Source organism: Anaerostipes faecalis (assembly GCF_018982945.1).
Classification (GTDB): Bacteria; Bacillota; Clostridia; order Lachnospirales; family Lachnospiraceae; genus Anaerostipes; species Anaerostipes faecalis.
The window spans coordinates 1-49134 of sequence record NZ_JABRXE010000012.1; the positions used below are offsets into that span (position 1 = coordinate 1).

A 49134-nucleotide genomic window follows, 5' to 3' on the forward strand; every position below is an offset into this window, starting at 1 on the left:
AAGGATTAGCCATGTAAATATGGTGCGGTTGAGGCTTTTTATTCGAGAGGTCTTTGAGACCTAAGCAGGTAAAAGTCCCTTACAGGGACAGAGCAAACCTCCACTTGTCAGTGGAGGTTATGATTTGGAAGGACCACGCGGACTTGACCGTTTTGTTCTAAATAATAAAAAAGAAATGAAAAAGTAAATATGATATAATACAGAAAAGAGACAATGAAAAAAAGGTTATTAGGGGGGGATATAGATGAAAGTAAGAGGTGTACGTCTTTATGGAGTAAAAGATATACGATTGGAAGAATTTGATCTTCCCGAGATAAAAGAAGATGAAATTTTATTAAAGGTTATTTGTAATGGGATTGCTATGTCTACACTGAAAGAAATAACTCTGGCACAGAGACATTTAAGAGTTCCCAAAAATATTCATACCAATCCCATTCTGATAGGTCATGAGTTTTCAGGAATTATTGAAAAAGTAGGAAAAAAATGGAAGGATGATTATCATGAGGGAGAACGGTTTGTAATTGTTCCAGAGATTCCGGGTCAGATTGAGTCGCCAGGGTATTCATATAAGTATTTTGGAGGCGCAGCAACATATTGTATTATTCCCGGAGACATAATTGAAAAGGGTTGTTTGATATCGTATGAGGGGGATAGTTTCTACGAGCCAGCAATGGCACAGGCTTTATATAGTATTGTTGGAAGTTTTCATTCCAATTATCACACGATTCCAGGATCACATGAACATATTTTAGGAATCCGTGAAGGCGGTAATACGATTATTTTGGGAGGTTGTGGTCCTATGGGAATCATGGCAATCCGATATGTATTACAAATGAAAAAGAAGCCTAGAAGACTTGTGATAACAGATACCAATGAAGAACGTATTGAAAAAGTCAGAAAATTGATTACGGTTCAGGAGGCAAGAAGGAATGGGGTTGAATTATATTATATTAATCCGTCTATGTTAACAGATCCTGTTCCTGCATTACTTGCTATTACTCTAGAAAAAGGATATGATGATGTATTTGTGTATGCACCTCCTAAAAATGTGGCAGAAATCGGTAATCGGATTATGGCAATGGATGGGTGTATGAATATTTATGCGGCAACTGCAGACAAGAAATATCGTGCTGGAATGAATATTTATGGAAGTCATTATCTCAAAACAAAGTTAATTGGTTCTTCGGGGGGACTTCGCTCAGATATGGAAGAAGCTTTAGAAATTATAGATAATAAGAAGATCAATCCGGCAATTGGTATTACACATATTGGAGGAATAGATGCTGTTGTTGACACAACTCTCTATTTAAAGAAAATGCAGGGAGAGAAAAAAATCATATATAATCACATTAATATGCCGTTGACGGCAATTGAGGATTTTAGAAAACTGGAAAAAAATAATCCAGTATTTGGTCAGCTGGCTGATGCCTGTGATAAACATGGAGGCTTTTGGAATAAAGAAGCAGAAGATATTTTACTTGCCAATTTTTAATATAACCCACAGCATATTAATTATGAATGCTGTGGGTTTACTGTTATATGAATTGAGATTTATATCAGATGAGGGATGACTCCCGCCTCTGTAGGCGGTGAGCAACAATTATGTATCAGTGGCGGGTTTCAATCCCCCATCTGATATACGCTCCGCGAGGATGCGCAGGAATTCGGATTGGAAGTATGTCTGCTATGCAGACCCGAATTCCGCGCCAAGACTCGCGAGCGAGTCTTGAAGGATAATTTAATTTATTGGACTTTCATTGCACGGATGGAATTGATAACACAGAGCATTGCAACACCCGTGTCAGCGAATACGGCCATCCACATATTGGCATATCCCAAAAGTCCAAGAATCATAACCAAAGCTTTGACTCCCAATGCAAAAATAACGTTTTGCCATGCAATACGACTAGCTTTCTTACTGATGGAAATAGCCTGAGGGATTGCACTGACACTGGAAGTCATAAAGACTACATCAGCAGCTTCAATGGCTGCATCAGCCCCACTGCCCATGGCAGCACCGCAGTCAGCTCCTGCCAGAACCGGAGCATCATTGATTCCATCTCCGACAAACATGACAGATCCATGTTTCTGACGTTCTTCTTTTAGTCGACTTAGTTTTTCATCAGGAAGAAGACGTGCATATACTTGATCAATACCAGTCTGGGAGGCAATTGCTTCGGCACTTTTGATAGAATCGCCAGTAAGCATTACCGTGTGAAGTCCTTGATTTTTTAGAATCCCAATGGCTGATTTAGCATCTTTTTTTAATGTGTCAGAAATCAGGATATATCCGGCCAACACACCATTTTCAGCTATATATACTTCAGTTCCATATAAATTAATTGATTCAGGAACAGAAATATGATACATATCCATTAATTTTTGATTGCCAGCTAGAATTTCTTTTCCATCCAGAGAAATAACAGTTCCATGACCGGCAATTTCCTTTACAGAATCAGCTGAGGAATATGACAATTTTTTCTTCCGGGCAGCTTCTAAAATACTCTTTCCAATTGGATGTGAAGAACCTGCTTCGCAGGATGCCGCCAATGCAAGAAGTTCATTTTCAGAATAACTGCTTAATGAATGAATTTCCTGCACCTGGAAATTGCCCTCAGTTAAGGTCCCTGTTTTATCCATAACGATGGATTGGATATGATTTAATGTTTCAAGAGCTGCGCCTCCTTTAAATAGAATACCCAGACGGGATCCTGCACCGATTCCAGAGAAAAATGCAAGAGGAACACTCAGTACTAAAGCACAAGGACAGCTGATAACAAGGAAAGTCAGTGCGGTATATACCCAATGATGCCAATTTCCTGTGATTAAAGATGGAAGAATGGCAGTTATCAATGCCAGAATAACAACAAAAGGTGTATAGATTCTGGAAAATCGGGTGATAAAACGATCAATTGTTGGTTTGCTGGCAGCAGCATTTTCTACAGAATCCATAATGCGTGTGACCATTGAATCCTCAAGAAGCTTCTCAACTTTTATCTGGATTAATCCCGAGGTATTCATACAGCCAGAGATAACAGAGGTACCTACAGTAGCGGATACAGGAACCGGTTCGCCTGTTACAGGAGAAGTATCAATCATTGTTTCTCCTGTAACAATAGTACCATCCAGTGGAATACGGTCTCCTGGACGTACCTGTATAATATCACCTATCTGGGCATCTTCTGCATCTATAACAGATATATTACCATGAATATCAACGTAATTTACCACTTCAGGACGCATGTCAATGGCATCCATAATCTGTGAACGACTTCGGGCAACAGCCTTATTTTCAAATAATTCACCAATGCGATAAAAAAGCATGACTCCAACAGCTTCAGCAAATTCTCCGATAAAAAAAGCTCCAATTGTGGCAATACTCATTAAGAAATTTTCATCAAAAACCTGACCGCGGGTAATGTTGCGAAAAGCAGTCCAGACAATCCGGGCTCCTAAAATAACATACGCAATGATAAAACAAAGATTTCCATAAATGTCGCTGGAGGATTTTAAAAATTGTCCTGCAGTAAAGAATCCAATACCGAGAATGATGCAGATTAAAGCTTTTGTATCTTCGTTCATTGTATTATTGGTGGTTTCTTTTTGATGTTTTATGCGGGCAGGACGTATGGAAACAGTTACCTGAGGTTCGATGGATGTACATATTTTCTGAATCTGCGGAAGAAGGGATTTTGCATCAGGAGCCCAGACACGCAGTTGTTTTGTTGCATAAGTCAAAGAAGCTGCTTCAACCTCCGGAAGACCATTGATTTTTTCTTCCATTTTACCGGCACAATGAGCACAGCCCAGATTGTCGATAATAAAAATTACAGGAGCGCCGGTACCTTCTTTGGCAGCAGCGGATTCCTGATGATGGTGATCATGACCGCAGTCGCATTCTTCCTGATGATGGTGATCATGACCGCAGTCGCATTCTTCCTGGTGATGGTGATCATGACCGCAACCGCATTCTTCCTGATGATGGTGATCATGCTCGCAACCACATTCTTTATGGTATTGTTTGTTAATTTCTTTCATTGATTTTCCCCTTTTCAAAAATTGTTTTCAGCATTTCAGTAATGAGGCAGCCTTCATTAGAATCAGAAATTGTATAATGAACCTCTTTACCGATTCTTCGACTGGTAATGACACCTAGTTGTTTTAATGAACGAAGGTGATGTGAAACAGCAGGAGGGCTCATTTCAATAGCTGCAGCTATATTTCGAACACACACTTCTCGATTATAGAGCAGATATAAAATTCGAAGACGGGTGCTGTCACTTAGTAATCCAAACAAACTCGCAGCTTCTATGGAGAACTCTTCAGAAGGAAGAGCATTTTTTAATTCTGTGACATCACAACCATGTCCATGGATATCAACAGAAGAGATATTTAAATGACTCATAAAATAATCCTTTCTTTACGATTAAATGATTGCTTAATTGTTTATGCTTTGAATATAATACAAAGTTTAGGAAAAGTCAACATATATATCAAAAATGAAAAAAATTATCAATTTATTAAAAAATCTCTTGCAATATGTAAGGTGAAATGCTAATATACAGTTGTAATGAAAATAAATGAAAATAAATAAAAATACATAAAAATAACTTACTTGTATTAAAGGAGGAGAATATGAAGGTTAAAGGTGTAAGATTGTATGGTGCTGATGACATTCGTTTAGAAGAATTTGAATTACCGGAAATTAAGGATGATGAAATTCTTGTAAAAGTAATGAGTGACAGTATTTGTATGTCAACATGGAAAATGGTAAAACAGGGAGCAAACCATAAGCGAGTTCCTGCTGACGTTGCAGAAAATCCAATTATCATAGGACATGAATTTGCTGGTGATATTGTAAAAGTTGGAAAGAAATGGCAGGACAAATTCAAACCAGGTCAGAAGTTTGCTCAGCAGCCAGCAATTCCTGGGCAGGCAGAATCTCCAGGATACTCTTATACAGAATGTGGTGGTGCCGCTACATATTGTATTTTCCCAAATGATATTATTGAAGCAGGATGTCTGTGGACACACGAAGGAGAATCTTATTTTGAATCTTCTGTAGCAGAACCTATGTGCTGTGTTATTTGTGGTTATAAAACAAACTATCATACAAAAGACCGTTATGAACATGTAATGGGAACAAAAGCAGGCGGAAGTATTGCAATCCTTGGAGGATGTGGACCGATGGGACTAGGAGCAGTCAGCTATGCTCTGGCAATCGATAATAAACCGGCAAAACTTATTGTTACAGATGTGGATGATGCAAAACTGGCAAGAGCTAATGAAGTGATTTCTGTAGAAGAAGCAAAAGAAAAAGGTGTTGAACTGATATATGTAAACACAGCCAAAATGGAAAATCCAGCTGAAGAATTAAAAGCATTGTCAGTAGACGGAAAAGGATTTGACGACGTATTTATTTATGTGCCGATTAAGAGTGTGGCAGAGCTTGGAAATCAGATCCTTGGATTTGATGGATGTATGAATCTTTTTGCCGGACCAACTGATACAAAATTCTCTGCAGATGTTAATCTTTATGATTGTCATTATAATTCAACCCGTATACTGGGAAGTACAGGCGGAAGCATTGATGATATGAAAGAAGCCATTGATCGTGCGGCGAGAAAAGAAATCAAAACATCTGTAATGATTACACATGTGGGAGGAATTAATTCCATCGTTGATACAACTATGAATCTGCCAAATATTCCAGGTGGAAAGAAACTGACTTATCTTCAGTTCGATATGCCTATGACTGCCATCAGTGACTTAAGAAGTCTTGCCGATGAGGATCCATTCTTTAATGAACTTGCAGATATTTGTGACAAACATAATGGATTGTGGAGTGTCGAAGCAGAAAAAGCATTATTTGCACATTATGGAGTAAAATAGTTTATAGAAAAGCAGGTGAAGTATGTTTGCACAAGAGCGAAGAGATCATATCATTTCATATCTGAAAGAAAAAAAGAGAATTGAAGTGAAAGAACTGGAAGAAATATTTCAGGTTAGTGGCGCAACGCTTCGGACGGATTTACGTACATTGGAACAAGAAGGTAAATTAGTTCGAACCCATGGAGGTGCTTTACTGAAAGATGATGAGATCCAAAAGGAAGATAATCTGATCAGCCGAAAATGTAATCCGCAGAAAAGAGCAATTGCCAGAGAAGCAAAGCGGTATATTAATGAACGGGAAACCATCATTCTTGACAGTGGGTCTACAACGCTGGAGCTTGCCAGAGAACTGAAAGATGCAAAAGATTTGAAAATTATTACAAATGATCTTCAAATTGCACTGGAATTGCAGGAAAATCCATGGATTGATCTGTATTTGGTTGGAGGAAGAGTTCGAAACAGGTTTCGTCTGACCCATGGAGCCATAGGCTTGGATTTTTTAAAAGGTATCGCAGCCAACAAAGTATTCTTATCTCCAAATGCACTATCAGTATTTGATGGTGCAACCACCAGTAATGAAGAAATGCAGGCAATTAAGCAAGCAATGATAAGGGCATCTGCAGAAGCCTATATGCTTTGTGAAAGCAGTAAAATCGGTAGGAGATCATTCTGTAAGTTCGCATCGTTATCGGAATTTGAAATGATGTTTACAGATGAAGGTATTTCAAAACGAGAAAAGGAAACTCTCGAATCCAAAGGACTTATAGTGAAAATATGTAAATAATATTGAAGGAGGAATCATTGTGATTTCTCCTTTTTTTGTTGCAAATAAGTGGTTTTATGTTGCAAAAATACCACAATAATGCTATTATGTTTTTAAAATAAAAAAAAATAAAAGAAAAATAAAAAATAAATTTCAAAAAGAAAAGGAGATGTGATGATGAAAGTAGAAGGCGTAAGAATGCATGGATCAAAAGATATTCGTCTGGAAGAATTTGAACTTCCGGAAATTAAGGAAGATGAAGTGCTTCTGAAAGTAATGAGTGATAGTATTTGCATGTCAACATGGAAAGAAGTGAAACTAGGTTCCGGTCATATTCGGGTACCAGATACTATTGGAGAAAAACCAGTGATTGTTGGTCATGAATTTTCAGGAACAATTGAAAAAGTTGGTTCAAAATGGAAAAATGAGTATAAAGCTGGAGAGCGTTTTGTAGTATTACCAGGCATTCCAGGTCAGATGGGAGCTCCAGGATATTCTTATGAGTATTTTGGTGGTGCCGTAACCTATTGTATTGTTCCAAATGAAGTTATTGAGAAGGGATGTCTGCTCCACTATGATGGAGATTCTTTCTTTGAGGTGTCTGTTTCAGAACCTATGTACTGTATTATCGGCGGATATAATGCAAACTATCATACAAAGCCAGAGACACATGAACATTTTATAGGGGCCAGAGAAGGTGGAAATATTGCAATTCTTGGTGGATGCGGGCCTATGGGACTGGGAGCGATCAGTTATGCACTGGCAATGAAAAATAAACCTAAAATGATTGTGGTAACGGAAATAAACGATGATCGATTAAATCGTGCAAGAGAAGTGATTTCAGAAGAAGAAGCTAGATTAAAAGGGATAGAACTCCATTATGTAAATACAGCCAAAATGGATGACGAAGTAAAAGAACTGATGGAACTGACAGGCGGAGAAGGATATCATGATGTATTTGTATATGCTCCAGTTCGTCAGATTGCTGAAACAGGAAACAAAATTATGGCGTTTGATGGATGTATGAATTTATTTGCGGGACCTTCTGACAGCGGATTTTCAGCGGAAATAAATCTGTATGATTCACATTATCGAAATACTAAGATATTAGGGTCATCTGGAGGAATTAAAGAAGATCTTTTGGAAGCCCTTGATCTGATATCAAAAAAAGAAGTAAAGCCAGCTGTAATGATTACACATATTGGAGGATTAGATGCATATGCAGACACAACTCTGCATCTTCCAGAAATACCGGGAGGTAAAAAATTAATATATACACAGATTCATATGCCATTGACATCTATTGAAGATTTTCGTAAAATAGGAGAAGAGAATCCATTATTTACCAAACTTGCAGATGCATGCGACAAACATCAAGGATTATGGAATAAGGAAGCAGAAGATATATTATTAGAACATTTTGAAGTATAAAAAGTAAAGAAAGGAAAGAATGTTTGCAAGGGAACGTAAAGAATCAATATTGATATATATGCGCCAGCATAAGAAGGCAAGTATTAAAGAACTTATTGAAGAGTTTCATGTTACTGGAGCTACAATACGAACGGATCTGAGAGAGCTGGAATCAGAGGGATTACTGATTCGGACCCATGGAGGTGCAATCTTAAACCAGGAAACAGTTGAAAGAGAAAATCTTTTAGCACTCAGAAAAGAAATTTATTATGATGAAAAGCGGCGGATTGCCCGGAAAGCTATGGATTTTGTTGAAGAGGGCGATATTATCCTGGTTGATAGCGGAACGACCATGGTAGAATTTGCATCAGGTCTTACCAGTTTTAACAACCTTAAAGTTGTGACCAATGATCTTACGATTGCATTGGGATTGCAGAAGACAGCAACTCTTGATGTAATATTAATCGGAGGAAATGTGCGAAATAGGTTTGAGTGTACCATTGGATCTTTTGGGATAGATTTTTTAAAGAGAATTTCTGTGGATAAAGTTTTTATGTCACCCAATTCTTTGTCTATTAGCAAAGGAATGACAAGCCCATATGAAGAGACGGCGGCTATGAAACGTGCCATGATGCAAACTTCAGGAAAACGATATGTTTTATGCGACAGTTCCAAAATCGGAAAAAAGAATTTTTGTAAATTTGCCGATTTGAATGAGTTTACCTGTCTGATTACGGATGACGGAATAAGATCCAAGGATGCTGAAGCAATTAAAAAGCAGGGTCTGGATATTGTTATAGCAGAGGCAGGCTGAATTATATTTTAAGCATTCAGAGTGCCAGGTGATGTTTCTGAAATAGAAAGATAATACTGATTTTATCAGTGTTATCTTTTTTTGTTGTGAAAAAAAAGATAAATAAAATGAAAAACTTGTCAAAATTTTTTTTGCAAAACTTAACACTATGATTGGTGGACTTATAGCAGGAATTGCCGTTATAATAAGCTTACAAGATAAACGTTTATCCTTATGTCACTTTTTTCTTTTTGAAAATTGTAAGAAGAAAATTTAAAAAGTAGAGGAACAAAAGGAGGACTATTATGGCAAATGATTTAAAAGCCAAGGTTCAAAAAATGGGTGGATTCCTTTCAGGAATGGTAATGCCTAACATTGGAGCCCTGATCGCATGGGGTATTATTACAGCTTTATTTATTCCTACAGGATATTTCCCAAATGAAAAAATGAATGAATTGGTAAGCCCAACACTTACATATTTGATTCCAATCTTATTTGGTTACACGGGTGGTTATACTGTATATGGAAGACGTGGTGCTGTAGCTGGATCGATTGCAACAATCGGTGTGGTTATCGGTGCTGATGTAACAATGATGATCGGTGGTATGATCATGGGACCTTTAGGTGCATGGATCATCAAACAGGTTGATAAAGCTTTAGACGGACATGTAAAACCTGGTCTTGAGATGTTAGTAGACAACTTCACCATGGGAATCATCGGAGCAATTTTGATGATTGCCGGATTCGTAGTTGTAACACCAGTTTTCGCAGCAATTACTAATGTATTAGTTGCATGTGTTAATTTTGCAATGGCACATAATATTCTGCCATTTACCCCAATCTTCGTTGTACCTGGACAGGTATTGTTCCTGAACAATGCAATCAATCATGGTATCTTTACACCATTAGCTATTGAACAGGCTGCTCAGACAGGAAAATCTATTTTGTTCTTAGTTGAAGCAAATGGTGGTAACTGGGCAGGACTGGTTCTTGCATTTATGTTCTTTGGCAAAGGAATGGCTAAGAAATCTGCACCTGGTGCAGCTATCATCCATATCATCGGTGGTATCGGGGAAGTATCTTTCCCATATGCATTAATTAAACCAGTTACAATTCTTGGACCAATTTGTGGTTCTATCGCAGCATTATTCTGGTTAACATTTATGGATGGTGGTGCAGTAGCAGCTGTATCTCCTGGATCAATCATCGCATTGATTATTATGTCACCAAAAGGAAAACTGTTTGTTAATATAATGGCATATCTGATTGCCGCGGCGGTATCCTTTGTAATTGTTGCTTTCTTCCTGAAGAGAGATAAATCTACAGATGATGATCAGGAAGTCGGCGGAATTGATATGAGCCAGTTTGTAGAAAGCCATAGTGCACCTGGTGAAGAAAAGAAAGTATCATCTGATGTTGCAAAGCGTAAAGTTGAAAAAGTTGCTTTTGCATGTGATGCAGGTATGGGATCTTCTGCAATGGGAGCTTCTATGCTGAAAACACAGTTAAATAAAATAGGTGTATTTGTTGATGTCAGCCATGTATCAGTACATCAGATTCCAGAAGATATAGATGTGGTCGTAACAAACACTAATCTTCTGGAAGCAGCAAAGAAATCTGCACCAGCAGGAGTTCCGGTAATTGAAATTAAAGAGTTCCTCAATGCAGATGAACATAAAGCAATTGCTCAGGCGATTAAAGAAATGGCAGAGTAATTGAAGATTTTATAAGCCTTAGTAAAGGAGCGGATAGGATTATGATAATGTCAACGCGGACGAAAGAGATAATTCAAATCGTAGTAGCAGAGCATGGATATATTACTATCAAGGATATTGCGGGCAAAATGAACATTTCAGAGCGAACAGTGTATCGGGAAATCCCTGAAATCACAGATGTATTATCTGAATATGATATTACACTGGAAACTGTCAGCAAAAAGGGAATTAAGATTGTTGGTGATGAAGAAAAAGTTCAAAAGCTCTTAAGCAAACTGAATACAGGAGTACATGTACAGATTGTAGATCCAAAGGAAAGAATGTTTTATATTATCATGCAGCTGCTTCATGAAGAAGAATTTATCAAAACGGAAGCATTGGCAATCGATTTGGAAACTTCTTTACCTACAATCCGGAATGATTTGAAAAAAATCGGAAAGTTGGTTCCGGAATATAATTTAGAATTAGTACAGAAAAAAGGTGAAGGGATTTGTCTTAGTGGAAATCAGGTGTCGAAAGATCACTTGCTGGTCAATCTTTTAGTGCAAAACATTGAGATTGCAGTCTTCCTGCGATGGCTGGAAGGGGACTTGGACAAGTCCCATCCTTTTCTGTCAAAATTGTCAGAATATGGATATAAAGATATTTTTCAGAAATGTCATAGATTAATTCAAGATCTGCAAGAACAGTTTAGTCAAAATGAATTATATTTTGAAGATCAGAGTTATCTGGAGTTTATTACACTAACGGCATTGATGATTCGGCGACATGATCATGTAAAGGAACAAGGTGAACTGCGTTTTTTGAGCAAAAAAGCGGAGAAAACAAATCAAAGAATTGCAGATAAAATTGTTCGGATTATTGAATCAGGGTTTGCCATTCAACTTGAGGAACAAGAAGTAGAATATATTTTATGGCTGATAAGTATTTGTATATCTTCACATTCAAATAAAGGAATACTGGAAGTTAACTTTATGCTTAGACCTAAAATACAGGAATTTGTTGAAAAGGTTGAAGATCGTATGGGAATATATCTAAGTCAGGATGAGAAACTGATGGATGGTTTATTGACTCATATGGATAAAGCATTAAAGAGAATCAGAAGTGGTATGTGCATATCTAATCCAATTATCCGTGAAATTGAAAAGGATTATAAACAACTGTTTTCAATTATCAAACAAAGTGTTTATGAAGTGTTCCCGAATGATTTTTTCCCGGATGATGAGATTGGATATCTGGTATTATATTTTGCCGTATCACTGGATAATATTACAAAGAAGACATTTAGGATTCTGGTTGTATGTTCCAGTGGTATGGGTTCATCTAAAATGCTTGCAAGCCGTTTGGAACGAGAAATACCAGAAATATATGTTAGAAAAATTGTATCATTGATAGGTCTTGGAAGCGAAGATTTAAATGATTATGATTTAATATTGTCAACAATACCTTTATATCTGGATTCTGACACATACCTTAAGGTTTCTCCTTTGCTTAATAAGCAAGAACTGGAGCTGGTAAAGGAAAAAATTCGGAGACACAAGCATAAAACATTAAAGAAGATCGAAGAAAGAGAAAAAAATTCCAGAAGATGGGATAGTATGGATGGAATCAATGTATTGACCCAGTTAAATTTATTTACACAATATTCCACTCAGCTTTTAAAAGATTTCAGAATTTTGAGAATTAAAGAAGAAAATATTACCAGAGAAATGGTATCAGATGAGATTATAGATTGGGCAGGAGAAATTGGCATAAGTATTACTAAAAATGAGCTGAAATCTTATCATAAAAACAAACCGGAGATGGAACACTATTTTGTGATTCCCGCAACAGAGGTCGGATATTTTGAATGTTTTATGAATTCCATAACAAAGCTGGCGCTAGCTATTTGTTATTTCGAGGAGCAAGAAGTAATTAACTGTGGTATATCAGAATCTGTTCGTGCTGTAACGATTTTATTATATCCAAAAAAAATGGATATTATTCAAAGAGAGTTTATTGGCTGCATTACAGATTTGATTATTGAAGATGCCAATATTATTGAAATGATCGAAAAAGGGGATCAAGAAGGCATAAAGAGATGTCTGAGTTTTCGCTTTTTGGAATATTTAAAGGATATGGTCTGATTGATTTCTATTTTTAGAATGATTAAAAGAAAAAAATGATAGGTTATTTTATAAAAATATGATATACTTAAAACTATCTATACGATATGAAAGCATGATAATTATACGGATGCTTTTCACATAAGAAGAAAAATAGCAAAGGAAGTGTATCATGGAAGAGATTAGAGATGTAAAAGTTGCCCTGCTAGGTTCAGGAACCGTAGGAACAGGGGTTTATAAACTGATTCAGCGTCAGAAAGAAGAAATGCCTTATAAAATAGGAGCAAATCTTTCTGTTGCTAAAGTTCTGGTACGTGATAAATTTAAGAAAAGAGATGGAATAGATTCTGCCTTACTGACAGATCAGTGGGAAGATATTTTATTAGATGATGAAATTCAGATTGTTGTGGAAGTTATGGGTGGAATTGAACCTGCCCGCACATATATTATGGATGCATTAAAAGCAGGAAAACATGTGGTTACTGCCAACAAGGATTTGATTGCAGCATATGGTAAGGAATTACTGGATCAGGCAGAGGAAAATGGATGTGATTTATTATTTGAAGCATCTGTTGCCGGAGGTATTCCGATTCTCCGACCATTAAAACAGTGTCTGGCTGGAAACTATCTGACAGAAGTCATGGGGATTGTTAATGGGACAACCAACTTTATTTTAACAAAGATGTCTCAGGAAGGAATGGAATTTGACGAAGCACTGGCTCTTGCAACGGAGCTGGGATATGCAGAAGCAGATCCAACAGCAGATATTGAGGGTTATGATGCAGGTCGCAAGGTGGCAATTATGGCATCCATTGCATTTAATTCAAGAGTTACATTTGAAGATGTTCATACAGAGGGAATTACAAATATTACAGCAAAAGATATTCAGTATGCAAAAGAAATGGGATGTGATATTAAACTCCTTGGTGTTGCTAAAAATACTGAAACGGGGATTGAAGTCCGTGTACATCCAATGCTGATTCCTAGCAGCCATCCGCTTGCTACAGTTAATGATGCTTTTAACGCAGTATTTGTCCATGGAGATGCTGTAGATGACGCAATGTTTTATGGCAGAGGTGCTGGAGAACTGCCGACAGCAAGTGCTGTTATGGGAGATATTATTGATGTGGCAAGAAATATCCAGTTCCATTGTAATGGAAGAATTCATTGTACATGCTATAAGAATATTCCAATTAAAAAGATAACAGAAATTGAAAGCAAATACTTTATGAGAATGCTGGTTGAAGATAAACCAGGGGTACTTGCTAAGATCGCAGATACACTTGGAAAAAGTAATGTTAGTATTGCACAGGTTGTTCAGAAAAATAAGATTGGCGGATATGCTGAACTGGTAGTTATTACACATCTGGTTCTAGAGCAGAATTTTGCAGATGCTTTGGTTAATATTCGCAATATGGATACAACAAGAGAAATTTCTACAGTCATTCGAGTATATTAAAAGTAAAAACAAAATGATATCAATACGTTATAGTTGAAGGCAGACAAACTAAAAATGCACAAAACAATCTGAATTGAGTAAAGTAAATAAAAAGACTTACGACACAGAACATCTGGACCGGACATAAGTCCGGGAAGCAGTTCAAGTCGTAAGTCTTTTTTTATAAATTCATAAAATTACATATCTGCTGTTTCCACATGGGAATAAAGCAGTACACCGCCAATGGTAATAGCACCTCCGAGAATCTGTAATATGGCAGGCATTTCACCGAATAAGATTAACGCAAGAATAGATGCCACCACAGGTTCGCATAGTTTAGACGCAGAAACAAAGGCAGGTGAGAAATATTTCAGACACCAGGTAAAGATACTATGTCCCAGCAATGTGGAAAAAATTCCAAGGAGAAGTCCGCAAATTGCGGGATTCATACCATATTCCCAAAATGAAATTTTTTGAAATGCGATGGCAATCAGTAAAGATGTCATACAAAAGAAGTATACAATATAAGTGTATACTGTAGTACTCATTTCTTCTCTCATTTTTCGTCCAATTAGCATATAAACTGCAACAAAAATAGCAGCAGCTAAAGAAATAAAATCTCCATACAATGCATTTCCGGAAGCATGGGAAGAATCAGAAAAAGCAATAAAAATATTTCCTAAAAATGTAATCATAATACTTAAGATCGCGAATCTGGATAGGTGTCCTTTCATAAAAATGGCATAGCCAATGGCTACCCAGATTACCTCAGTACATACAATTGCAGTAGAACTGGCAACAGAAGTATGATATAGCGATTCAAACCAGAAAGTAAAATGCAGTGCCAGAAAAATACCACTCAATGCACTCAGCAGAAAGTTTCTTAATTTACAAGTTTTTAATTCTGTTCGATGTTCCCCATTGGAAAATAGCATTGGTGACAAAAGAATCACGGTGAAAAATAAACGATAGAATGCTGTAACTGTAGATGGTGCTTTCGAATATCGAACAAAGATAGCAGATAAAGAAATACCAAAGATGCCAATTATGATCATAATCATAGGATGTTTTTCTATAAATTTCATTTGTTAAATCCTCATAGCTTATATTTATAACGTGTGTAACGTCATAGTCAATTATAACAGTCAAAATAGCATCAAACAATAAAAACAGGTTTCTTTTGTGAAATTTTAATTATAATAAGTGTGATATGACAAAACAAAGTAAGTAAGAGTAGAAGATAAACTTAAATTTATTGATTGACATATAGATAAAATTCTTCTAATATTATAAAACATATTAAACATATATAATTAGTATGAAATAGAAGCTGATTAGAAAACTAGAGGCTATAATTCTTGAAATAATGGATTGTAGCTTCTTTTTTTTATTTATAAGAGAAGATTAAGGGGGAAAAAATATGCCACCAATTATTGACAAAGAAAAATGTAAAAAATGTGGATTATGTGCGGAAATATATCCTTTAGATGTGTTAAAAGTGGACGAAATTTCCAAGGAGATTTTAGTAAGGTATCTAGAGGAATGCTGGCATTGCAGAGCCTGTGTACTCGACTGTTCATCAAATGCTATTCGTATGAGATATCCACTAACTCATTTTATGTTATATCGAGAACTGAAAAATCAAAAAAAGGGGAATAAAAAGATGAAGTTAAAAAGAAGGGAAAAAATAGAGAAAACAGATATATTAATTGTAGGTGGTGGAATAGGAGGTCTTCAAGCTGCGATTTCTGCAGGTGAAGCTGGTGCGAAAGTTATTGTAGCCGAAAAAACTCATGTGAATCGGTCTGGAAATGGCAGTACAGGAAATGATCATTTTTTATGTTATATTCCCAAAATTCATGGAGATGATATCCGACATGCAATGGAGGATATTAAAGATACAATGGATGGTCCGGCACAAGATGAGGAAATGCTCTACACTTTATTAAAACATTCCGAAGAATTGGTAGAAAAATGGCAATCCTATGGAATTAATATGAAACCGATGGGGAAATATCATTTTGAAGGGCATACGATACCTGGAAGACCGCATTATCATCTGAAATTTGATGGTAGGAAACAAAAAGAGTGTTTAGTTCGAGAAGCTGTTAAGCAGGGAGCAATCATGCATAATCATATAACGATTAGTAATCTGCTGGTAAATAAAGAGGGAAAAGTTATTGGAGCAGTTGGAGCAGATGTCTCAGATGATATTCCAGAGTTGGTGGTGTATCAGGCAAAAGCAGTCATTATTGCAACGGGACCAAACTCCCGAATGTTTCCTGGAACAGTTCCAGCCGCACTTTTTAATATGAATGGATGTCCGGTGTGTACAGGGGGTGCCATTTTGGCATATCGTGCAGGAGCAAGACTGGTTAATTATGATATCATTGGATGTCACGCAGGGCCGAGATACTTTATACGAAGTGGAAAAGCTACCTGGATTGGAATGCTTTCTGATTCTGAGGGGAATTCTGTAGGTCCTTTTGTGAATAAGCCATCCAGAGAATACGGAGATCCTATGTCTGATATTTGGCCGGGAGTTTTTGCAGATAAATTAAAAGATGGTACCGGCCCTGTATACATGAATTGTACAGGATTATCGGAGGAGGCTGAGAGAATGTATGATTGAATTTGGTTCTTATGGAAAAGCATTTGCAGCAGGTGGAATTGATGTGGATACAGAAGCTGCAGCTACGGTGGAAGGTTTGTATGCTGCTGGAACTGTGTGTGGCAATTTAAATGGACATATTACGAGTGCCGCTGTATTTGGAGAAATATCTGGGAAAAAAGCGGCAGATTATATAAAAACAGTAGAAGAAGAAACGGTAGAAAATCATCCATTGATTACGGAAACAGAGGAACTTTATCAATCATTTCTGAAAAGAGAGAATGGAAGTAATTGGAAAGAAGCAAATATTATGTTGCAACAGATTATGATTGACTATATTGGTGGAGAGAAAAGAAGTGGTTCTTTATTGAAAGCTGGAATTAAATATCTTCGTGATCTGAAAGATATGACCTATCGAGAAGTTAGCTGTGAAAATGCGCATGATTTGATGAGGACACTGGAAGTATTAGATATGTTAGATATTTGTGAGATTGGAGCTTTAATGGCAGAAAACCGCAAGGAAACCAGAGGAAAAAATCATTTTCGTCCAGATTATCCATTTACAAATCCATTATTGAACCAATATTTCCAGACAGCGGAACAGGTTAAAGGGAAAGTGAAGCTCGATTTCCGTAAAAATCGAAGATTAAGAAAAGAGGCATAACGAACATGAAAGAATATAATTTAAAAAGTTGGATAATAGAAGTGATAAATTATGCAGCATTTCCTGTTATCATTCTATTTTGCTGGTATCAAGTAACAAAATCCGGGGAAGTTTCATCGTTAATGCTTCCATCGATTGGAAAAGTAAAAGATAGTTTTTGTCTGCAGTTGCAAAATGGTCATCTTTTGTCGGATATCGGTGCTAGTGTTGGCGCAGTAATTAAAGGATATCTTACAGGAACTGGACTAGGACTTTTTTTGGAATTATGATGGGCATTTTTCCAAGAGTAAATAAATTTTTCATTAATATTTGATGCAATCCGTCAGATACCTGGAATTGCATGGTTTCCACTAATTATTCTTTGGTTTGGAATTGGAGATTTATCAAAAATAATTTTAGTGGCGAGAGGAACTTTTTTTCCTGTTTTAGTAAATACAATTGATGGAATTTGTTCTACAAACCCTAAATATGTCGATTTGATAAAATTGTATCAGGTAAAATTGAAAGATATTATTTTTAAAATTTATGTACCATCTGCATTGCCATTTTTATGTGTTGGGCTTCGTCTGGGCGCAGGAATGGCATGGATGTCTGTTGTTGCAGCAGGAGATTCTTAGGATCTGGAAACAAGAAAGAACAACCATGATTATGGTGACACACGATATAGAAGAAGCCATTTACTTAAGTGATCACATTGTAATTCTGGAAGGAAAACCGGCGACAGTAAAAACTATAATTCCGGTAGAGATGGGAAGACCTCGAAACAGGACCAGTTATGATTTTGATCAAATTCGAAAAAAGGTCTATCAGGAATTTTTTGGAACAGAAGAAATTGAAATTGAGTATCAGATTTAGATGATATTTTTTAAATGAATTTAGGAGAGGATTAATTATGAAAAAGAAAATAGGAAAGATTGTTTTTAGGTATGGATATACTGCAACAAATTCTGATGTACTTCCAGGATTAAATGGGATTGCATTAGAACAAGGATATTTTAAGGAAGAACTTTCCAAAGAAAATGCAGAATTTAAAGCTATTCCTTTTGTAAAAGCAGGCCCAGCCATTAATTCTGCTTTAGCAAGCGGCGGACTGGAGGCAGCAGGTCTTGGAGATGTCCCGGCAATTGTTGCAAAGTCTCAAGGATCAGATACAATGGCTATTGATATTCAGCCTTCTGACTATTCTACACATTTGATCATATCAAAAAAATCCGGCTTGAAAAAAGTCGAGGATTTGAAAGGAAAGAAAGTAGCAGTACAAAGTGGATCCTATATGCAGCGAATATTATATCAGATTTTAGAAAAACATGGTCTTTCTGCTGAAGATGTAAAGTTAGTAAATATGTCAGAGGTAGATGCTGCTAATGCAGTTGAAGCAGGAAGTGTCGATGCTACTGCGGTTACGGAAATGAAGGGAATCAAACTGGAGCAAGGGAAGAATGTTGAGCTGTTGTATGATACGGAAGGTGTTACCGAATTGGAAAGAACAAGTGTTACTCTTGTGAGAAGTAAGTTTGCAAAAGAACATCCTAAGGTTGTTGTTGCTTATTTACGTGCATTAATCCGTGCTCAGGAATATGCAAAGAAACATCCGGAAGATTTACGGAAACTGTATATCAAGAGCGGTATTGAAGAAAAAATTGTAGATCTGACCTATCCTAAATTGACAGATTATAACAGCATTGTAGGAACAACCGGAGAAACGAAAAAGGTATTTGAAGGAGTTATCACTTTCTTAAAAGAAAACGGATTAATTAAAAAAGATGTAGATTTAAATCAGTGGTATGATGGAAACTTTTATGAGAAAGCTAAAAAAGAATTGAAATAATTAAGAATATTACAAAAAATTATTTGTCTAGGAAATCATCACGAGGATAAGAAATGAAAAACACCATCCAAGTCAGGTACATAAGATTAGTGTTCTGAGTAGGATGGTGTTTTAAATTGAATAAAGTCAATATTATTTGGTCAGCATTTCCATAATCTGATTGCTTCGTGTGATGAATTTCGTCATTGCTTCTGGTTCTAATGGTTTGTGGCTTAACATTGCCAGATCATAGAGCTGTTCGCAGATGATTTTTGCATTGTCAGCATCTCCATGTTCAAATAGGTATTTAACAAGCTTATTATTTGCATTTAATGTGAGAGATTCCTGAGAACCGCCAAACATATTTGGATCCATTCCCGGCATACCATACATTTTCATCATATCCTGCATACGTCTGCTTTCTTCTGAAAGTGTGATAATGGAAGAAATTTTCTCATCTTTTAATTTTTCCACATGGACATCCAGATTATCTTTTTCAAGGGTTTTACGGAATAAATCAGTTAATGCATTTGTAATATCTTCCAGTTCTTTTTCATCTACATTTTCTTTCAATGCATCTTCTACATCTGCATCAATGCGCTTAAATTTAATATGCTGATTCTGCTGTTCGATTTGTGTAATAAAGGCAGAGTCAATATTATGAGTTAAGATGACAGCATCCATACTCTGTTCTTTGAACATATTGATGTACTGGCTTTGCTGCACTTCATCTGTAATATAATACAGGGTAGTAATATCGTCATCATTTGCCGGTGTCGGTACCAGATCACTTAATGTTACATACTTATGTTCAATGTTTTTAAACAGGATGTAATCTTTGATCTTATCTGAAAATTTCTGATCGCGAATAAAACCGAACTTGATAAATGGACTGATATCGTCCCAGTATTTTTCATAAGATTCACGATCTGTCTTGCACATACCGGTTAATTTATCTGCAACCTTCTTTGTGATGTAATCAGAAATTTTCTTTACAAAGCCATCGTTCTGCAGAGCACTTCTGGATACATTTAATGGAAGATCCGGACAATCAATGACACCTTTTAACAGCATCAGGAATTCAGGAATCACTTCTTTAATATTATCGGCAATAAATACCTGACTGTTGTAAAGTTTAATGGTACCTTCGATAGAATCATATTCTGTATTGATCTGAGGGAAATAAAGGATTCCTTTCAGATTAAATGGATAATCCATGTTTAGATGAATCCAGAATAATGGTTCCTTAAAATCATGGAAGACTTTATGATAAAATTCTTTATATTCCTCGTCTGTACAATCATTTGGGTGTTTCATCCATAATGGATTAGTGTCGCTTAAAGAAACAGGACGTTTGTTGATTTTAACCATTTCTCTTGCTGGAGAAATTTCTACGGTTTCCTTTGTACCGTCTTCATTTTCTTTTTCCTGGGTTTTTGCATCCTCATGGATATGTTCAACAACCACATCATCGTCTTTTAATTCTTCTTCTGGTATGGTTTCATATTCCTGTTTTCCTTCTACAGAAAGGAAAATCTCATTTGGCATAAAGGAACAGTATTTTTCGATAATTTCTCTTGCACGGTATTCGTTAGCGAATTCTGTACTTTCTTCACTTAGGAAAAGAGTAATTTCTGTTCCAACAGTTTCTTTTGTACCGGTTTTCATATCATATTCTGTTCCGCCATCACATTCCCAGTGTACAGGTTCTGCGCCTTCTTTATAGGAAAGAGTGTCAATATGAACTTCGTCTGCAACCATAAAAGCAGAGTAGAAACCAAGTCCAAAATGCCCGATAATCTGGTCCCCCTCTGTTTTATCTTTATATTTTTCTAAAAACTCAGTTGCACCGGAAAAAGCAATCTGTGTAATGTATTCTTCAACTTCATCGGCAGTCATTCCAAGACCGGTATCAATGAATTTTAAAGTTTTCTTTTCTGGATCGAGAATCACATCTACTTTATTTTTGTGACCTTCTGGGAATTTATATTCTCCCATCATGTCAAGTTTTTTTAATTTTGTTATGGCATCACAACCATTAGAAATTATTTCACGAAAGAAAATGTCATGATCAGAATAAAGCCATTTTTTTATAATAGGAAAAATATTTTCACTGTTAATTGAAAGATTACCATGTTTTGCAGCCATGATAGATACCTCCTTGATGATTAATTGTCAATTTGTGTTTCGTGTTCTACATAATATAGGACACTTGTTATAAAAGGTATTGTAGAGCTATTTTAATGGAAAGTCAAGAGAAAATTAGCACTCGATGAAAAAGAGTGCTAACAAAGAGTGACAAAATTAAGTTTCACCATAATTTAACATAAACTTGATGTTGTGTAAATCTGGCATGCCTATAATATAAAGAAATGTTAGGAAAAAAGGAGAAAGATAAGATGTCATTTACAGCGGAATGGGCAGATGCCCAGAATCTGTGGGAGATAAGAGGTTATGGGAAACACGATGCAGTAAATTATGTTAGGACATTTTTAGGACATGACCAGGTTTATGTTCCGATGAAAGAAGTATTGATTTTTGAAACAATTCCGGATGTGTACAGAGCGAATCCTTTTATGAAACAGGCGATGGATGCAATTCATTACAATCATATAGAGATTATTGCCTACGATGATGGAAAAAAGGGTTCTTTACATAAATATCAGGAAATTCTGAAAAATTGTGGATATTCTTATATAGAAAAAATTGCTTTGGCTTCGGAATTTGGACAGAGAAAATGTAATTTTCAATTTTTTAAGAAAATGATTGCTACATACAATCCGAAAGGAAACAAGTATGGAATGATTTCAAATCGTATGAATTTTTTCGCAAAAATTAATCATTTGGACTTTCTTCTATATAAATCACCAGATGTTTATCCATATCGTTACTATTTTGGAAAAAAGCTAAAGAAAACAGAACAAATTTTTACAAACTTTATTAATGAACAGTTATTTAACGGTAGCATAAAAGAGTCAAAAGGATATCACTTTGGATATGCCTTTGAAGGAATTTTATGCTATGGATTTTTGCGCTTTATAAAGAACTGGAAGGAAACAAATCAAATTGGGAATCTGTACTTTACAGAAACTTCCAGTACTCTTTGTCAGGCATATGCAAATCTTTATCCTGATGACGATGTGGAAATTATTTATATTGAACAGCGGACCCAGCGAAATATGGCTTTAACTGAATATTTGCAAAGAAATGTTCAGAAATATGGAATGGTCGTAGATTTTTCCATTCAGGACGATCTAAAAGAATATTTGCAGAATAAAGTTGGAAAAGATGTTAAAGTATGTAATCTTAAAGATTTTTTCGGAAAAAAAGTATCCGAAAAATATTATCAAGATATTCATCGAGCAGTAGAAATGGCAAGAGAATCCAGCTTTTATGTGGAATATTATCGACAGAATCTTCCTGTGTGGAAGGAGGAAAAAGAAGATTTGAAATCCATTCGAAATCGCCAGGAAATACAGCGTGGTATTTTTGATTTTGTCTGGCAGTTTAATACCTACATAAAAGGATATGTAGAGGATACTGCCTATGGAGCATCTTTTGCTTCGTTTATCGGGAGAGTTCTTCATTATGCTTTTGACGAAGTGGAACGTTCGAAACCACACTTAGAACCAGTGCAGGCCATTGTTCAATCCAAAGCAGCCAAAGATACTTATCATATAATCAAAAGATTTTATCAGAAAATGAAAAGGAGTGCATAGATGGTTTTATATATTGGAGCATCTCTATATCACATTTTATGTTTTTCGATACATAAATTATTAAATCATCCCACAGAGAAAGCCGTGTTGATTATCGGGGATAATATCTTTTCCAAAAGTGGAATGAAAGAATTAAAAAGGAATCTGGAGGCATCAGGGCTATTTCATCAGGTAATCGTTTTAAATTTTATCGAAGGTGCTTATGACAATCCTTATAAATTAAATGAAGATTCTCCAGGAGAAAAAGTAGATAGTTATATTCAGTGGAATGAACAGTGGATTGAGAACTGGATGAGAAAAAAGAAGATTGATTTAAGTCACTTTACAGAGTTTAATTCAGCAATTGATCACAGACATATGGGAATGTATTTGTTATCTAAAAAAATTCCATATCAATATTTTGAGGATGGAAATGGATTATTATCTAGAGAATCTGTTCAGCTTGATTTTCATAAAAAAGCTCAATATGCATCTTATGCAGTGACAGTGAGATTACATGCACTGGGAAATAGTCAGTATGTGACCAAAAAATATGCCAATGCCAGTGCACAGCAGCCGGGATTTTATGACGAAAAAATGGAAGATTTTAATGTTATTCAATTATTTCCTAAACTTGCACCAGATTGGAGAGATAAGGTGTTAAAAATGTTTAATGCCAGGAAATTACAGGTGAAAGGAAATAAGCAGCCGGTACTGTATTTAACCAGATATGTAAGATATCTGCAGAATCCTACAATGGATAATCATCATTTTATATCTGCAATGATCCTGGATCTGTTTGCAAAAGAATCCCCTGTTATTATAAAACCTCATCCGAGAGATTTTTCTGGGAGATACCGGGATTTATTTCCTGATGCAGTGGTACTGGATAAACATTTTCCATCAGAATTGCTTCCATTTATATATGATGGAAAGTTTGAAAAGATTATTACTACGGGATCTACTGCCATTGACGCATTGATGGATTATACAGATGAATTAATTAAGTTAGATGTAGGATTTGAAAATAAAATAGATGCAATTTATCAGTATATTGGAGCAGTGCAACTGGTACAGAAAATTTTCCCGGGAATTTCTCCGGAAGAAATAGGGATTATAGGCTGCCTGAGAGAATTCATTGATCCGTTGTGTCAGCAGTTCTTAGGTTTCAGGATTCCAGAGCCGGTTTTAGGAAGGAATTATAAGGTGGTTCTGGCAGATGATGTAACAGAACCACTGCCATCGGCTGATTGTGTTTGTTATCTTAACACAAAACAGGATTACTATTTTGCAGATGTGATGCAAGAATCATTTGATGATATTTTTTATTTAAATATTCAGGTTATGCCGGAAGAAGATCCATGTTATGGAAAGAAAAAAGAAACAGCTGTTTATATAAAGACAGATTGTCTGGAAATAAAAGAAAAGATAGAACATTTTTATCATAAAACAGTTTTTCCGCGAACGGGTATTTCTATGACTATGGGAACAGGAGAGAAAGAAAAACAGGAATATTTGACAATGCTTTCAGAAATATTCTGGATAAAATGCAGGAGAGAAAGAGAAAATCCTGAGATTGTATTTCCGGTTATGTCCGAAATAAAAAGAAAAATTACAAAAGAAGATGTGAAATCTTTACGACAGTTGTTAGCTGTCATGAGAAGAAAGGAAAAGGAAGAAAATGAAGATAACTGCATTTGTACCAATGAAATTAAATAATGAGAGGCTTCCAGGAAAGAATACAAAACCATTTACAAATGGAAAGCCATTGTGCCACTACATATTAAACACACTTTTAAAAGTAAAAGGAATTGACGAAATTTATGTATATTGTTCAGATCCAACAATTCTTTTGTATCTGCCAAAAGGTGTAAAATTTTTAATGAGAGATCCTAAACTGGATGGAAGCCAGGTTAAGATTAATGAAGTTTTAAAGGCATTTGCTAAAGATGTTCCATCAGATATTTATATACTAACTCATGCTACAGCTCCTTTTATCAAACCAGAGACAATAAAAGAAGGAATTGATGCTGTAAAGTCAGAAGAATATGATTCTGCGTTAACTGTAATTAAACAGCAGGATTTCTTTTGGATGGATGGTAAACCATGGAATTACGATACAAAAGAGATTCCAAGAACTCAGGACCTGAAACCGCTTTATCGGGAAACAACAGGGCTTTATATTTATGAAGAACATTTAATAAAAGAAGAAAACCGTCGGATTGGTGAAAAACCAAAACTTTTAGAGGCAGACTGGATGGAGGCAGTGGATATTAACAATCCGGAAGATTTTGTGATTGCGGATGCTATATTTAATCATTGTATCCGGACAGGAGGAAAAAAATATGAATAAAATATCGATTCTTGATTGTACATTAAGAGATGGTGGATATGTAAATGATTTTGATTTTTCAAAAGGAACCATTCAGACAATCATCTCCAAACTTGGAAAAGCACATATGGATATTATTGAATGTGGATTTTTAAGAGATATTATATATGATGAAAATAAATCATTATATAGTGATGTTGAACAGATTACACCGTTGATAAAAACAAAGAAAAAGCATTCCATGTATGTTGCAATGATTGTAACAGGTACTATTTCAGCTTCACAAATTGCACCTAGAACAAAAGATTCTATTGATGGAATTCGAATTACATTCCATAAAAAAGAAATAGACGAAGCATTTACACTGGGATATGCATTGATGGATAAAGGTTATGAAATTTTTATGCAGCCGGTGGGAACAACAACATATACAGATATTGAAATTCTGTCTTTGGTGGAACGAATTAATGAAATGAAGCCGTATGCATTTTATCTGGTAGATACTCTTGGAAAACTATATGCAAAACAGCTGCTGAAATTATTTTATCTGGTGGATGACAATTTAGATGAGGATATTACCATTGGATATCATTCACACAATAATCTTCAGCTTTCATTTTCAAATGCTCAGGCATTGATTCAAAGCTGTGGAAAAAGAAATCTGATTATTGACGCGTCTATACTGGGAATGGGACGTGGAGCAGGTAATCTTTGCAGTGAAATTATAGCTCAGTATATCAATGAAAATATTGAATACCGTTATCATACAGAATTACTCATTGAACTGGTAGATGAATATATTAATCCCATTTCTTATCTTCATCCGTGGGGATATAGTGCAGGATACTTTTTAGCAGCAACTAATAACTGTCATCCTAATTATATTGGTTTTCTTCTAAATAAGCAGACTTTAAATATGAAAAGAATCTATCAGGTGTTAAAGGAAATACCGGAAGAAGAAAGAGCTTTATATAATGAGAAACTGATTGATTCCCTTTATTTGAAATTTCAGGAAAATGAAGTGGATGATAAAGAAGTATTAGAAAAGATTTCAAAGATAATCAAAGGGAAACGAATTGTCGTAGCCGCTCCGGGGAAAAGTCTCATTGATGAGAAAAATAAAATTCAGGAATTTTTAAAAGAAGAAAATTCTGTGATATTTTGCGTAAACAGTATTCCTGAATATATGAATCCGGATATTCTATTTGTCAGCAATCAAAAGAGATATCATCAATTAAAAAAAGAATATAATGTTAAAAATCTGCCATTTCCGGTACTTCTTACATCTAATATAGATGGAGGAAAAGCTATGGATTTTGTAGTAAATTATTCTGACCTGGTTATGGAAGATCCTATGATTTCAGATAATGCATGCCTTATGCTGTTTAATTTATTTATCAAAATAGGTGTTGATGAAATTTTTACTGTGGGATTTGATGGATATCATACCAATGTTGAAAGAAACTATTATGATCAAAGACTGATTAATAGTTCTGATCGTGAAAAGTTAAGTACGATTAATAAACATATTCAAAAATATATGAAGAAGATTGAATCACACATGGAAGTTCATTATGTGACAGACTCTATATATGACAGGAGCAGAAGTGATGTACGATGAAATTAAAAAAATTGCAAAAAAAGTGAAAAGAAAGATTCTTGGAAAAAAATTTCAGGAAAAAAATGAAATATTATCTATAGAAAAATCAGGAAGAAGCCGTTCGACAGTTTTTGCAAGAAAACTGTTGGAATATGATGTGGTTTCTTTTGATATTTTTGATACTTTGATTCTACGTACGTTAAATCGTCCAACAGATATTTTTATGATGGTGGGACAGAAGCTGGGAGTATTAAATTATACAACCATGCGTAAAGATATGGAGCTGATGCTAAGGGATAAGCAGGAAGCTGAGAATGGAAGTCGTGAAGTGACATTTGCCCAGATTTACCAGGCTATGGAGAAATATTGTGGTGTAGATGCCGAACTTGGAATGAAAACGGAATTTGAAACAGAACTGGATTTTTGCATTGCCAATCCATATATGAAAGAAGTTTTTGACTTATTGATCAGTTATGGAAAAAAAGTGATTATAGTGTCAGATATGTATTTTCCAGAGGAAATGATGAAAAGACTGCTGGCTTCCTGTGGATATGAAGGATATGACAGATTATTTGTTTCCTGTGATTATGGCTATAGCAAATGCTCCGGGAAATTATATCAGATCGTGGAGAGGGAATACCTGAAGGGGCAAACAGTTGTTCATGTGGGAGATAATGAAACCGTGGATTTGAATATGGCAAAGGAACAGGGATGGGCAGTACAGTTTTATCCGAGCATTGCTTCCAGAGGTGCAAAGTACAGACCAGGGTTGATGTCTCCATGTATCGGAAGTGCTTATCAGGCTGTGGTAAATATTAAAATGCATTCAGGTGCTTTTGATTCCAAAGAAGAAAAAGAGCTGTCATATCAGTATGGATATACATGTGGTGGAATTTTAATTTTGGGTTATGTCACATGGATTCATGAGCAGGCAGTAAAGGAACATATGGATAAGATTTTATTTATCGCACGTGATGGATGGATTATGAAAAAGGTGTATGATCAGCTATATGATGATATTCCATCAGAGTATGTTTATCTTTCCAGAAATGCTGCATTAAAATTATCTTATGATAAAAATCGCTTTGAGTTACTGAAACAGTTTATTGATCGAAGAATTGAGGCTGAAAATCCGTTTACGGTAAAAGAAATATTACTATCCATGGAATTAGAATGTCTGATTCCATTTCTTTCAGAAATTTCTATGGATGAAAACCATATCATTGATACGAAAGAGGCAGCAGGGATAATAAAGGAATTTGTACTGGATCACTGGAATGAAGTATCAAATGTTTATGAGTCATCATTAGAAGCTTTTAGTGAATATATAAGGCCGATACTTAGTCATTGTCACCATGTGGCAGCAGTGGATACAGGATGGAGAGGAACCTGTCCTATGGCATTGAAATTCCTGATTGAAGAAAAACTCAAGGAAAACTGTAAGGTGACAGGGATGATGATGGGCTCTTGTAAATATAAGCTGAATAATACGATACCATTAATTGCGGATAAATCCATCAGAGTCTATCTCTTTTCACCAGAACACAACGATCACCTGGCAAGATTTCATTATAAGAATAATCTGATTCATAATACTTGTGTAGAATTTATTACATCAGCGCCCCATCCATCGGTTTATAGTTTTGAAAAAGGGGAAAACGGAGGATATAAGATTAAATTTGAACATCCGGAAGTAGAAAATTATAAAATTACAGAAATGATTCATCAGGGAACTATGGATTTTGTAAAAGACTATAAAAAATACTATAAATCTATGAAGATTTTCTGGAAAATTCCAGCACTGGATGCTTACTGGCCTCTTCGATTTGCCATGGAAAAAAGATTTCATACCTTCATCTGCAAGGCTTTTCAAAAGTATGTATATAACAAATATGTAGGTGGCCTGGAGGGAAAAAGAGATATGGGGACCTTTGAGGAAATGTGCCAGGAGGAGGGAGTCTAAATGATTTTATATTATGCTGTCACCAGTTATCATGTGCTTTGCTGTATGCTTCATAAGCTGACCAGACATTGGGAGGAAGATGCAGAATTATTTATTTCAGACACTCATCCGGAATGTGAACGGTTGTTAAAAGCAGTAAAGGAAGGTGGCATTTTTCAAAATGTAAATACCTTTCCGGATAAGGGAAGAATGCTTCCATACAAAAAAGAATATGGAGAAAAAAAGAATTCAGAAAAATTAGATATTCTCGTAAATCGTCTTTGTGAAGAAATTGAAAAAGATTTTCCTTTTCAGAAGGAAGATATTACGGAATACAATATTTGTGGAGATCAGTACTCCTTAGGAATATGGCTGATTAAACATAAAATACCATATCATTTTTTTGAAGAAGGATGCGGGGTTTATACCAGAAAACATCTTTTACTGGAAAATATTCAGCGTTTGAATCCATTTCAGTATGATATGGCAAAGAAATACCAATGTATGGGAGATAATCCGAATATCAGTGAAAAGTATCTGGAATTTTCATCCCAGACAGGAGATTATGATAAAACCAATTGTGTAGATTTTTCCGTTAAGAATATATTAAAGGGATTGGAACATAAAAAGCTTCAAATGGTTCTTAAAACCTTTAAGGTTCCACAAAATGAAATGACAAAGGAAACATCAGTTCTTTTACTGACACAGCAATTTGTAAATATGGGATTTCTGACAGTGACTCAGGAAAAGGAATTGTATGATTCTATGCTGGACTACTTTGCTTTAGAGGGGAAATTATATATAAAACCGCACCCAAGTGACTGGCAGGGGCTGTATGAAAAATGGTATCCGGAAGCAACGGTCTTTCCAAGATTTATGCCTTCAGAATTATTGCCATATAGTGTGAAAGAAAAGTTTTCATCAGGAATTACTGTATCTTCCACATCAATTTTCGGATTAGAACCATTTTTAGAACAAATTATTTGTCTGGATTCTTCCTTGGAAGATCATTATGATAATATTCATTGGTATTACGCTGCAGGGCAGATGTTAAAACAGGAAGTCTGTAATCATGCGCAAATTGTCTATGAAGGGGAATGTTCTGAACTGTTTCATGCAATGACAGGGGAGAATTCTGTAGAAAAAGAGAGAAAAATCGTAGTAACAAATAAGAAGAAATTTTATCCAGAGGCAGATGTGGTGATTTATCTGAATGAAGATGAGAAAAATCAGATTCCAGACTGGATGTTTGAAGGTAAGGGAGAACTCTGGCCTGTAGCAGTTCAAATCAGGGATTTGGAAACCGGATGGATTGCCCGGCACTATTTATATATTTATGGCAGAGATCAGTTACTAATGAAAATGTTGAAAAGGGCAGAGGTGAGAAAACAATTGAAATATTCAGAAAAAGAAATTTTTGTAGACATAGAAGAATATAAATCAAAATGCATTGCCTTACAGGGAATGCTGGAAGCAACCAATCAACGAGTGGAAGCCTTATTAAAGGAAAATAAAAAATTAAAAGAGAATTTGAAAAAGTAATGAAAGGGAGCATGAAGCTCCCTTTAAATTACTGAATCAAACTGTTTGAGATATTCCTTTATAAGGACAGGTCGTTTTAAGATAATAACTTGCTGTTCTACTCCTAACCGGGATATAATTTCAAATTCTCTTGATTGAATGGTATTTTCATCATCGATAAGATATAAAATCATATTTTTATTTTCTTGTAATTGCTGCAGGCAATCATGAAGTTTTTCTTTTGAGGAATCCTGCAGACGATATAAAATATTTTGTTTATGTTTATCAGGTTTTGGAAGTAATTTTACATGTGGATATTTGCCGGAAGACAATTCTAATACAAGATATGGTTTTCCCTGATATATGGTTTCCTGCATTGTTTTTTTTAAGTATTCATATCGGGCGGAAATTCTAGGAAAATATCTGGCATGTTCATAAATTTTAGGATCTGCTTCCTTGTTTATCTGTAGAAGCTGTTTACCAGTACAATAGATTTCATCAAAATTCTGATAGATTTCACATCGCTGGCTAAAATAATATCTTCTTGTTTCAGATAACATATAAAAAGCCTGTTCATCTCTGTGAGATTCATATCTGATATATGACTTTTTCTCTGCCGGAATCTGGCTGAAATAAAGATAATCGGAATTTGTTAATTGTCCATAGTAAAATGCCTGGTCAAAAATTTTATTTCCCCAAAGACGTTTTAAATTTCTTTGATACATTTTCATGTAAGGATGATTTGCATTTACTGTATCAACAGCATGATCTGCATTCAGCAGATAGCGGAACAGATATTCATGCTGAAGATATTCTTCTAGAGTACACGGAACACGTTCTTTAAAATTAAAAAAATCAATAGATGGAGAAATGGAGTTTTTTACGATGGAATCTACCTGGGACATGGACGGAGTGATTAAGGTTAGATCATAATCTTTAGAATTTAAACTATCCAGATAGTTTAATAAATCCATGGCATTTTCCACTGTTGTATTACTGAAATTGCAATAAAATACCCATGATTTCTTATTGGAAGTTATTACTTTGCACTCATTGTTATAAATTTTGTCTGCCTGCAGGTAATGGCGATATAAATAAGAATCATCATTCTTCGTTCCCAAATAGTAGAAAAATTGTTCCGGACGTTTATAAAAATTCTGTGTAAAATAACTGTCACTAACCAGATATTTAGCAATTGCCAGCCAGTAATAATATTCTTCGGTTCCACGAATGACCAGATGAACCCGGTCTCTCCATTTAGAATTCTCCAACTGTTGCTGTATGTTCGGGAGCAGTTGTTTTTTTATTCCGACGATTTGTATTTTATTTGTGTTTTTCAGGTTTTCTATAAAAACATTTTGAATTTGACCTTTCAGCAATTCCCCCTGCATGGAATCATAAAAAATATAAGAATCTTTTACTGGTTCCTGCAAACAGGAACCATATCAGAAGGTTTTTTTCATTTTTCTTTTTATTTGATTTATCTGGGGCTGTTTTTCTTTCCTGAAATTTTCATAGGAAATTGCTCGTTTTTTTATTGTTTCCATTTTGATTCCTTTACTATTTTAATAATGCTTCAAATTCCAGATATGCAGATTGATTATATTCTTTGGGTGAAAAATTGTAATTGCAGACAGTACCCTGACACATTTTTTTCATACCTTGAAAAATACTATCTGGGTCCTTTTGTACAATTAGCTGCCCGTTGGGAATGCAGATATCTTTTCTTGTTGTAAAATCTGATATAATAACCGGAATTTTAAGTACCCGGACTTCAAGCACAGACATAGGCTGTCCTTCATAATTGGATGTCAGTATAAAGCAATCTGCTTTTTGGATGAGAGCAAAAGGATTTCTGATATTTCCAGTTAAAAAAACCTGATTTTCTAAATGTAATTTTCGAATTTCATTTTGAAGATTTTCTTTTAGCGGTCCATCTCCCAGAATAAATAGGATTGTCTTCGGATACTCTTTCTGCAGCCGATGGAAAGCTAAAATCAAATTATGATGATTTTTTTCCGGAGATAATCTACCCATTGTAATAAAAACTTTATGATCTTTTTCCGGCAAAGGAAGTAGCTGCATTTCTATTTGATTGTCGTTTTCATTCTGCTGTTCTTGTAAAATGTAATAGTCTTTTTGTCCAATTTCTAAAAAAGGATTTTTTTCTATGGCATTGTAAATTCTATTTATTGAAAATGTGTTACGGGCATAAGTGAATTTCTTTCTGGTCCAGATATTTGATAAAGTTTTTTTGTTTAATTCCATAACTGATTGACTGCAGGATACAATCTTATCGTAGAAGGGATAGGTGGAAAATACAACGTTTAAAATCTGTTCCAGGGATTGGTTTCCATGAACTGCACGTTTTCTTTCACTTCCCAGATCATTATGCTGCCAGATCATTTTCCGCTTTGCACCAGATGCCAGAAACAGCATTCCATAATGAGGACTGTATCCGGTAAATTCAATAACACAATCAAATTTTGTCCATCCGAACATTCTTTGAAATTCCCGCCTGAAAAGAGATTTCGGGTAATTTTTTACTGCGTCAAAGGAAGATAGACCTTTTTCAATGATAGTATCATAGATACTCATTTCTTCTTTTGTTCCATTGATTTTTCCAATCTGAGTGAGGACACGAGCTCTGGAATCTACAGACTCAATCATATCACCATTGGTATTTTTTGCATTCAGCACTGCAAGAACAGACACATCATATTTTTCATAATTCATTTGTTCAAGCAAACTTAATAAGGATTGGGTTACTCCGTTGCCACGCAGATCACTTCCATAAATCAGAATTTTCTTTTTTTTGTTTTTCAAAGAAATGAGAGAATTTCTATGTCTGCCATCTAAAACAATTTCCAAGACTTTTTCTCCAGAATGTTTGTTCTGCCATGGGTTTGTCCATTGTTTTTGTTTTTGATAAACAGTTTGATATACGGGATGTTTCCACTGTTCTTCTAAAATGCATTGAGTAAGTTTGTCTGCAGATTTGAATGTGGGACCTGGCATTTCCACGGCTGAGTGATATGATTCCATATCTTTTTTATACTGGTCTCCATCTGGAATATAGAAAAGAACTGGTTTTTCTGTTTCCAAAAAGTCATAATAAATGCTTGAATAATCTGAAATTAAGATATCAGTTATAGCGAGCATCTCATTGATGTCGATTTCGGCAGGAATTATTTTCTTTGAGCCTAATTTGTTTTTCTTTAAATATTCATACAAAATCTGATGGGGCTTCATTAAAACCTGATATTGTTCTGTATTCAGTTGTTGTTCTAAGATTTCCAAAAGTTTTAAATATTCTTCTATATGATGAATATCAGGACATTGGTTTTCTCTTTCCCGACAGGTTGGGACATATAAAATTAAATTTTTATGTTCCTCCAGTTTTATTCCATAATTATGGAGTTTTTGAATCATTGTCTCTTTCTTTGTACTGAATAATAAATCAGTTCGTGGCTGATTTACCGGAATTAATTTGCCGGGATATATACCTTCTAATTTAAATGTCTTTCTGAAAATGGATGTCATAAAATCGTTAGGAGTAATAATATAATCTGCTGCAAGAAAGTTTCGAATGGTGTTTCTGGTATCAACGTTTCCGTTTTCCATGTCAAAACCAATCTTTCTCCATGGGATTCCATGCCAGCAATTTATATAGATTTGTTTTTTTCTTGGTGTGAAATAGGGTGGGAATGATACATTGTTGATTAGATAGCCGGCAGTTGCAAGGTGTTTTACATAGTCTTCACTTTGATATCTTACAAAATGCACGTTGTTCATAGATTGATATTCTCTTATGAAGGAGTCATTAGCTTCGAAATCCTCTATTACCCAGAAATGCTGATATTTCCTGAAATCCTGTCGTTTTATAAATGCTTTAAATAATCCATATGGATTACAAACAAGACCACGACCTCCATAAGCTTCATATAGTACATGATTTTTTTGAAGCTTGTGATCTTTATAATATTCTATATAATTTAATTTAATTTCTTCTGTGATTATATTAGACATATGTTTCTGTCTCCATATATTGATTGGTCCATCCATATGTATATGTTACGTGAAAAAAGTAAAAAAAACAAAGAAAATATTTGTTAATGTTATGTAAGAAAAATGAAAAATGAGATTTTTATGTATTGCTAATTATGTAAATAGTATAAACCAATATTATTTTTCTCTTTACATATGGAATTGAATAGGGATATAATAGTAGAAGTACGGGGCGTGGCTCAGCTTGGTAGAGCGCGTGGTTCGGGACTACGAGGTCGCAGGTTCAAATCCTGTCGCCCCGATTATGAAACATCGGCAGGAGCTGTCGGTGTTTTTATTTTACTAGGGAAGCAGTTAAAACTGTTGTATATGGATACTGTTGATAGCAAAGGAAAACAATATGAATAAGATTAATTATCAGAAAGAACTGGATAAGGTTTTAAATAATTTGGCAGATGAACGACCAGGCCTCCTGTTACACAGCTGTTGTGCTCCATGCAGCAGTTATGTACTGGAGTATCTGGAAAAATATTTTCAGATTACAGTGTTTTATTATAATCCTAATATTGACTCCAGAGAAGAATACGAAAAGAGAGTGGCAGAACAGCAGCGGCTGATTAAGGAAATGGGATTTAAAGATATTTCAGTAATAGATGGAGGATATGATCCGGAAGTATTTTATCAGACTGTAAAAGGATATGAAAAAGAACCAGAAGGAGGTGCCAGATGCTATCTGTGTTATCGCCTGAGACTTGAAGAAACAGCAAGGCTGGCGGCACAGAAGAAATTTGATTACTTTACTACAACACTTACTATCAGTCCGTTAAAAAATGCTCAGTGGTTGAATGAACTGGGACAGAAAGCAGAAGAAAAATATGGTATTAGATTTCTGCCATCGGATTTTAAAAAGAAAGGCGGATATCAAAGATCGATTACATTATCTAAAGAATATTCTCTTTATCGACAGAATTTCTGTGGATGTGTTTTTTCTAAAAATGTAAATGAAATGCATGATCTATAATATTGAATATAACAGCAATATTATGGGAAAAGTAGTAAATAGTATCTGGAAATAATTTGATAAAAAAAAGGTCTTGCATAATTTGTTGAATTATGATAAAATTTTTACAATTTATGAGGAAATATTTCTAAAATAATAGAAGAGAAGGTATTGGAATGCACATGTCCAGTACCTGGGTTCGTGATTTTTATTTTAGGAATATTTCTTTTTTTTATTTTATATGACAAAATCTTTTGGATTTCATATATAATAAAAGTACTCCATGCAGGATGCGTAAAATATTCAAGCAGGGGCTTAAAGGTCAAATAGAAAAAACAGGAGGAAATTTTCATGAACGCATTTTTAATTTTAGAAGACGGACATGTATTCAAAGGGAAAAGCTTTGGGGCACAATGTGAAGTCATATGTGAGGTCGTTTTTAATACTTCTATGACAGGGTATTTGGAAGTATTGACAGATCCGTCTTATCAGGGACAGGGGGTTGTAATGACTTACCCTTTGATTGGTAATTATGGTGTTTGTCTGGAAGATGTAGAATCAGAGCATCCTTGGCATTCCGCCTTTATCGTTAGAGAAATTTCAAGAACTTCCAGTAATTTCCGAAGAGAAGAAGATCTGGAAGATTACCTTATTAAAAATGGTATTCCGGGAATATGTGGTGTAGATACCAGAGCCATTACAAAGATTTTAAGAGAACATGGCTGTATGGGTGGTATGATTACTACCAATCCTGATTATAATCTGGATGAAATACTTCCAAAACTGAAAGCATATAGAGTAACAGATGCTGTAAAAACCGTAACAAGACAGGAAAAAGAACATTTTCCAGGAGAAGGACATAAGGTTGCATTACTGGATCTTGGAACAAAAACCAACATCATCAATTCCTTAACAAAAAGAGGATGTGATGTAACTGTTTATCCTGCTTTTACTACAGCAGAAGAAATCCTGGCAGATCATCCTGACGGAATCATGCTTTCAAACGGACCAGGGGATCCAAAGGAATGTGTAACAGTAATCGAAGAATTGAAAAAATTATATGAAAGTGATGTTCCTATTTTTGCAATTTGTCTGGGACATCAGCTGATGGCACTTGCAACAGGTGCAGATACAACAAAAATGCGTTGGGGACATCGTGGAGGAAATCATCCGGTAAAAGACCTGTCAACCGGAAGAGTTTATATTTCTTCACAGAATCATGGATATGTAATTGAAGAAGATACTATTGCAGAGGATGTAGCAGAAATTTCCTTTGTTAATGTAAATGATAAATCCGTAGAGGGATTAAGATATAAAAATAAAAATATCCGTACGGTACAGTTTCATCCTGAAGCTTGTCCAGGCCCTCAGGATACAGCATATTTATTTGATGAATTTATGGATATGATGAAAGGAGCTCAAAATGCCTAAAAGAGAAGATATAAAAAAAGTACTTGTCATTGGATCAGGTCCAATTGTCATCGGGCAGGCGGCAGAATTTGATTATGCAGGAACACAGGCATGCCGTGCCCTTCAGGAAGAGGGAATTGAAGTTGTTCTTGTAAACTCCAATCCTGCCACAATTATGACAGATAAAGATATCGCAGATAAAGTTTATATTGAACCATTAACAGCTCCTGTTATTGAAAAAATTATTGAGAAAGAAAAACCAGACAGTATCCTTCCAACTCTTGGTGGTCAGGCAGCATTGAATCTTGCCATGGAACTGGTGGAAAGTGGATATCTGGAAAAAAGTGGTGTAAAACTGATCGGTACATCTCCAATGACCATTAAAAAAGCGGAAGACCGTCAGGAATTCCAGAATACAATGGAAAAAATAGGGGAACCAATTGCAGCAGGTAAAGTTGTTACAACCATTGAGGATGGTGTGGAATTTGCAAAAGAAATCGGGTATCCGGCAGTACTTCGTCCGGCATATACTCTTGGAGGAAGTGGTGGAGGAATCGCCCACAATCAGGAAGAACTGGAAACAATTCTGGAAAACGGACTTCGATTAAGCCGTGTTGGAGAAGTTCTGGTAGAGCGTTACATTGGTGGATGGAAAGAAATCGAATATGAAGTAATGCGTGATGAAAATGGAACATGTATTACAATCTGTAATATGGAAAATATCGACCCTGTAGGAGTTCATACAGGAGATAGTATCGTTGTTGCACCTTCACAGACTTTAGGAGATAAAGAATATCAGATGCTGCGTACATCAGCATTAAATATAATAACTGAGCTGGATGTACATGGTGGATGTAACGTTCAGTATGCATTAAATCCTGACAGTTTTGAATATTGTGTTATTGAGGTAAATCCTCGTGTCAGCCGTTCTTCAGCACTGGCATCAAAAGCAACAGGATATCCAATCGCAAAAGTTACAGCAAAGATTGCCATTGGATATACACTGGATGAAATAGAAAATGCAGTTACAAAGAAAACATTTGCAAGTTTTGAACCAATGCTTGACTACTGTGTTGTTAAAATGCCAAGATTGCCATTTGACAAATTTATTCATGCAAAACGTACGTTAACAACCCAGATGAAAGCTACCGGAGAAGTAATGAGTATCGGTACCAGCTTTGAAGGGGCTTTAATGAAAGCAATCCGTTCTCTGGAACAGCATGTGGACAGTCTGATTTTTGGAAATTATGACCAGCTGACAGATGATGAATTGATGAAAGAGCTGGAAAAAATTGATGATCTGAGAATTTATGTTATTGCAGAAGCTATCCGCCGTGGTGTGGATTATGATACTATTTTCAATATTACCAAAATCGATCGCTGGTTCCTTGATAAGATTGCAATTCTGGTTGAAATGGAAAAGAAACTGTCTGAAGCAGAAAATCTTGATTATGATCTTCTGATGGAGGCTAAGCGTCTGGAATTCCCGGATAAAGTTATTGGACAGTTAACTGGAAAAACAGAAAAAGATATCAAAAATCTGAGAAACGAACTTGGAATCCATGCTGCTTACAAGATGGTAGATACCTGTGCAGCAGAGTTTGATGCAGCGACTCCATATTATTATTCATGCTTTGGAAGTGAAAATGAAGTGGAGGAAACATCTGGTAAGAAAAAAGTTATGGTACTGGGTTCAGGTCCGATTAGAATCGGACAGGGAATCGAGTTTGATTACTGTTCTGTACACAGTGTCTGGGCATTAAGCAAAGAAGGATACGAAACAATTATTGTAAACAATAATCCGGAAACTGTTTCAACAGACTTTGATGTGGCAGATAAATTGTATTTTGAACCATTAACAGCAGAGGATGTGGAAAGTATTGTTGATTTGGAAAAACCAGATGGTGCAGTTGTACAGTTTGGAGGACAGACAGCAATTAAACTGACAGAAGCATTGATGAAGATGGGAGTTCCAATTCTTGGAACCAGTGCAGAAAATGTAGATGCAGCAGAAGACAGAGAGCTGTTTGATGAGATTCTGGAAGAATGCTGTATTCCAAGACCGAAAGGAACAACAGTATTTACATGTGAAGAAGCAATTGAAGTAGCGCATAAACTGGGATATCCGGTATTAGTCCGTCCATCTTATGTACTTGGAGGACAGGGAATGCAGATTGCAGTTTCTGACGAAGATATTGAGGCATTTATGGAGATTATCAATCGATATGAACAGGAACATCCGATTCTGATCGATAAATATCTGGTTGGTAAAGAAGTGGAAGTTGATGCTGTATGTGATGGGACAGATATTCTGATTCCTGGAATCATGGAACATGTGGAGCGTGCAGGAATTCATTCCGGAGATAGTATTTCTGTATATCCATCTTTAAGTTTAAGTGATAAGATTAAACGTGTCATTGCAGAATATACAAGGAAGCTGGCAAAATCTCTACATGTTATCGGACTGATTAATATTCAGTTTATTGTAGCTGATGGAGAAGTTTATGTCATTGAGGTAAATCCTCGTTCCAGCCGTACAGTGCCATATATCAGTAAAGTAACAGGTATTCCAATCGTCGCTTTGGCTGCCAAGGTAATTACAGGTGCTAAAATCAAAGATCTGGGATATGAACCTGGACTTCAGCCGGAATCTGAATATTATGCAGTTAAAAAACCGGTATTCTCATTTGAAAAATTAAGAGGGGCAGAAGTCAGTCTTGGACCGGAAATGAAATCTACAGGTGAGTGCCTTGGAATTTCAAAGAATTATCATGAAGCATTATATAAAGCATTCCTGGGAGCAGGAGTAAATCTTCCAAAATATAAGAAAATGATTCTTACAGTAAAAGATTCTGACAAGATTGACGCAGTAGACATTGGAAGAAGATTTATATCATTAGGTTATGAAATTTACTCTACAAAAAGCACATGCAGAGTGTTAAATGAAGCAGGGGTAGTTGCAAAACCAATAAATAAGTTGGAAGAACCATCTCCGAACTTGCTAGACTTGATTTTAGATGATAAAATTGACTTAGTCATCGATACACCTTCTCAGGGTGTCGGTCGAAGCAAGGATGGATTCCTGATTCGCCGTTATGCGATTGAGACAGGAGTTACCTGTCTGACCAGTCTGGATACGGCAGATGCTCTACTGACTAGTTTGGAGACAGGCAATCGAGATCAATTGACTGTTGTTGACATAGCGAATATTTAATGAGATGAAAGAGGAGTGATGTTATGGGTCGATATACTAAACAGGATATCATTGACTTGGTTAGAGAGAATGATGTTCAGTTTATCAGATTGCAATTTTCTGATTTGTTTGGAACAATGAAAAATGTTGCAATTACTGCACGCCAGCTGGAAAAGGCTTTGGATAATAAATGTACATTTGATGGTTCTTCGGTTGATGGTTTTGTAAGAATCGAGGAATCTGATATGTATCTTTATCCGGATCTGGATAGCTTTGTAATTTTTCCTTGGAATGCAGGAGGAAATCGCGTTGCCCGATTAATCTGTGATGTTTATGGACCAAATGGTCTGCCTTTTGCAGGAGATCCCAGACATATTTTAAAGAAGGTCATCAGAGAATGTAAAAGTATGGGATATAAGTTTAATGTAGGACCGGAATGTGAGTTTTTCTTATTCCATACGGATGAAGAAGGTCGTCCAACAACGCTGACCCATGAAAAAGCCGGATATTTTGACGTGGCCCCATTGGATTTAGGTGAAAGTGCACGAAGAGATATGATTTTAAATCTCGAAGATATGGGATTTGAAATCGAGGCATCTCATCATGAGGTTGCACCAGCACAGCATGAAATTGATTTTAAATATGATAATGCGTTAAGAACGGCAGATAACATTCTTACATTTAAATTTGTTGTAAAATATATTGCAAAGAGACATGGACTGTATGCAAGCTTTATGCCAAAACCGATTACCGGAGTAGATGGTTCAGGAATGCATCTTAATATGTCTTTGTGGAAAGATGGCAAGAATATTTTCTCAGATTCAAAGAATACCATTGGAATCAGTGATGAGGCATTTCATTTTATTGCGGGGGTAATGGCTCATGCAAGAGAAATGTCACTGATTACCAATCCATTGGTTAATTCTTATAAACGAATCGTACCGGGATATGAAGCACCAGTTGATGTTTCATGGTCACCATCCAACAGAAGTCCGTTGATTCGTGTTCCTGCTGCCAGAGGAATCGGTACCAGAATTGAATTCAGAAGCCCTGATTCTGCAGCAAATCCATATCTTGCACTGGCAGTCAGCCTGGCGGCCGGTCTTGATGGAATTCGAAGAAAACTGACTCCTGGAAAAGGATCTTCAGGAAATCAGTATGAAATGAATGAAGGTGATAAGGAGAAAGCAGGAATTATGGTGTTGCCAAGAGATATGAAAGAATCGCTGGAAATCTTTAAACAAAGCGATTATATGAAGGAGGTCCTTGGAGAACATATTTTTAATAAATATATAGAGGCAAAAACAGCAGAATGGGAATCTTACCAGAAAGTTGTATCACAATGGGAAATAGATGAGTATTTATATAAGATTTAGTTCCTTAAAGTGTTGGATGCAAGGAGGTGAGAGGCTTGGTTAACGTCATCGTTCTGTTTCCAAAACAGGAATTTGCCAGAAATATAAGAAATTTGCTGGTACGTAGCGGCTTTGAAGTTATTGGTGTTTGCGTTACAGGTTCGCAGGTCATTCAGCGTATGGAAGGATTGGATGACGGTTTGGTTGTATGTGGATATAAGTATACAGATATGATGTACAGTGAACTAAGAGAATATCTGCCAAAAGATATACATATGCTGCTACTTGCCTCTCAGGCATATCTAGAAGATTGTGTGTCGGATAATGTTTCATGTCTTCCAATGCCGTTAAAGGCACATGATCTTGTAAATGAAGTGAGAAATATCGTAAGTGATATTTCAAATATACAGAAGAAAAAAAAGCGCAGACCAAAGCAACGGACAAGAGAAGAACTGGAATTATTAGATGAAGTAAAAGAACTGCTGATGGAAAATAACCGAATTACAGAAGAGGAAGCCCACTGTTATATTCAACAGAGAAGTATGAACAGTGGTGTGGGATTAATTGAAATGGCAAAAATGATTAAAGAATCATTTACGTATCAAAATTAGGAGGAGACTATGTTTAAGATTAATGACAACTATTTGAAACTGCCTGGAAGCTATTTATTTTCAACAATTGCAAAAAAGGTAAATGCATATTCAGAAGCTAATCCGGATAAAGATATTATCCGCCTTGGAATTGGAGATGTTACACAGCCTTTAGCACCATCTATCATTGATGCACTTCACGGTGCGGTGGATGAGATGGCACATGCTGAAACATTTCATGGATATGCTCCAGACCTGGGATATGAATTCCTTCGCAATGCTATTGCGAAAAATGATTATGCTGATCGAGGAGCAGATATTGCTGCAGACGAAATTTTTGTAAGTGATGGAGCAAAATGTGATTCAGGAAATATCCAGGAAATTTTTGCACAGGATAATAAAATTGCTGTATGTGATCCGGTTTACCCAGTGTATGTAGATACAAATGTTATGGCTGGAAGAACCGGTACATATGATCCTAAGGCTGAAACCTGGAGTGATGTGATCTACATGCCATGTACAGCAGACAATAACTTTGCTCCAGATTTTCCAGATGAAGTACCGGACATTATTTATCTGTGCTTCCCAAATAATCCGACTGGAGCAACTATTACAAAAGATCAGCTTCAGGGATGGGTTGATTATGCAAATAAAAACGGAGCTGTTATTATTTATGATGCAGCATATGAAGCATATATTTCTGAAGATAATGTTGCTCATACAATTTATGAATGTGAAGGTGCTAGAACCTGCGCTATCGAATTAAAGAGTTTTTCTAAAAATGCAGGATTTACAGGGGTTCGTCTTGGATATACTGTAATTCCAAAAGATCTGAAATGTGGTGATGTCCAGTTGCATGCATTATGGGCAAGAAGACATGGAACCAAATATAACGGAGCTCCATATATTGTACAGAAAGCAGGAGAAGCTGTATATTCTGAGGCTGGAAAAGCTCAGTTGAAAGAACAGGTTGGATATTATATGAACAATGCAAAAGTAATCTATGAAGGATTAAAAAATGCAGGGTACACAGTATCAGGAGGGGTGAATGCTCCATATATCTGGCTGAAGACACCAGATCAGATGAGTTCATGGGAGTTCTTTGATTATCTTCTTACAAATGCAAATGTAGTAGGAACACCTGGATCAGGATTTGGACCAAGTGGAGAAGGATATTTTAGACTAACAGCTTTCGGAAGCTACGAAAATACAGTAGCTGCTATGGAACGTATCAAGAATCTGTAGATAGTTTTAACATGAAATAATAAAGCGGACTTTGTCCGCTTTATCTTTTCTTTAAATAAAAGGTATGGTAAAATATCTAAACAGGATATAGAAAAAAGATAGAAAAAAGGAGAAAATGTCGATGAAAATGTTATCACTGGAGCAGGAATTAAAGGGAAATGCTTACCCTGGACGTGGAATTGTTATTGGTAAGACTGAAGATGGAACCAAGGCAGCAACTGCATACTTTATTATGGGACGTAGTGAAAACAGTAGAAACCGAGTATTTGTAGAAGAAGGAGAAGGTATACGTACACAGGCATTTGATGAATCAAAATTAACAGATCCAAGCCTGATTATTTATGCACCTGTAAGAGTTATTGGAAATAAGACCATTGTAACTAATGGAGACCAGACAGATACAGTTTATGATGGAATGGAGCAGGGGCTCACATTTGAACAGTCTTTAAGAAGTCGTGAATTTGAACCAGATGGACCTAATTATACACCAAGAATTTCAGGAATCATGCAGGTGGAAGATGGAACTTATCATTATGCAATGTCCATTTTAAAGAGTAATAATGGTAATCCGGACAGCTGCAACCGCTATACATTTACTTATGAAAATCCAGTGGCAGGAGAGGGACATTTTATCCACACATATATGCATGATGGTAATCCTCTTCCAAGTTTTGAAGGAGAACCAAAGCTGGTAGGAATCCCAAATGATATTGATGCTTTTACTGAAAATGTATGGGAAAGCCTTAATGAAGAAAATAAAGTATCTTTGTTTGTAAGATTTATTGATATTGCAACAGGTGAATATGAAACAAGAATCATTAATAAGAACAAATAAGAATGTAAAAGCAGAGATAAAAGGAGAAGAAAATGAAAGAATTAGAATTAAAGTATGGATGTAATCCAAACCAGAAACCTTCCAGAATTTATATGGCAGACGGAAGTGATCTTCCAATAGAAGTGGTAAATGGAAGACCGGGCTATATTAATTTCCTGGATGCGTTTAATGGATGGCAGCTTGTCAGTGAACTGAAACAGGCCACAGGACTTCCAGCGGCAACTTCTTTTAAACATGTTTCTCCGGCAGGAGCTTCTGTGGGACTTCCTATGTCAGAAACATTAAGAAAGATTTACTGGGTTGATGACCTGGGAGAATTATCTCCTCTGGCATGTGCATACGCAAGAGCAAGAGGTGCTGACAGAATGTCATCTTTTGGAGACTTCATTGCTTTATCTGATGTTTGTGATGCAGATACAGCCCGACTGATCAAAAGAGAAGTTTCAGATGGTGTCATTGCTCCCGGATATACAGATGAAGCGATTGAACTGTTAATGCAGAAAAAGAACGGTAATTACAATATTATCAAAATCGATCCTGAATACAGACCAGCTCCATTGGAACATAAACAGGTATTTGGAGTTACTTTTGAACAGGGAAGACAGGAACTTCCAATTGATGATGAATTATTATCTAATATCGTAACAGAAAATAAAGATCTTCCGGAACAGGCATTGATTGATCTGAAGATTTCTCTGATCACATTAAAATATACCCAGTCTAATTCTGTATGCTTCGTAAAAGATGGACAGGCTATCGGAATTGGTGCAGGACAGCAGTCTCGCGTTCACTGTACTCGTCTGGCAGGACAAAAAGCAGATAATTGGTGGTTAAGACAGTGTCCAAAAGTAATGGAACTTCCATTCCTTGACAATATCCGTCGTGCAGACAGAGATAATGCCATTGATCTGTATATCGGAGATGAATACATGGATGTTCTGGCAGATGGTGCATGGCAGAGAACATTTAAGGAAAAACCGGAAGTGTTCACAAAAGAAGAAAAAAGAGCATGGCTTGATAAACTGACAGATGTAACCCTTGGTTCCGATGCATTTTTCCCATTCTTTGACAATATTGAAAGAGCTCAGAAGAGCGGGGTCAAATATATTGCACAGCCGGGAGGATCTGTAAGAGATGATGCAGTTATTGATTGCTGCAACAAATATAATATGGTAATGGCATTTACAGGTATTCGTTTATTCCATCACTAAAATAAAAACGCTCAGAAAAACTATACTATATGAAAAGGATATTTAAGTAAAACTTAGATATCCTTTTTTAGTTGACATAATTTTAAAAAGAAGTTAACATATTGTTATAACAATATGGAATTATATCAGATGAGGGATGACTCCCGCCTCTGTAGGCGGTGAGCAACAATTATGTATCAGTGGCGGGTTTCAATCCCCCATCTGATATACGCTCCGCGAGGATGCGCAGGAATTCGGATTGGAAGTATGTCTGCTATGCAGACCCGAATTCCGCGCCAAGACTCGCGAGCGAGTCTTGAAAAAAGAAGAAAGTATCAAGGAGAATCAAATTTATTGTGAAAAAACTAGATATGTCGAGAGGTGCTGTTCCGCTGTATTTGCAGATCAGTGCTATTTTAAAAGAAAAAATAATAAAAAAAGAATATGAATATGGTGATTATATTCCAAGTGAGACTGAACTTCAGAAAATATTTGATGTCAGCCGAATCACTGCAAGACAGGCGATTCAGGAATTAGAAAAAGATGGTATGGTACAGCGGGCCAGAGGGAAGGGAACAATGGTCACATACCAGAAACAGATTGAAGAATATTTAACATCAATTCGGAGTTTTACCAATGAAATGCTGGAGAAAAATATGCAGCCTGGTACAAAATCTGCACATATATCCATTGAGAAGGCGGATCAGCATTTGGCAGAGATTTTTCAAGTGGAAGAAGGAGTTCCGGTTTATCGTCTAGAACGTATTCGTACAGGAGATGGAATTCCGATTGTTGATTTTCATACATATTTATCATTAAAGCTAAATCTTCCGTTGAATGATGATTTTTATATGGGAAGTCTTTATGAAATTTTAGAAGGTAAAGGATGTGAGCCGGTCCGTGTCACAGAAAAATTTGACTGTATGATACCAAATGAAGATATTCGCAGGAAGCTGAATATTGAAATAGGACAGCCGGTGCTTCGTAGGATTCGAATTGCACATGATATAAATAGTGAAGTTGTAGAATATACAATAGGGTATTATCGAGGAGATCGATATGCATATTATATAGAACTTAAAAAATAGTGTTGACAAAAGGTTTTTCATAGTTTATATAAATGTTATAACAACTTAAAAGAGCACTAAAAAATGTGCTCTTTTAAAATAAGATATATTGTTACAACATTCGAACAATATAAAATTTCAGGAAGAAAAAACATTTATCATACAGCAGAGAAAATAGGAGGAGTTATGAAGTATTATCCAGGAATAGAAATTTCAGCAAAGGCTAATCCTCTGGATTTTGTATATGGAGAGAATGTATTCGGTCCGGTTCCGGAAATTCGGACATTAGAAGATATTCGTAAATCATTGGAAAATCCAGATTGTGATGGTCCGGAAGAATTATATTGTATTTCCATGGATGTGGGCATGGAAAAAGACCGAGAGGAAATTGAAAAAAGAAATCTGCTGTTTGGAGTTGTAACATATGCCAAAGGAAAAATTGGAGACGGACCAGTTCGTTCTCAGGGACATATTCATGCGATAAGTCCATCATGTCAGAGTTCTACACCGGAGGTTTATGAAATCTGGGAAGGAGAAGCAGTTATTTACATGCAGGAATCTGGAAAAGACGATGCAGGAAATTGCTATGCAGTCCATGCCAAAGCAGGGGAAGTAGTTATTGTACCGCCGTACTGGGTACATGCAACTGTCAATGCAAAGCCGGATGAACAGATGACATTTGGTGCATGGTGTGTCAGAGACTACGGATTTGATTATGATGATGTCAGAGAGCATAATGGCATTGCATTTTTCCCGAAATTCAAAAATGAAAAATTAGTTTGGACAATGAATCCGGCATATCAGAAAGCAAATTTAATTGAGCAAGATGCAAGAATTTATGAGGAATTTTCTATTAAGACAAATGAGCCAATTTACACTCAATTTCAAAAGAATAAAGATATGTTTGAATTTGTAACACAACCGCAGAAATATGATAACATTTGGAAAAATTATCAGCCTTAAGGAGGATGACTATGGCAAAATATGATTTATATCCTGAAATTAAAGTTCCGAAATTTCAAGGTGCATGGAGAGGGTATGAGCAGATTGCAGAGGAAATAAAAAAGAGTATTCAGAAAGAAAAAACAATTATTGCAATTGAAAGTTATATAGGAGTTAATAATCAGGAAATTAAAGAAAACTTAGTAGATACATTACAGCCGGAATTAGAAATTTTTGCTGATGACCTGGCATTTGACGGGGATATCATTACCAAAATGGTAAAAAGAAATTTGACCGATGATCGTGTGTTTGGAGTGATGTCTCATCAGACGTTAGATGAATTTTATGATGAGAATGCATTGAAACAGGCGGAATCAAAAGTAAAAGAGGCAAAAGGACTGGTTGTTATTTATGGAACAGGTGCTTCTTTAGTAACAGAACCGGATATTCTGATTTATGCAGATCTTGCAAGATGGGAATGCCAGTGCAGATATCGTTCAGGTGGGACCAATTGGAAAGTTTCTAATTCAGAAGAAGATGCGCTAAAGAAAAATAAAAGAGGATATTTCTTTGAATGGAGAATGTGTGATCGCCTGAAAGATAAACTTCATTCACAAATTGACTTTTTATTAGATACAAATGTGGTAAATGATCCTAAAATGGTATCAGGAGATGATTATCGTTATGGTTTATCCCTAACGGTAGAGCAGCCGTTCCGAGTGGTTCCATATTTCGATGCCAGTGTATGGGGCGGTCAGTGGATGAAAGAAAAATTTAATTTGGATCCTGAAGCAGATAATTTTGGATGGGCATTTGATGGAGTGCCAGAAGAAAACAGTCTTTACCTGCGATATGGGGATGTGAGAGTGGAAGTTCCTTCTTTGAATGTAATTCATCAGTATCCAAATGAGCTTCTTGGGCCAAAGGTACACAGTCGATTTGGAAAAGAATTTCCGATTCGATTTGACTACCTGGACACCATGGAAGGAGGAAACTTGAGCCTTCAGGTGCATCCATTGACGGAATATATTCAGGATAAATTTGGAATGCATTATACACAGGATGAAAGCTATTATATTTTAGATGCAAAAGAAGATGCAACGGTGTATCTTGGTGTAAAAGAAGGAATCCGGTTAGATGATATGGTTGGAGATTTAGAAAAAGCTCAGGAAGAAGATTATAGATTTCCAGATGAAAAATATGTGAATTGCTTTCCAGCGAAAAAACATGACCATTTCCTGATTCCGGCAGGAACCGTTCACTGTGGAGGTTCCAATGTGGTGGTGCTGGAAATTAGTGCAACACCATATATTTTCACATTTAAGCTGTGGGATTGGGGACGTATTGGTTTAGATGGAAGACCGAGACCGGTACATATCAATCATGGAAAAGAAAATATTTTATTGGAGAGAAAAACAGATTGGGTAAAGGAAAATCTGATAAATAATGTACAGACATTACAGGAAACAGATAGTTACAAGGAAGAACGTACAGGACTTCATGAGCTGGAATTTATTGAGACAAGACGTCACTGGTTTGAAGAGACTGTTGAACTTGATACAAAAGAAAGTGTCAACATGCTGAATCTGATAGAAGGTGATACAGCTATTGTAGAAAGTGTGGATGGAAGTTTTGAACCATATGAAGTACATTATGGAGAGACATTTATTATTCCGGCACAGCTGAAAAAATATAAAATTACACCTGTAGGAAATACAGATAAGAAGAAATTAGGATTGATTCAGGCATTTGTAAGATAAAAGAGAAAAAATTCTGGTATTTGGTCTTTTCTTAAATATCGGGAGAATGAAATAAAAATGCTCCGCCAAAATGCATACCATGTGCAAAGGAAAGCAGCCAAAACTGCAGCACATCGGTACACAAATCATAACCTCCACTGACAAGTGGAGGTTTGCTCTGTCCCTGTAAGGGACTTTTACCTGCTTAGGTCTCAAAGACCTCTCGAATAAAAAGCCTCAACCGCACCATATTTACATGGCTAATCCTT

General features: G+C 35.9%; 37 protein-coding genes and 1 tRNA gene. 32 read left to right on the plus strand and 6 right to left on the minus strand.

Annotated features, from left to right (window positions below; genetic code table 11):
* Positions 1-244: 244 nt before the first annotated feature.
* On the plus strand, positions 245-1492 hold the full coding sequence (locus KTB61_RS11260) for an alcohol dehydrogenase catalytic domain-containing protein (protein ID WP_216697529.1): 1248 nt from the start codon (positions 245-247) through the stop codon (positions 1490-1492).
* 251 nt (positions 1493-1743) lie between these two features.
* Here KTB61_RS11260 and KTB61_RS11265 read toward each other — a convergent pair whose 3' ends face one another.
* Both KTB61_RS11265 and KTB61_RS11270 read right to left on the minus strand, forming a co-directional pair.
* Positions 1744-4038 (minus strand): heavy metal translocating P-type ATPase, encoded by a 2295-nt coding sequence (locus KTB61_RS11265; protein ID WP_216697530.1) that lies wholly within the window; start codon positions 4036-4038, stop codon positions 1744-1746.
* Complete coding sequence (locus KTB61_RS11270; RefSeq protein WP_075760228.1) at positions 4025-4405, minus strand: ArsR/SmtB family transcription factor; 381 nt, start codon at positions 4403-4405, stop codon at positions 4025-4027. Before KTB61_RS11270 ends, KTB61_RS11265 begins: the two co-directional genes overlap by 14 nt.
* Positions 4406-4635: 230 nt before the next feature.
* Here KTB61_RS11270 and KTB61_RS11275 point away from each other — a divergent pair, with 230 nt between their 5' ends.
* The 7 genes from KTB61_RS11275 to KTB61_RS11305 all read left to right on the plus strand — a co-directional run bounded on the left by KTB61_RS11275 (position 4636) and on the right by KTB61_RS11305 (position 14137).
* Entirely contained in the window at positions 4636-5892 is a 1257-nt protein-coding gene (locus KTB61_RS11275) for an alcohol dehydrogenase catalytic domain-containing protein (protein ID WP_075760229.1), read from the plus strand.
* Positions 5893-5914: 22 nt separating this feature from the next.
* Positions 5915-6676 carry a DeoR/GlpR family DNA-binding transcription regulator gene (locus tag KTB61_RS11280; RefSeq protein WP_075760230.1) on the plus strand — a complete coding sequence of 254 codons (762 nt, stop codon included), beginning with the start codon at positions 5915-5917 and terminating at the stop codon, positions 6674-6676.
* Positions 6677-6832: 156 nt separating this feature from the next.
* On the plus strand, positions 6833-8086 hold the full coding sequence (locus KTB61_RS11285) for a zinc-binding dehydrogenase (protein WP_216697550.1): 1254 nt from the start codon (positions 6833-6835) through the stop codon (positions 8084-8086).
* Between the two features lie 19 nt (positions 8087-8105).
* Complete coding sequence (locus KTB61_RS11290; RefSeq protein ID WP_075760232.1) at positions 8106-8879, plus strand: DeoR/GlpR family DNA-binding transcription regulator; 774 nt, start codon at positions 8106-8108, stop codon at positions 8877-8879.
* 284 nt (positions 8880-9163) lie between these two features.
* Complete coding sequence (locus tag KTB61_RS11295; RefSeq protein WP_216697531.1) at positions 9164-10573, plus strand: PTS mannitol transporter subunit IICB; 1410 nt, start codon at positions 9164-9166, stop codon at positions 10571-10573.
* 41 nt (positions 10574-10614) lie between these two features.
* A complete protein-coding gene (locus KTB61_RS11300) occupies positions 10615-12699 on the plus strand; it encodes a BglG family transcription antiterminator (protein ID WP_216697532.1) in 2085 nt (694 codons plus the stop codon).
* A gap of 151 nt (positions 12700-12850) precedes the next feature.
* Entirely contained in the window at positions 12851-14137 is a 1287-nt protein-coding gene (locus tag KTB61_RS11305) for a homoserine dehydrogenase (protein WP_216697533.1), read from the plus strand.
* Between the two features lie 176 nt (positions 14138-14313).
* Here the strand turns inward: KTB61_RS11305 and KTB61_RS11310 are convergent, their stop codons facing one another.
* Complete coding sequence (locus KTB61_RS11310) at positions 14314-15201, minus strand: DMT family transporter (protein ID WP_075760236.1); 888 nt, start codon at positions 15199-15201, stop codon at positions 14314-14316.
* Positions 15202-15536: 335 nt separating this feature from the next.
* On the opposite strand from KTB61_RS11310, the gene KTB61_RS11315 reads away from it, so the two are divergent.
* Genes KTB61_RS11315 through KTB61_RS11340 form a run of 6 tightly spaced genes read left to right on the plus strand, consistent with a single transcriptional unit; the run spans position 15537 to position 19219 of the window.
* Complete coding sequence (locus KTB61_RS11315) at positions 15537-16748, plus strand: FAD-binding protein (RefSeq protein ID WP_216697534.1); 1212 nt, start codon at positions 15537-15539, stop codon at positions 16746-16748.
* Positions 16741-17391, plus strand: coding sequence for an FAD-dependent oxidoreductase (locus KTB61_RS11320; protein WP_216697535.1), 651 nt, complete (start codon positions 16741-16743; stop codon positions 17389-17391). The genes KTB61_RS11315 and KTB61_RS11320 overlap by 8 nt, the downstream gene beginning before the upstream one ends.
* Before the next feature lie 5 nt (positions 17392-17396).
* Positions 17397-17660 (plus strand): hypothetical protein, encoded by a 264-nt coding sequence (locus KTB61_RS11325; protein WP_216697536.1) that lies wholly within the window; start codon positions 17397-17399, stop codon positions 17658-17660.
* Between the two features lie 36 nt (positions 17661-17696).
* Entirely contained in the window at positions 17697-18008 is a 312-nt protein-coding gene (locus KTB61_RS11330) for an ABC transporter permease (RefSeq protein ID WP_330656378.1), read from the plus strand.
* 25 nt (positions 18009-18033) lie between these two features.
* Complete coding sequence (locus KTB61_RS11335; RefSeq protein WP_075760238.1) at positions 18034-18246, plus strand: hypothetical protein; 213 nt, start codon at positions 18034-18036, stop codon at positions 18244-18246.
* Between the two features lie 37 nt (positions 18247-18283).
* Positions 18284-19219 (plus strand): ABC transporter substrate-binding protein, encoded by a 936-nt coding sequence (locus KTB61_RS11340; RefSeq protein WP_216697537.1) that lies wholly within the window; start codon positions 18284-18286, stop codon positions 19217-19219.
* A 132-nt stretch (positions 19220-19351) separates the two neighbouring features.
* Here the strand turns inward: KTB61_RS11340 and htpG are convergent, their stop codons facing one another.
* A complete protein-coding gene (gene htpG, locus KTB61_RS11345) occupies positions 19352-21346 on the minus strand; it encodes a molecular chaperone HtpG (protein ID WP_216697538.1) in 1995 nt (664 codons plus the stop codon).
* 251 nt (positions 21347-21597) lie between these two features.
* Between htpG and KTB61_RS11350 the strand changes: the two genes are divergently transcribed.
* The 6 genes from KTB61_RS11350 to KTB61_RS11375 are packed head-to-tail and all read left to right on the plus strand — an operon-like array spanning position 21598 to position 30312.
* Positions 21598-22917, plus strand: coding sequence for a hypothetical protein (locus tag KTB61_RS11350; RefSeq protein ID WP_216697539.1), 1320 nt, complete (start codon positions 21598-21600; stop codon positions 22915-22917).
* On the plus strand, positions 22918-24615 hold the full coding sequence (locus KTB61_RS11355) for a glycosyltransferase family 52 (protein WP_216697540.1): 1698 nt from the start codon (positions 22918-22920) through the stop codon (positions 24613-24615).
* The gene (locus KTB61_RS11360; protein WP_216697541.1) at positions 24578-25249 is read left to right on the plus strand and encodes an acylneuraminate cytidylyltransferase family protein; all 672 of its coding nucleotides are present in this window, start codon (positions 24578-24580) and stop codon (positions 25247-25249) included. The genes KTB61_RS11355 and KTB61_RS11360 overlap by 38 nt, the downstream gene beginning before the upstream one ends.
* A complete protein-coding gene (locus tag KTB61_RS11365; RefSeq protein ID WP_075760244.1) occupies positions 25242-26849 on the plus strand; it encodes an aldolase catalytic domain-containing protein in 1608 nt (535 codons plus the stop codon). The genes KTB61_RS11360 and KTB61_RS11365 overlap by 8 nt, the downstream gene beginning before the upstream one ends.
* The gene (locus KTB61_RS11370; protein ID WP_216697542.1) at positions 26839-28791 is read left to right on the plus strand and encodes an HAD family hydrolase; all 1953 of its coding nucleotides are present in this window, start codon (positions 26839-26841) and stop codon (positions 28789-28791) included. Before KTB61_RS11365 ends, KTB61_RS11370 begins: the two co-directional genes overlap by 11 nt.
* Positions 28792-30312, plus strand: a complete 1521-nt coding sequence (locus tag KTB61_RS11375; RefSeq protein ID WP_216697543.1) for a glycosyltransferase family 52 — start codon at positions 28792-28794, stop codon at positions 30310-30312. It abuts the gene before it with no gap.
* A 23-nt stretch (positions 30313-30335) separates the two neighbouring features.
* Here the strand turns inward: KTB61_RS11375 and KTB61_RS11380 are convergent, their stop codons facing one another.
* Together KTB61_RS11380 and KTB61_RS11385 are read right to left on the minus strand one after the other, a co-directional pair.
* Positions 30336-31724, minus strand: a complete 1389-nt coding sequence (locus KTB61_RS11380) for a hypothetical protein (RefSeq protein WP_216697544.1) — start codon at positions 31722-31724, stop codon at positions 30336-30338.
* A 127-nt stretch (positions 31725-31851) separates the two neighbouring features.
* Positions 31852-34320 (minus strand): glycosyltransferase, encoded by a 2469-nt coding sequence (locus KTB61_RS11385; protein ID WP_216697545.1) that lies wholly within the window; start codon positions 34318-34320, stop codon positions 31852-31854.
* Positions 34321-34527: 207 nt separating this feature from the next.
* Between KTB61_RS11385 and KTB61_RS11390 the strand changes: the two genes are divergently transcribed.
* From KTB61_RS11390 to KTB61_RS11445, 12 genes are all read left to right on the plus strand, one after another.
* Positions 34528-34601: transfer RNA gene (locus KTB61_RS11390), tRNA-Pro, on the plus strand.
* A gap of 98 nt (positions 34602-34699) precedes the next feature.
* The gene (locus KTB61_RS11395) at positions 34700-35320 is read left to right on the plus strand and encodes an epoxyqueuosine reductase QueH (RefSeq protein ID WP_216697546.1); all 621 of its coding nucleotides are present in this window, start codon (positions 34700-34702) and stop codon (positions 35318-35320) included.
* A 330-nt stretch (positions 35321-35650) separates the two neighbouring features.
* Positions 35651-36730, plus strand: coding sequence for a carbamoyl phosphate synthase small subunit (locus KTB61_RS11400; RefSeq protein WP_075760250.1), 1080 nt, complete (start codon positions 35651-35653; stop codon positions 36728-36730).
* Entirely contained in the window at positions 36723-39923 is a 3201-nt protein-coding gene (gene carB / locus KTB61_RS11405; protein WP_216697547.1) for a carbamoyl-phosphate synthase large subunit, read from the plus strand. The genes KTB61_RS11400 and carB overlap by 8 nt, the downstream gene beginning before the upstream one ends.
* A gap of 23 nt (positions 39924-39946) precedes the next feature.
* Positions 39947-41278 (plus strand): type I glutamate--ammonia ligase, encoded by a 1332-nt coding sequence (gene glnA / locus KTB61_RS11410; protein WP_075760252.1) that lies wholly within the window; start codon positions 39947-39949, stop codon positions 41276-41278.
* A 26-nt stretch (positions 41279-41304) separates the two neighbouring features.
* Complete coding sequence (locus KTB61_RS11415; protein WP_334292853.1) at positions 41305-41868, plus strand: ANTAR domain-containing response regulator; 564 nt, start codon at positions 41305-41307, stop codon at positions 41866-41868.
* 9 nt (positions 41869-41877) lie between these two features.
* Positions 41878-43092 carry an LL-diaminopimelate aminotransferase gene (locus tag KTB61_RS11420; protein ID WP_216697548.1) on the plus strand — a complete coding sequence of 405 codons (1215 nt, stop codon included), beginning with the start codon at positions 41878-41880 and terminating at the stop codon, positions 43090-43092.
* Positions 43093-43213: 121 nt separating this feature from the next.
* The gene (locus KTB61_RS11425) at positions 43214-43927 is read left to right on the plus strand and encodes an IMP cyclohydrolase (RefSeq protein ID WP_075760255.1); all 714 of its coding nucleotides are present in this window, start codon (positions 43214-43216) and stop codon (positions 43925-43927) included.
* Between the two features lie 32 nt (positions 43928-43959).
* Entirely contained in the window at positions 43960-45138 is a 1179-nt protein-coding gene (locus tag KTB61_RS11430) for a phosphoribosylaminoimidazolecarboxamide formyltransferase (protein ID WP_075760256.1), read from the plus strand.
* Positions 45139-45473: 335 nt separating this feature from the next.
* Complete coding sequence (locus KTB61_RS11435) at positions 45474-46205, plus strand: GntR family transcriptional regulator (protein ID WP_216697549.1); 732 nt, start codon at positions 45474-45476, stop codon at positions 46203-46205.
* 165 nt (positions 46206-46370) lie between these two features.
* Positions 46371-47147 carry a glucose-6-phosphate isomerase family protein gene (locus tag KTB61_RS11440; RefSeq protein WP_075760593.1) on the plus strand — a complete coding sequence of 259 codons (777 nt, stop codon included), beginning with the start codon at positions 46371-46373 and terminating at the stop codon, positions 47145-47147.
* Positions 47148-47158: 11 nt separating this feature from the next.
* Complete coding sequence (locus tag KTB61_RS11445; RefSeq protein ID WP_075760258.1) at positions 47159-48886, plus strand: class I mannose-6-phosphate isomerase; 1728 nt, start codon at positions 47159-47161, stop codon at positions 48884-48886.
* Positions 48887-49134 lie beyond the last annotated feature (248 nt).

What these genes read in the sequence shown, in the direction of transcription:
- KTB61_RS11260 (WP_216697529.1), top strand. Translation starts at nt 245, where the DNA reads ATGAAAGTAAGAGGTGTACGTCTTTATGGAGTAAAAGATATACGATTG.
- KTB61_RS11265 (WP_216697530.1), bottom strand. Translation starts at nt 4,038, where the DNA reads ATGAAAGAAATTAACAAACAATACCATAAAGAATGTGGTTGCGAGCAT.
- KTB61_RS11270 (WP_075760228.1), bottom strand. Translation starts at nt 4,405, where the DNA reads ATGAGTCATTTAAATATCTCTTCTGTTGATATCCATGGACATGGTTGT.
- KTB61_RS11275 (WP_075760229.1), top strand. Translation starts at nt 4,636, where the DNA reads ATGAAGGTTAAAGGTGTAAGATTGTATGGTGCTGATGACATTCGTTTA.
- KTB61_RS11280 (WP_075760230.1), top strand. Translation starts at nt 5,915, where the DNA reads ATGTTTGCACAAGAGCGAAGAGATCATATCATTTCATATCTGAAAGAA.
- KTB61_RS11285 (WP_216697550.1), top strand. Translation starts at nt 6,833, where the DNA reads ATGAAAGTAGAAGGCGTAAGAATGCATGGATCAAAAGATATTCGTCTG.
- KTB61_RS11290 (WP_075760232.1), top strand. Translation starts at nt 8,106, where the DNA reads ATGTTTGCAAGGGAACGTAAAGAATCAATATTGATATATATGCGCCAG.
- KTB61_RS11295 (WP_216697531.1), top strand. Translation starts at nt 9,164, where the DNA reads ATGGCAAATGATTTAAAAGCCAAGGTTCAAAAAATGGGTGGATTCCTT.
- KTB61_RS11300 (WP_216697532.1), top strand. Translation starts at nt 10,615, where the DNA reads ATGATAATGTCAACGCGGACGAAAGAGATAATTCAAATCGTAGTAGCA.
- KTB61_RS11305 (WP_216697533.1), top strand. Translation starts at nt 12,851, where the DNA reads ATGGAAGAGATTAGAGATGTAAAAGTTGCCCTGCTAGGTTCAGGAACC.
- KTB61_RS11310 (WP_075760236.1), bottom strand. Translation starts at nt 15,201, where the DNA reads ATGAAATTTATAGAAAAACATCCTATGATTATGATCATAATTGGCATC.
- KTB61_RS11315 (WP_216697534.1), top strand. Translation starts at nt 15,537, where the DNA reads ATGCCACCAATTATTGACAAAGAAAAATGTAAAAAATGTGGATTATGT.
- KTB61_RS11320 (WP_216697535.1), top strand. Translation starts at nt 16,741, where the DNA reads ATGATTGAATTTGGTTCTTATGGAAAAGCATTTGCAGCAGGTGGAATT.
- KTB61_RS11325 (WP_216697536.1), top strand. Translation starts at nt 17,397, where the DNA reads ATGAAAGAATATAATTTAAAAAGTTGGATAATAGAAGTGATAAATTAT.
- KTB61_RS11335 (WP_075760238.1), top strand. Translation starts at nt 18,034, where the DNA reads ATGATTATGGTGACACACGATATAGAAGAAGCCATTTACTTAAGTGAT.
- KTB61_RS11340 (WP_216697537.1), top strand. Translation starts at nt 18,284, where the DNA reads ATGAAAAAGAAAATAGGAAAGATTGTTTTTAGGTATGGATATACTGCA.
- htpG (WP_216697538.1), bottom strand. Translation starts at nt 21,346, where the DNA reads ATGGCTGCAAAACATGGTAATCTTTCAATTAACAGTGAAAATATTTTT.
- KTB61_RS11350 (WP_216697539.1), top strand. Translation starts at nt 21,598, where the DNA reads ATGTCATTTACAGCGGAATGGGCAGATGCCCAGAATCTGTGGGAGATA.
- KTB61_RS11355 (WP_216697540.1), top strand. Translation starts at nt 22,918, where the DNA reads ATGGTTTTATATATTGGAGCATCTCTATATCACATTTTATGTTTTTCG.
- KTB61_RS11360 (WP_216697541.1), top strand. Translation starts at nt 24,578, where the DNA reads ATGAAGATAACTGCATTTGTACCAATGAAATTAAATAATGAGAGGCTT.
- KTB61_RS11365 (WP_075760244.1), top strand. Translation starts at nt 25,242, where the DNA reads ATGAATAAAATATCGATTCTTGATTGTACATTAAGAGATGGTGGATAT.
- KTB61_RS11370 (WP_216697542.1), top strand. Translation starts at nt 26,839, where the DNA reads ATGTACGATGAAATTAAAAAAATTGCAAAAAAAGTGAAAAGAAAGATT.
- KTB61_RS11375 (WP_216697543.1), top strand. Translation starts at nt 28,792, where the DNA reads ATGATTTTATATTATGCTGTCACCAGTTATCATGTGCTTTGCTGTATG.
- KTB61_RS11385 (WP_216697545.1), bottom strand. Translation starts at nt 34,320, where the DNA reads ATGTCTAATATAATCACAGAAGAAATTAAATTAAATTATATAGAATAT.
- KTB61_RS11395 (WP_216697546.1), top strand. Translation starts at nt 34,700, where the DNA reads ATGAATAAGATTAATTATCAGAAAGAACTGGATAAGGTTTTAAATAAT.
- KTB61_RS11400 (WP_075760250.1), top strand. Translation starts at nt 35,651, where the DNA reads ATGAACGCATTTTTAATTTTAGAAGACGGACATGTATTCAAAGGGAAA.
- carB (WP_216697547.1), top strand. Translation starts at nt 36,723, where the DNA reads ATGCCTAAAAGAGAAGATATAAAAAAAGTACTTGTCATTGGATCAGGT.
- glnA (WP_075760252.1), top strand. Translation starts at nt 39,947, where the DNA reads ATGGGTCGATATACTAAACAGGATATCATTGACTTGGTTAGAGAGAAT.
- KTB61_RS11420 (WP_216697548.1), top strand. Translation starts at nt 41,878, where the DNA reads ATGTTTAAGATTAATGACAACTATTTGAAACTGCCTGGAAGCTATTTA.
- KTB61_RS11425 (WP_075760255.1), top strand. Translation starts at nt 43,214, where the DNA reads ATGAAAATGTTATCACTGGAGCAGGAATTAAAGGGAAATGCTTACCCT.
- KTB61_RS11430 (WP_075760256.1), top strand. Translation starts at nt 43,960, where the DNA reads ATGAAAGAATTAGAATTAAAGTATGGATGTAATCCAAACCAGAAACCT.
- KTB61_RS11440 (WP_075760593.1), top strand. Translation starts at nt 46,371, where the DNA reads ATGAAGTATTATCCAGGAATAGAAATTTCAGCAAAGGCTAATCCTCTG.
- KTB61_RS11445 (WP_075760258.1), top strand. Translation starts at nt 47,159, where the DNA reads ATGGCAAAATATGATTTATATCCTGAAATTAAAGTTCCGAAATTTCAA.